Genomic DNA, 56420 nt, shown 5'->3' with positions numbered 1-56420 from the left:
GGACGGTGGAGTCGTCGCGGAGCCGAACGGCGGTTCTGGCCCGCTTGTCGATCGCGAAGGGCAGGACGAAGCCCTCGTTGTAGTCGGTGTGCTCGCCGATCAGGTTTACCCGACCGGGGGCGGCCCAGACACCGTGCGGGGCCGCCCCGAAGGTGGCTTCGAAGCGGTGCGCCAGGGCGCCGGTCCCGGCGTCGGTGCGTGCTGTCGTTTTCATGCGGGGGCGCCTTCCATGGTCAGGGTGGTGCGGGTGGCGACGCCGGCCGGCTGGGCGGCCACTTCGCGCAGCCGGGCCGCGACGGATTCGGGGGTGGTGTCGTTGATGAAGGCCCCCATGGCGGCTTCGGAGCCGGCGAGGTACTTAAGCTTGTCCGCGGCGCGGCGGGGCGAGGTCAGCTGCAGGTGCAAGTGACCGGCCCGGCGCATCGCAGGCTCCAGCGGAGCCTGGTGCCAGGCCGCGATGTAGGGGGTCGGCGTCGGATACAGGGCGTCAAAGCGCTTGAGAAGTTCGGGGTACAGCTCCGCCAGTTCGTCGCGCTCGGCTCCGTCCAGGGCGGCGAGGTCCGGGACCTGGCGGTGCGGAACGAGGTGGACTTCCAGCGGCCAGCGCGCCGCGAACGGAACGTAGGCGCTGAAGTGTTCGCCCTCGAGGACCATGCGGCTGCCGTCGCTGCGTTCGGCCCGCAACAGGGAGGAGGTAAGCGTTGCCGTGCCGTCCGTCGTGGCGGAGAATTCGCCGGCCGCCGCGGCCAGCACCGCTGCACGCGGCGTCACGTAGGGGTAGGCGTAGATCTGCCCGTGCGGGTGGTGCAGGGTGACGCCGATGTCTGCGCCCCGGTTTTCGAACGGGAAGACCTGGCGGATGCCTGGCAGCGCGCTTAACGCTTCCGTCCGGTGGGCCCAGGCGTCAATCACGGTTCGGGTGCGGCGCCAGCCCAGTTCGGCGAAGGATCCGGTGTGCTGCGGGGTGAACGCCACCACTTCGCACCGGCCAACCGCGGGGGCTGTGGTTCCCGGGGCCGGCGCCGCAGGAATCGTGCGGGTGTCCGGGCCGAGCGAGGGGAAGCGGTTTTCGAAGACGACCACGTCGTAGTCCGGCGCCGGGATCTCGGTCAGGTTGGCCGGCGTCGTCGGACAGATCGGACACTGGTCCGCCGGCGGCAGGTGCGTTCGCGACTGCCGGTGGGCGGCGACGGCCACCCACTCACGGCTGAGCGCATCAAAGCGCAACTGGCCGGGCTCGGGGCGGACCGGAAGTTCACGGTGGTCCACAAGGGATGCGGCGGGCCGCTCCGCTGAGCCGGCGTCGTCAAAGTAGAGGATCTCCCGGCCGTCGGCCAGAGAGTTCGTGGTGATGCGTGTCATGTTCACATTTGTACACTAAAGTTCGATTAGACACAATAACGAACAAAAGGAAACATTTCTTGCGTGACGCTTGGTGCGGATGCGAAAGAATAGTATTTAGATCGTCAGGAGCCCGGGCAGCCCGGTTTTGCGCTCAAGCTAGCGGAGCGACCGTTCCTGCGCCGTGATTCTGGACTCCTTGGCTGTTCTGGAGGAATAGCCGGGGCTGCAGAGGTCTTATTCAGACTGGGGCGTCGACGACCGGCTGCCTCGTGAAAGGACCTCCTTGCCCATTCCCTTTATCCCGTTCACCATGCGCGCTACCGTCCGGGAAGAGCACAAGCGCTCCTTCCGCACCGACATAGAACGCCTTACCGGCGGCCATCGTAGGTGGGCGCCGCTGGACGTCGTCAAGTCCACCGACACCCAGGCGGTGCTGCGCGGAGCTATCGCGCAAAGCGTTCACACCGCCACCGACGCGAGCCTTGCCCGCTACCTCCAGGACCGCCTTGTAGCCGATGACGACATCTATCTGGATCTCACCGTCAGCATCGGGCGCTAACAGACGCCCACGTAAGCCCCGGACCATGCTGGTCCGGGGCTTTTCCATGTGATCGAAGCCCGTCGGAGCACGTCCCTTCGCGGCCCTTGAAGGCAACGTGCCCAATTGGCGCAGCAAAAAGTCAGGCGGCAGAGGCTGGGCAGGCCTTGCACGCTTGTCCGGTGAAGGACTCGCTTCCAGGCACTTTATCGCGTGTAGAGATCACCAGCTCGTAGTGCTCGGCCAGCGGAAATGGCTCGTAAAAGCGGTGCAATAGCTTTCGATCAGCGCTCGGATGCCTTCGCGGCTTTGATGGCGGCCTTGGCAGCCTGCTTGTTGGTGCGCACTTTTTTCAGTGACTCGGTGTCCACGATGTCGGCAACAGAGAGAAATGCGCTCTCCTGGCCATAGGGGCCAGCAGCCTCACGCCAGCCTTGTGCCTGGAGTCCGCACTGCTTGCCGAGTAGTGCGAGGAAGATCTTTGCCTTTTGCTCTCCGAAGCCGGGCAATCCCTTCAACCTGCGCAACACTTCCTGACCGTCAGGGTCGTCCTGATTCCAGATGGCAGTTGCGTCCCCATTCCAATCACGCTGCACGGTCGCGGCGAGATCCTGGACGCGGCTGGCCATGGAGCTAGGGAAGCGGTGGATGGACGGAGGCTCCTTGAAGATCTCAACGAATCCTGCCGGGTCATATTCGGCGATTGCGGCAGGGGCCATCGACCCGATGCGCGTCCGGATCTTTTCGGGTCCGGCAAACGCAGACTCCATGGTCACCTGCTGGTCAAGCAGCATGCCGGTGAGGAGTGCGAACGCGTCATTGCTGAGCAGCTGGTCGGCGGCGGGGTCGCCAGTGATGTGCAGTTCCATGCGCCCATCCTCCCACCTGTTCTGATCCGCGTCTTGGCACCTATGACAGCCGGGCATGCCRACATCATCCGCGGGGAAGCGAATGGGCGTGCGATCCCGACACGGGAATAGGAGAGCCGTGGTGTGCGTTGCATCCTCGTCAGACAAGAGAACCCGAAAAGAGAAAACCAAAGTGGCAACCGATTACGACGAAGTACGATCCGACGTCAAGGAGTCACAGGAACGCTCCTTGGAGGCGCTGCAGTCCGCCAACGCCCCGGATGCCCGCAGCGTCGTCCGTGAGCTGGATGAATCCGACGCACTGGACGAGGCCATGACCCCCGGCGGGGAGTTCGTCGCCGAGGAACTGATTGTTCAGGTCATTCCGCAGGCAGCGGACGAGTTCACCTGCTCCTCCTGTTTCCTGGTCCGGCACCGTTCCCAACTCGCGCGCGAAAAGAACGGCCACTCGTACTGCATCGAGTGCGAAGGCTAGGACAACCCCGCTCCAGCTCCCACGGCCGGGCACCCCACCGGCGTCACGGATAGGGTGCTCACGGGGAGGTCTGACGGGACCGCACTGGAACAACACGCACATCGCCACATTTCGGACGGCCTCAGGAATATCCTGGGAACAGTCACTGGATGCAGAATTCGTTCCCTTCCGGGTCGAGCATGGCAATGTGCCAGCCGTCGTCGCCTTCGAACACCCTGGCCAGTGTGGCTCCGGCCTCAACGCAGCGCTCGGCGTGGGCAAGGGCCAGGCGACGTCCGTCCTCCTTGGACTCGGAACCCTCGCTGACATTGATGTCCAGATGTACCCGGTTCTTCGCCGTCTTTCCTTCGGGAACCGGCTGGAAGAACAGGCGGGGACCTTTGCCTGCCGGGTCAATGACAGCGCCACGCCACAGCTCCTCCGGGATGCTCTGGTTCGTTGCGAATTCCGCCCAGCTCGAAAAACCTTCGGGCGGCTTCTGGAGGCTGTAGCTAAGGGCCACCGCCCAAAACCGAGTCATAATGTCGATATCGTGGCAGTCAAAGGTCACTTGGAATGGGTAGGACACGGGGCCGCCTTCCGTTTCGGATGCAAAAACTATGCCGTCCGCGATCCGGAGCTTCCCCTCAGTTTCCCGAGATGCCATGCGCCAAGTGCAACCGTCAGCAGCCCAGTTGTCAACAATTCAACTGGCACACAGAGTCCAGCGCCCGAATGGCACGCCGAAGACGATGTTGAACAAATGGGCTGCACCAAATAGTGCGGCGGACAGTGGCCCGCTTGCTTATGGGTGGATTATCGATCGGTCGAACCTAACATCCTGGTTGCCGGGTGAGCAGGGACCGCCCTCCGGAATCCACCGAGGCCTCCCAATTGATGAAACGCCACCCGGCAGCTGGCCGGGTGGCGTTTCCAAGGGGGCTGTTTGCCGGCGGTCACCGACCGGACTGCTGCAGGTGTTTACTTTCCCGAGTTGTTGTTTCCGTGCTCGGTGGAGGCGACGGCGCCGGTCTGTTCGTTGAGCAGGACCTTGTCGTTGCGCTGTTTGTCGAAGTTGAACATGGCATTCACCGAGCCGGCGGTGGCGTCGGCGGAGGCGTCGCCGATCTGGCCGGTGCGCCAGTTGTCCTCGATGAAACGCAGGATCGAGGCCTGGTCGGTCTGGGTGTGGTCCACGTAATTCTTCTTCGCGTAGGGGGAGATGACCACCAGCGGCTGGCGCGGGCCGGGGCCGCAGCGGTCAGCGTAGCCGCCGGCCATCGGGACTCCGCTGGCTGCGGCGTTCTGGCACCAGGCGTCGTCGTCGGGGGTGTTGGAGGCGTTCTTTGCCTTGGCGGCGACGTGGTCGTACCAGCCGTCCGAGTCGTCGTAGGCGAGTACCACGGCCGTGTCGTCCCAGTTCTGGGATTTCTGGATCTGGTTCACGGTGTTGGTGATGAAGTTCTGCTCGTCGACCGGGTCAGAGTAGGCGGCGTGGCCGTCCTGGAACATTCCCGCCTTCAGGAAGGACACGGCGGGCATGTTGTCGGTGTTGACCACCTTGTTGAACGCGGTGAGGTCGTACTGGTGGTTCGCCTGGCCGTTGTGGCCGATTTCCGCGTCGGACGCCGGTGCCAGGTGGTGCGGGTTGGCGGTGGAGGCGTAGTACTGGAACGGCTGGTGGTGCGGGGAGTAGTCAACGACGCTGGCGCCGGCGGCGTTCGTGTGGCTGGAAAGGCACGACGCCGGGGTGTCCGCCGTCGCGGCGGTGGTCGGAGTGAAGCCGCCCTGGAACCAGCCCCAGGACGTGCCCGTGGCGTTGAGCAGGTCGCCGATGTTTTTGCCGCTCATGCCGGCCAGGTTGCCGGTTTTGGCGTGGCTGCTGTTCGAGCAGTCGTCGTGGACCGGGTCCGGGTCGTTGATGACGGTGCCGACGCCGTTCGCATTCGGCTGGCGGACGGCGCTGCTACCGGCTGCCGGCGTAGCCACGGGCTGTCCGGCGGCCGTGTATTCGGTGGCCCCGTGGGTCTGGCCGGATACCAGATTCAGCGCGCCCGGAGTGGAGGGGCCGAAGACGGTGCTGAAGTGGTTGTCGCTCATGGCGTAGTTCTGGGCATAGTTCCAGATGCCGGTGACAGTGTTGCCGTCGTAGTAGTCCATAGTCAGGCCGGGACGTCCGTATTGATTCGGACCGCAGGCGTCGCGGCTGGTGAACTGGACGAACTTGTCCATCGCCCCGCCGTTGTAAGCCTTCTGCTCCGCGCCGTAGTTGTGGTCCTGGTCGCAGGTGACGGCCTGTGCCGGCGAGAGCCGGGCAGGCTGCGCCGAGTTGGGGTTGTTCGGTGCCAGCAGTCCAGCGGTGGACAGGGTGTTGATGTCCTTGGGGGTGTTTTTCGCGGCGGTGAAGGAGGCAGCCGCGGTGCCGGTGCCCTGCTGGGTTTCACCCGGGGCGTTGGCAGCATGGGGGTAGGTGGCGAAGTAGTGGTCGAAGGAGACGTTCTCCTGGAAGATCACCACCACGTGCTTGATCGGCGTCGCGGTACCGTTGTGGTTTCCGCCGGCGGAGGCCGGACCGGCGCCGATGCCGATCAGGCCGGCAGTCAGGGCCGACGCCGCCAGGGCTGCGGCGCCCGTGGCGGCGGCGAGGCGCTTTCGGGTGAATCGTTGTGGATGAGGCATGGGGTATCCAATCGTTCCTGTTCAGGGATGCCGGCGGCTGATGGCCGGCATTCGTATGCTGCTTGGGTGACCGGATTCCCGTTACTTGGCCGGGGTGACGGTGGCCTCGTAGGTGAGGACTTCGGTGCCATTGCCTTCGTCGCCGTTGTCGGGGGCCACCTTCATGGTGAGGTGCCCGCCGTCGGCGGTCATTTTGAACGGGTTGCGCGTGGCCACGTGCCCGGCGGTGGACCACTGCTGGAACGGGACGTCGCGGATCACGCTGCGGGATTTGAGGTCGATCATCGCCATGCCGCCGAGTTCGTAGGTGGCGCCGGTGCCGCCGGCCGCCGGGGTCTGCGGGAGGTTGGTGATCCCGCTGCAGAGCATCCTGGAGCTGGGCACGTATTGGCAGTCCTGGTAGTCGACGAAGTAGTTCGGGTTCTGCCAGGTCGAGAGCTCCTTGCCCTGCAGGTCCCATTCGGCGAAGCGGCGGGAGCCCCAGGTGTTGCCGACCAGGTGGCCGGTCTGCTGGTCCATCACGATGCCGCCGAAGTGGTCCTTCACCTGGAACTGCTTGTGCACGTCGAGGGTGTTCGCGTCGACTCTGTAGATGATGGCGCTGCTGTCGGGCCGGTACTGGGCCACGGGGATCCAGACGTTGGTGCCGTCGAAGTCGATGCCGCCCGGGTGGTACATGTCGCCCTCGCCCAGGATGATGTCCTTTTGCAGGTTGCCGGCCTTGTCCATGACGAACAGGTGGCCGACGCCCCTGCCGGGGGTGCGGTCGAACCCGTTCTGCGGGCTCGGGAACTTCACGGTCGGTTCGATGATCTGAACTGCCGAAAGGAAGATGTGGTCCTGGCTGTAGGCGATTCCCTCGGTGTGGTACGTGGGGAAGTTCAGCTTCAGCTTGGAGGTCTGCTGCCACTTAGTGTTCCGGTCAACACCGTTGAAGGCGTCGGCCAGAGCCGTGTTCCTGTCACCGTGGTTGCCGGAATCGGTGTTGTTGCCTGCGGCCTGGGCGGCGGCGGTGGCGCTGATTGCGGACGCGGCCAGGACGATTGCTGTGGCGGCCGTGAGGATGCCTCGGGTGCGAGTCGTGCTCATGGGGGGAGCCTCTCAAAGTTGGATCTCAACAAGAGAGCGCCACGTTACTTGCCGGTAATGAACCCCCGGTGCGGGCAGGTGAACGGCAGATGACCACAAGCGAACCGGCGGAGGCAGAGACAGGACATTGCGTATGTCTGGTGAAGATGCGGCGGGGACCGGTGTGGGGCCATTTGAGATGTTCGCGCTGTGCTTAGAATGCAGGAATGTTGGTGTGGGACGTGATCTCAAATCCGAAGGATTGGAGTCCAAAATGCCGTTGAAAGAATATGGAGTTCTTAAGGGGACCCCCATTAATCGTAGGTTGGGGTCCGGCCGCAATCCTCATTATCAGATCCACGTGGTTGACGACACGACCGACTACCGCATCGCAGTCAACGTTGCCTCGGCACTCAGCCCCTCGGAGGTTGAGTACCTTGTGGATTCTCACTTCGAGCATCCCTTCCTGGCGCAACTTGATGCACTGGAAACGGGCTGGCACCAACTCGAGTCGACGCCGGGCGGCCCGGCCTTCGATTTCATTCGATCCAATCTGTTCGACCCGCGCGACATGGTGCCGCTGCCATTCAACGTTCCCGGACCGGACAACGATCTGAACGAGAAAATCGACCATTATGTGCAGCGGGCGATGGCTGACGAAGACGCGTTGATCTACGCCTTCGGGGAGCGATGGGGGCCGGAGGAACGCAAGAAGGACAAGATCTTCGGATTCATGCCGGGCAATGGGGTGCACGATATCCACATGAATCAGGCGAACGTTGGCCGCTTCGTCGCGGACGACGGCGTCTACCAGGACGGCGCACTGGTCCTGTACTTTCCGCACCAAAACCAATGGGTGGGGATATTTCTCAAGTTCCAGTCCCAGACCTGGCACACTGACGATACGACGGGCCATCAGATCAGCTCGGAGGTCAGCGGTCCGCCTTCGGATTCGGGCATTTCGCTGCGGCCGTTTGATCCTGGCTTCCTTCCGACGCCGGAAGCACCCGACGGTGCGGTACGCATCGTGGGAGCCCTGGCGAATCCCGTGGTGTCTCCAGAAGTTGAGACGGTGACCCTGCTTAACACCACGGGCAAAACCGTGGACCTGCATGGTTGGCGGATACTCGACAAGGACAAGAACACGATGGATCTGTCCGGTTCGATTGAGGCGGGCGACACGGTTCGGATCACGCTGATACCGACGGTTGTGCTGCCGAACAACGGAGGCCAGATTACACTGCTCAACCCGGACGGGTTGCGGGTCGACGGCGTCGCCTATACCGAGCGGGATGCATCACTTCCCGGGTTCTCGATTGCATTCTGAAGGCGGGATTAACGTCCCGGCCACTCTTTGCCCGCCCATGGGTCGTAGTCTGCGACGAGCTCCTCCCGTGATGGCCGCTCATTTTCGGGGACGTGCTGCAGGTTCACTCGCACCCGGTACCAGAGTGAACTCGATCCGCGCATTCCGTCGACGAGTATGTCGGCGGGATGCAGGGCCGGGACGAGGTCCGCATGCCGGGTCTTCCATTCATCGAGCGCCGCGAGCGCCTCGGGCTTGGTCTTGGTCCGTGCCACCTCGATAAGCGGCATCACCGACTGCCTGCGGCCCAAGCCGTCGCCAGCGCGCGGCGGCTTTTCGGCGGGGCCGAGTTCGGCAGCCAAGGTGATGAGTCGGTCGAGTGTCCCTACCGCGTCGTCGATGCCGGTGTGGGGGTCGCCCATCACGGCGAAGCGCTCGAGCACCGTGGGCACCGTGAATTGTTCCGGCCGGGTGGAGGTAACCTCGTCCCAAGTGAGCGGGGTCGAGACCCGGGCGTCGGGCAGGGGCCGGATCGAGTAAGCCGATGCGACGGTGCGGTCCTTGGCGTTCTGATTGAAGTCGACGAACACACTCTCGCCACGCTCCTCCTTCCACCACCGTGCGGTGGCGAGGCCCGGAGCGCGGTTCTCGACCTCGCGGGCGAGGGTCTCGGCGGCGAGCCGCACGTCACGGTAGGACCACTGGGGCGCGATGCGTACCAGGATGTGGAGTCCCCGCGAACCGCTCGTCTTCGGCCACCCCACCAGTCCCACGTCGTCGAGCACCTCCCGCGCGACATAGGCGACGTCAACGATCTGCGACCAGTCGACCCCCGGCATCGGGTCGAGGTCGACCCGGAGCTCGTCGGGGTGCTCGAGGTCCTCGGCGCGCACGGGGTGCGGGTTGAGGTCCAGGCATCCAAGATTCACGACCCACGCCAAGCCCGCAGCATCCCGGATGACGGCTTCTTCGGCAGATGTCCCCGACGCGTAGTGCAGCGTCGTCGTGTCGATGAAGTCAGGGTGGTTTTCAGGCACGCGCTTCTGAAAGAACGGCTCAGCGCCGATCCCCTTCGGGAAGCGCTTGAGCACCATGGGTCGTCCGCCGGCGCCCCGCAGCGCACCATCCGCGACGGCGAGGTAGTAGCGAACCAAGTCGAGCTTGGTCAGCCCGGGCTCGGGGAACACCACCTTGTCCGGATTCGAGATGCGAACCTCGTTACCGGCAATGTCGAGGATCTCGGCGGGGGTCTTCGACGGGTTCATTCCGCCACGCTAGCAATGATCGGATGTCCCAGCCAGACCAGCTGTGCACCAGGCGAAATTGACCTGGAAAGTGCCCCGGGCCGGCCTCATCCGGGAATCACGTTCCCTCCCCGGCATCGAGTCATCGGAGTAGCCTTCATGCATGAGCCCTGCCCATCGGCTCGCACGCATGTCGGGGCGCGATCCGTCCGAGCAACACCGGACCTCGACCCCGCTTGAGTTGCTCTTCGACCTCACCTTCGTAGTGGGCTTCAGCGCGGTCTCGACGCAGACGGCGCTGCTCCTCGAGAAAGGGCACTGGTCGGCCGCGGTCACTGGGTTCTTCCTTGGGGTCTTTGCGATCAGTTGGGCGTGGGTGAACTACGCGTGGCTGGCCTCCGCGTACGACAACGACGACGTGTTCTTCCGTATCGCTACGTTGAGCGAGATGATCGGGGTGCTCGTGATCGCCCTTGGGATGCCCCCCTTCTTCCGCTCCATCGACGAAGGCCGTCATGTCGACAACGCGATCATGGTGAGCGGGTACGTGATCATGCGTGTCGCCGCGGTGGCACTCTGGCTGCGCGCGGCGCGGCATGATCCAGTGCATCGACGGGCCTGTCTGGCCTACGCGGCCTTTATCTCGATGGCGCAGGTCGGATGGGTACTCCTCATCTTCGCCTCGCTTCCGATCGGGACGACTTTTTTGGTCATCGCGGCTCTCACCGGGGTCGAGCTGGCGGGCCCGCTCCTCGCCGAGCGCAAGGACGGCGGTACGCCGTGGCATCCGCACCACATCGTCGAACGGTACTCACTGCTCGTGATCATCACACTCGGCGAGGTGATTCTCGGCGCTGTCCTCGCGATCTCGGCTGTCGTCGACCGATCGGGTTGGTCGATCGAGGTCGTGCTCGTCGCCTTCGGCGGCACTGCACTCGCCTTCGCGATGTGGTGGCTGTACTTCACCGTTCCAGCCGGGCGTGTGCTGGGACATCATCGCCGTCGCGCTTTCGGCTGGAGTTATGGGCACATCGTCGTGTTCGCCGCGGTCGTCGGCACTGGCGCCGGCCTGCACGTCGCGGCGGTCTACATCTCCGGTGAGAGCCACATCGACGCCACTGCAACGGTGCTCACCGTCGCCCTCCCAGTGTTCGTCTTCGAGCTGATCCTCGTGACGATCTACTCGCTCCTGCTGCGCACCGCCGACGGCTACCACATCTGGATATTCGGCGCGGCCGCGATCGTCTTGGCATCCGCCGTGGTCGCGGTGGGCCTGGGTGCGAGCGTGGGCGCCACGCTGCTCCTGGTCGCCGCCTCACCCGCCCTCATCGTCGTTTCATACGAGACAGTCGGCTACCGACACGAGGAGCAGGCGCTGAAGCAGGCTGGGGTCTGACACCCCCATCGCCGTCCGTGTACTCAACCAAATGTGCAGTCGACGATGACTTTTCCAAGGGCGGTCTCGAGAACGGCGAGTTCCTGATCGTCGAGCCGTTCGACGAACAACTTGGACACACCGCGAAGATGGACCGGGACGGTTTCCGCCAGACGCGCAACACCGGCATCGGTCAACATGACAACCACGCCGCGCCCGTCGCCGGCGACATTCGCCCGGCGAACCAGGCCCTCAGCAACTAATCTCGCGACGCGGCGCGTCAATCCCGAGCGCGAGATGAGCGTGCGGGCAGCCAGGTCAGTCATCCGTAGCTCGCCGCCCGCCCCAGCCAGCTGAGCCAGGACATCGAAGTCGGCGAGGCGCAGGCCGGTGTCCTCCCTCAGATCGGTGTCGAGTTGGCGCATGAGGGTAGCGTGGGCGTGCAGCAATGCGCGCCATGCCTCCTCTCCGCGCTGCCCGGGAAGCGACTCTTCGACAAGCCGGTCGAAGAGGGCAGCCACGGCGATCGGTGGGGAATTTTCGTCCATGTTCCCCAGTTAACTCCACAGGTATTTGCAATCGCAAGTACATCGGAGCGGTGAGGAGGACCGTCTCATGAGTGAAGTACAGCCCAACAGGACACTGAGTCGTGATTTCTCGGCCTCGGCCGAGGAGGACCGGGTGGCGCGAACCGCGGCGGCGCTGGAAGCGAACGGGATCTCGGTCCTTCGCGCCCCGAACAGCGACGAAGCCAAACGCATGGTCCTGGATCTCATCCCGGCGGGGTCGCAAGTACATCAAGGTGCATCGCGGTCCCTCGAGACTGCCGGCATCACCGAGGAGATAGAGAAGTCCGGCCGGTATAAGCCGCTCCGACCACGGCTCCACGGCATGGACCGCGCGACGCAGGCCGACGAGATCCGCCGCCTCAGCGCGTCGCCCGACGTCATGCTTGGTAGTGTCCACGCCGTCACCGAGACCGGGTCGCTGGTTGTCGCCTCCGCGAGCGGGAGCCAAATCGGCCCGTACGCATCCGGCGCCGGGAAGGTCATTCTCGTGGTTGGGACGCAGAAAATCGTTCCCGGCCTTGAGGACGCACTGCGCCGCGTCGATGAATACGCCTTCCCGCTGGAGGACGCGCGGGCCCAGGCAGCGTACGGCGTGCACAGCGGCGTGAACAAAGTTCTCGTGATCAATCGCGAGTGGGTCCCGGGCCGCATCACTGTCGTCCTCTGCGATGAGGCACTGGGGTTCTAGCCATGCCAGAGCGGACGCTGTGTGCCGGGGATCGTCGGTAACCGTCGGATGAGGATCTGCGTTGCGACTGGCCGCCTAGTCCGCGACGCGTCGATATCCGCCGCTGACCCAGTCGGCGACCAGCCGGCCGTATTCCTCTGCTGCTTCTTCCCACGCGAAGTGGCCGGCGTCGAGAGGATGCATCTCGCAGTTGGGGAGGAGGCCGTCCAGGTACTCGCTGTTAGACCACGGCACGAGGTCATCGTGGCGGCCCGCCACGATCTGGGTCGGCGTGGTGATGGACGGCAGCAGATCGTGCAGCACCGGGTTCTGCTCGGGGTAGGTCCGCACAAACCGCGCCGACTCTGCGAAGCGCCCGAGGTCGTAGGCGCTGACGTAGTCCTCGTGGACCTCCGGCTCGCTGGCGCTCGGGGCGACCGGCTCGACCGCGTAGCCGATATTCGTTCTGGCGTCGAGAGCGCGCACGTCATCGAGAGTCGGCGCTTCGATGATCTCCTTGAGCGCGCCGCCCGCGTCGATCGGAAAGCGGACCGCGCCGCCGCCGATGGTCAGGCTCGTGACCCGTTCTGGAGCCCTCGCAGCAAGGAAAAGCGCCGCGGCCGTGCCAACGTCCGGGCCGACGACGTGCGGAGCTCCCAGCCCCCATTCATCGATCAGGCGGGCCAGGAAGGCTCCGGAGCCGTCCGGGGCGATCAACTCCGGGCGACCATCTGAGTGGCCGAATCCCGGCATGTCGATGGCGACCACCCGCCCGACTTCCGCAACGCGGTTCCAGATGCGGCGGAAGGCCCAAAGGCTTTCCGGCCACGGCGCGAGCAACAGCATAGTGACGTCCGAGTCAGCCTTGTTGTCCGCGAACCTCACCCGCACCCCGTCACAGACTCGGAAGTACGTGCTGATCGTCAAACCCACGCCGGCACCCATCTGGGGACTCTCTCTTCGTTGAACCCGCTATCGGCCGGATCGCCCGCCTGATCTGCCCGGACGCGCTGCCTGGAGCGATCGCTCTAGTAGTTCTAGGCCTATCGCTCCAATAGTGTCAAGGCTGCGCGTTGACACATGGGAAAAGTCCGCGTGGCCGGGCACGCCAATGAGCCAGTTCCGGATTGATCGCGGGCGACAGGCCGCCCGCCGGCGGCTCTCCGTCGGCGGTCCGGTCCGAGGATTCCCGCCTCCGGTCTGGGCAGGCATACTGGGGTAGTGAGGATCGACGCCGGATCAGGGCCTCAGGGGAGGCGGCCGCCTGGGGCAGGCGCGAGCCCGTTCCCGCCGATCGCAGACTATGGGTTTTTGTCCGACTGTGAGGCCAACTGTTTGATCGCATCGAGCGGTCAGGTGGAGTGGATGTGCGTGCCGCGTCACGACTCACCGAGCGTGTTCTCCACCATGCTCGACCGCGCCGCGGGTGGCTTCAAGGTGGCGCCGTACGGCGTCCGGGAGCCCACTGCGCGCCGCTATCTCCCCGGCAGCCTGATCCTGGAGACCACCTGGCAGACCAGGACGGGATGGCTGATCGTGAGGGATGCCCTGGTGATGGGTCCGTGGCACCACACCGAAGAGAGGGCCGGCCGGTACCGCCGCCCGCCGACGAACTACGAGGCTGAGCATTGCCTGCTGCGCACCGTCCGGTGCGTCAACGGTGCCGTTGAGCTGTCCGTGCTGTGCGAGCCGGTCTTCGACTACGGCCGGCGCCGGGCACGGTGGGAGTTCTCCGGTCCCGGCTACGGGGAGGTCGCGACCGTCAACGGCGATGAGGGGGATCCGGTGCTGCGCCTGACTACCGACCGACGGCTGGGCATCGAGGACTCCATCGTGGTCATCCGCAGCCGGATGACCGAGGGCGAGGAGGCTTTTATCGCGCTCTCCTGGGGGTCGCTGCCCCCTCCGCGGACGTGGGAGGAAGCCACGCACAAGCAGTGGCAGACCACTGAGTTCTGGCGGCAATGGATCACAGGGGGCGAGTTCCCCGACCACCCGTGGCGGGAGGAGCTGCAGCGAAGCGCGCTGACGTTGAAGGGCCTCACCTACGCGCCGACCGGTGCTCTGGTCGCGGCGCCCACGACGTCGCTGCCCGAGGCGCCCGGGGGAGAGCGGAACTGGGACTACCGGTATACGTGGGTGCGCGATTCCACGTTCGCGCTTTGGGCCCTGTACACCCTCGGCCTGGACCGGGAAGCCGACGACTTCTTTGCCTTTATCCGTGACGTCGCCGCCGAGGACGACATGCAGATCATGTACGGCATCGACGGCGAAAGGGACCTTCCCGAGGTTACTGTCGAGGGGCTCGGCGGCTACGACGGCGCCCGCCCCGTCCGGATCGGCAACGCTGCCGCCCACCAGCGGCAGCTCGACGTCTGGGGCACGATGCTGGACTCCGTCTACCTTCACGCCAAATCCCGTGACCAGCTTCCCGAGCCGCTCTGGCCCGTCCTGCTCCGCCAGGTCGAGCAGGCCGCCGCCCACTGGCGGGACCCCGACCACGGCATCTGGGAGGTCCGGGGCGAACCGAAGCACTTCACCTCCTCAAAGCTCATGTGCTGGGTCGCCCTGGATCGTGGTGCCCGGCTGGCGCGCCTGCACGGTCAGGCTGATTACGCCCGGAAGTGGGACACTATCGCCGAGGAGATCCATGAGGACATCTGCCGCAATGGTGTCGACGGCCGCGGTGTTTTTGTCCAGTCCTACGGCGCGACGAACCTCGATGCCTCGCTTCTCCTTGTCCCGCTCGTCCGGTTCCTGCCCGCCAACGATCCACGCGTTCGCGCCACTGTATTGGCCATCGCCGATGAACTTACTCGGGACGGGCTCGTACTGCGTTACCGCCCCGAGCAGACCGACGACGGGCTCACCGGCGTCGAGGGGACCTTTACGACCTGCTCGTTCTGGCTCGTCTCAGCCCTCGTCGAGATCGGCGACGTGGTACGCGCCAAGGCACTGTGCGAACGTCTGCTGTCCCTCGCCAGTCCCTTGGGCCTCTACGCTGAGGAGCTGGATCCGGTGAGCGGCCGTCACCTCGGCAACTTCCCACAGGCGTTCACCCACCTGGCCCTCATCAACGCGCTCGTGCACCTCATCCGTGCCGAAGAAACCAACCGCGCGGCGCAGTTCGCCCCGGCACACCGCACCACCTGAGGACCTCGAGACCCAGCCCGACAAAATGCGCCGTCATCTTCCGGGCCCGGTTCTGGTCGCTACGGCAGCCCGTAGACCCTTCGGGCGTTCTCCCGCGCGACAAGCTCCACAACGCGGCGGGCATCGGCCTCCGACCACTCGTCATCGTCGATCCACCGGCCGAAGATTGCTCTGATCGCGTTGCGCCACAGCCGCGCGCCGAGATAGTGGAGCTCAGCCGGGCCGATGGCATCGGACGAGTAGAGGATTTTAGTGAATGGGGCGAGTTCGAACGAGCGCGCGATGACGCTCCGGCTTCGGACGCCGACGTGGTTCACCGCCAGGCCGACGTCGAGGTAGACGTTGTCGAAGGCCTGGGCGAGATAGCCGGCCTCACGCTCGAACGGGTAGCAGTGCAGGAGCAGGACGGGGACCTTGCTGGCTTCCACCGACCGGAGAAGGTCGAGCAGAAGCAACGGGTTCGCCCGGTCAAGGTCCAGCTCCCGGTCCCCGAACCCGACGTGGAGCTGGAGTGGAAGCCCGAGCGAGATGGCGCAGTGCAGGCCGAAACAGATGAGGGTGAGGTCATCAAGTCGCACCGGCCCACCGGACCCGATCCGCTGCTGCCACCGCCTGGCGGACTCAGCCACCTGGCGGTCGGTCGGCCGACCAAGGTCGTGATTGAAGCCGGCCCGATAGGCCAGAACCGACTTCGCCGCCACGACAATAGGAGGATGGTTGGCCAGCAGCCCGGTGAACGCGTCCACGTAGTCGCCCGGATCCAGATCCGATTGGATCAGGGTTTCGGCGAGGGTTTCCAGGCGTACGATCTCGTGGACCGGGGCCCCGGAAATTTCCGCCATCCCGGGTGGATCGAGCATGGACCCGGTCGTGAATCCGGTATCGACTAGCCAGTGACTCACTCCGGCGGCCCGAGTCATCCGCCGGCTGATTTCCAGTTCGCCGAGTTCGCTGCGTCGCCGCCAGTAGAGCTCGGCCGTGACGTGCCGGGGCAAGTCGATGATCTCGGCGCACCAGCGGCGAAGGGCGAAACCCAGCTGGGAGTCGTAGGCCGCCGACGGTTCGGCGAGGAGTTCGCTGTTGCCCTCGTTTAGCGAATTCTGAAAGCGTATTTCGTCGCCGTCGACCCCATACGCGCCGTGCACGTGATGGTCGATGAGCCGTACGTCTTCGACAAATCCGGCGAACGACTCGCCCATCAGATCGACCAGGCAAGGCGGAAAAGGACCGCGAGTTCCTTGGGGTCCGTGGCCCCGTACGTCTCCTGCTCATGGCGCCGCACCGCAACGGTGGCGTCGACCACCTCGTTGCCCAGCAGCCTCCGGGCGTACGCGGAGTTGTCCAGGGTCGTGATGATGGCCGCCGGCGAGTCCGAGACGGTGCGGATCCCTGCGGCCTGCCTTTCCGCCGCGGTGAGGCGGCTTGGGTCGCCGGCAACTTCATCGGGCAGGCGGCTGCCACTGCTGATGCCCTCAAGCGCGAGGGCCAGGATGGCGGCGGAGGCCAGGTACACGTTGGCGGACGCGTCGATGACTTTGACTTCGACGCTGGCTCCGTGGGGGTTGCTCACGCCGCCTTCGACGAAACGGACGGACGCTTCACGGTTTTCCAGGCCCCAACACAAGGAGGCACCGGACCATGCTCCGGGCGCAAGCCTGATGCCGGACAGGATGGAACCGGTGAGCAGTCCCTGCACCTCGGACAGCCCTTGGATGATGCCGCCGATCGCGGCCCCGCCCTCCTCGGTGATGCCGTACGGACCGGCATCGCCGCTGAAGAGGGGTGCCCCGCCACGGGAAAGGGAGAAATGCTGGTGGGCGCCATTGCCGACTGAGCCGGGGAAGGGGGCGGGGGAGAAGGAGGCCTGCAGCTTGTGTGCACGGGCGACCCTGCCGACAATGATCTTTGCCAGCACCACGGTGTCCGCTGCCGCGAGCGGATCCCCCGGGGCAAGGGAGACCTCAAACTGGTTGCGGCCGTATTCCGCGTGAAGCTGTTCAACCTGGGCACCGGAATCCCTCATGGCGGCCAGCAGCTCGGTGAGGAACTGCTCCCGGTCAAGCAAACCGGTCAGCCCATACGGAGCCCAGGGGGCGTCGTCGAGCGCCGTGCCGTCGGCGGCGACGAGCACGAACTCCAGCTCGTGGCCCACGAGTGCCCGGTAGCCGGCGTTCCCCGCCCGCTCCTGGACACGGGCCAGCGTGCCACGCGCACAGGCCGGATCCCGGCTCCCATCCTGAAGGAACATATCCGCGGGAGCCCACGCCAGGCCTCCGCCGAGACTGCGCAACCCGTGGGGATCGATCCTCAGGCGCAGGTCGCCAACAGCACTGATGCTGTCGGTGAACGCGATTTCGCCGTCGATGCAAAACACGTGCCAGACCGGTGCGGCACCCATGCCGGCCCGGTGGAAGGAGCTGAGCCGGGTCACCGGGACGCTCTTGGCAAGGGTGATTCCGGCCGCGTTCACCATTGATCCGATGACCAGACGAACGCCGGCCTCTTGGAGCCGGTCCGCTGCCGGATCCAGGTCGGTCGCGTCTAGGGCCGGGAAACCCGAACCATCGCTCATAGGGATATTCTGCACCTTCGCCGCGAGCAAGCGGGCACAACAGGAGCGATCCAGCCTATGTTGGTGCCGTATCGGTGATCTCATTCTTGCATCGGACACCCGGGCCGTGAGTGCCCTGAAGTAGCATGTACGGCAGAGTGTGAAACCAGCGCTACGGACGAGACGGGACGGCCCGTCCGTTTCGATCGACACGGGGACGGCCCCGTGGAATGGGGCCCAACCCGTGTTTTCCTCTACTGCGCGATCGATTGTCACGCCCGTCGCCATTGCGCGCCTCGTGGTTGGCTGGGGCGCCGTCGTCGGATTGGCGTTTGCCGGGCCCCTGCTAGAGCCGCCCGTTCCCACGCCGCTGCTGGTCACTGCACTCGTGGTCATCGTCGGTGTCGTTCTAGTCTGCGCCTTCGGGGTGGTCCACGAGGCCGAACACCTCGCCCACCGACTTGGTGATCCCTACGGCTCCCTGGTCCTCACTCTTTCGATCGTGCTGATCGAGGTGGTGCTCATTTCCGCCGTCATGCTGGGGCCCGGGGAGCACACCACCATCGCACGGGACTCGGTGATGGCCGTATCGATGATTATTCTCAATGCGGTGATCGGGCTCTGTCTGCTCGTCGGGGCGATCAAGCACGGCAATCTGGGGCACAACCGCACTGGCACCTCCGCCTATCTCGCCCTGCTCGTCGTTCTCGTCTCGCTGGCCTTTGCCCTGCCGGCCCTGATTGGGAGTAACGGCTCCTTCACGCCGGGGCAGGAGATCCCCATCATCGTGCTGACCCTCGCCCTTTACACCTTCTTCCTCTACCGGCAGATGGGCAGGCAAGCCGAGGACTTCCGGGAAGTCGAACCACGCTTGTCCGCCGATACGGGCATACATGGCAGTGTCGCCTCCGAGCAGAGCCGCCGCAGCATCACCCAGGTCATCGCCGAGCATCGTGCCGAGGTATTGCTGCGGATTGCGCTGCTGATCGTGACCGTCCTGCCCATCGTGCTGCTCTCGCACGACATGGCCACGCTCCTGGACGACGGGCTCGAACGCGTCGGTGCGCCGGTGGCGCTTTCTGGCATTTTGATCGCCATGATTGTTTTCTTGCCCGAGTCGATCACGTCAGTGCGCGCAGCGCTGCAAGGCGAGATTCAGCGTGTCAGCAATCTATGTCATGGCGCCCTTGTCTCCACGGTTGGCCTGACCATTCCTGCCGTCCTCATTGTCGGCAGCCTCACCGGTCAAGCCGTCGTGCTAGCGGAGTCCCCGGCCGACCTGTTACTCCTCGGCGTCACGTTGATATTGTCGGTGACGACGCTTGCGTCCAAGAAGGTGACAGCGGTGCACGGCGCAGCCCATCTCGTGGTCTTCGCGGTCTACGGCATCGCCGTATTCTCCTGAGCCGCGCCGGGCCGGCGAGGCAGCAAAGCCAGGCCTGGCGATTCCAGTCCTGGTTCGTGTTTTAGCTGATGGCTATCGGTCTATCTGCCCACGAGGTGGCACTCGCGTATGTCGGCGCCTGAGTCGAGATTTCGGATCCCCTGTGGCTGGTCCTCTTATCCTCATGACTGACATTGCTTCCTGAGCCTAAGGACGATTTGCACTAAGCGGTGGGTTCTTCCAGGTTTCGGCGGCTTGCCCAGTCTCCTTGGGCAGCCTTTCGAGGTCCTCGCCCAGGCCTGCAAAAATCTCCGACTTGTTCTTGCGAAGGTGTTGGGCCAGGAGCAGACCGCCGACTATGGCAGCGACCAGGCCAAGAGGCCAATGCCTGGCGCAGGCAGTGTCGCCCACAGTCGCCGGTCCCGGGTTTTCGCCGGAATCGTCGGTGGAGAAGGGCGCGAGGCTCAAACTATCGGCACCGACTCACGGCTAGCAAAGGATCCTCCGGAAGCGACTTTCCGGGGGACCTTCTGTCCCTCCACCAGGTCAGCCCGGCTGTCTGGAGGCTGCCTCAACAAGGAGCAAAGAATTTTCCAGCCCCGTGTCGATTTCCCCTCGCGCCGTCCGACCTGTGGGTGAGAAGGTCGAAGGGCGGCCTTCCACAACCTAGGAGATAGAAATGGCAAAGTACATGTTAATCATGCGCGGAACCGACGAGTCATACGCCAACCTTGGGAAGGCCGACTTTAACGAAATCCTTGAGACCATGGGCAAATTCAATGACGAATTGATCCGCGCTGGAGTCCTGCTGGCAGCCGAGGGCCTGGATGATCCGAAGGAGGGCGTCGTGGTGGACTTTACCGGCGAATCCCCGGTGGTCACTGACGGGCCCTACGGTGAAACCAAGGAGCTGTTCGGCGGTTACTACATCCTCGATGTCGCATCGAAGCTGGAAGCCGTCGAGTGGGCCAAGCGGGCTCCCCTCACGGCGGGTACGAAGACCGAGATCCGCCGTGTGCCCGCCATCGACGAGTTCCCGCAGGACAACGAATGGATCCAGAAGGAACGCGCGTGGCGCGAGCAGACCGGACAGCTCTGAACCGGCCGGCTCTGACCCGGCCGGCTTTGACCCACCGGTGAGCAGCAACGAGGCAAGGGCCGCCGTCGAAGCGGTGTGGCGCATTGAGTCCGCCCGCATTGTCGGCGCCCTCGCCCGCTATACCGGCGATTTCCCACTGGCCGAAGACCTGGCACAGGAGGCGGTTGCCGAGGCGCTCGTGTCGTGGTCGGTGAATGGTGTCCCCGCGGAACCGGTGGGTTGGCTCCTGACCACCGGCCGGCGTCGTGCGATCGACACGTTCCGGCGCCGGGCCGCCCGGGACGAAAAGTATGTGCTGCTGGCCCGGGACCTCTCGGAGGAAGAGCCGGGAGCGGAATCCCTGTTCGACCCAGAAGCGATCGACGACGACGTGCTGTCCCTGATGTTCATCTCCTGCCATCCTGTGTTGTCCAAGGAAGCGCGGATCGCGCTGACGCTGCGGGTAGTGGGCGGTATGGGCACGGACGAGATCGCGAAGGCGTTCCTGATTCCGGTGCCCACCATCCAGGCGCGCATCACCCGGGCCAAGAAGACACTGGCCGCCGCCCACGTTCCGTTCGCTGTACCCGAACCGCACGAGGTGCCGGAAAGGCTTGGCTCTGTCCTCCAAGTGGTCTACCTGATCTTCACCGAGGGTTCCTTCGCGTCCGGCGGTGAGACATGGATGCGCACCGAGCTGGCCCGCGAAGCCCGCCGCATGGCCCGGGTGCTCGTGCGACTGGCCCCGGAACCCGAGGTGTTCGGCTTGCTGGGCCTCATGGAACTGACGGCCGCGCGGTTCCCTGCGAGGCTCGATGCGTCCGGCCTGCCAGTCCTCCTGGAGGACCAGGACCGCCGGCTGTGGGATCAGTCGGCGATCCGGCGTGGTCGCGCGGCGTTGGCCACGGCCGTGGCTGCCGGCCGGGGACTCGGCGCCTATGGACTGCAGGCCTCCATCGCCGAATGCCACGCGATGGCCCGCTCGGTCGCGGACACGGACTGGCAGCGGATCGTCATCCTCTACGAGGCACTGGGGCGATTGTCGCCGTCGCCGATCATCGAACTGAACCGAGCGGTAGCGGTGGCCATGGCATCAGGTCCGGCGGCCGGGCTGGAGCTCGTCGACGCGATCGCGAGCAGCGGCGAATTGGCCGGCTCGCACCTGCTGCCGGCGGTCAGGGGCGAGATGCTCAGCAGGCTTGGCCGACGCCGGGAAGCGCAGTCCGTGCTGCAACAGGCAGTCGCCCTGTGCACGAATACGGCCGAACGCGCAGCGCTGGAACGCAAGATCGACGAGCTGGCCGGCCAATAGGGCAGGGGTATCGCTGACGTCGTTAGAACTCACGACGTCGGGGAAAGGCGAAGCGGTCAAGGTCGTTCGCGGCAACCACCCTGGCTTCACCGGCGCGGGCCCGGGCCTGCTCGGCGAGAGGGGCAACGTCCCCGTAGCGTGAAGAAAAGTGGGTGAGGACGAGAGTCCCCGCGCCCGCCGATGCGGCCAGCTGGCCCGCCTGCCCCGCTGTGAGATGGCGGAACTGCGAGGCGAGCCCGGCGTCGTCGTCGCTGAATGTGCACTCGGTGACGAGCAGGTCGGCGCCCTCCGCCAGTTCCTCTGCGCCCTGGCAGGGCGCGGTATCCATGACGAAGGCGAAGCGTTGACCGGGCCGCAGCTCGCTTACCTCCGCCAGGCTCACGCCGCCCAGGCTTCCGTGGCGCAGGAGGCGGCCGACGTCGGATCCCGCAATCCCGACTGCCGCGAGCCGGTCAGGAAGGAGCGTACGCGCGTCGGGTTCCACAAACCGATAGCCGTAAGCCTCGATGCGGTGATCCAGTGCCCGGACCTCCAGGCCCGGGGCGATCGGCTCGGCAGCCCTGTGGCCGGGGCCCGAGTGTTCGCTGCCGCCGTAGGCAAAGCCCCCATGTGGATGCAGCCGGAGATCTATGCCCKGGGACGCGACGGACACGAGAGCTCGGACGGTGTCCTCGCCACTGGCTGGATAGTGCAGGTGGACGGGATGGTCGACCTTATCCAGGGCCATCCGGGAAAGGACGCCGGGCAGGCCGTAGCAGTGGTCGCCGTGCACGTGCGTGATGCAGATGCGTGTGATCTGGGAGACGGTGACTCCAGCGAGGATCATCTGGCGCTGCGTGCCCTCCCCGGGATCGAAGAGAAAGTCCTCGCCATCCCAGCGCAGCAGGTACCCGTTGTGGTTGCGGGTGCGGGTCGGGACTTGCGAGGCGGTGCCGAGGACGACGAACTCACGCATGAAGTCCAGTGTGCCACTCGCTGGTGATGACGGGATGGGACTCAGGCTCCTGTCAGGAATCCGGGGCGAGCGGAGCTGGCCGGGCGACACTGCTGACGGTGTCGCCCTTATCCTTGAAATATGAGTGACATCGCGCATTCAACCGTCACGTTTGATGGCCGCTTCGCCCGGGAGTTCAAGGAGATGGCCATTCCTTGGCGCGCGGAGGAGGCTCCCGACCCGCACCTTCTGGTGCTCAACGAGCACCTCGCTACCGAGCTAGGTCTCGATCCGGCCTTTCTCCGGAGCCCGGAGGGTCTGCTTCTGCTGATCGGCAACGCCATCCCCGCGGAGGCCAGTCCGGTGGCGCAGGCCTACGCCGGCCACCAGTTTGGCTGGTACGCACCCCGTCTCGGCGACGGGCGCGCACTCCTGCTCGGCGAGATCGGGCACGCGGACGGGCAGCTCCGCGACATCCACCTCAAGGGATCAGGACGCACGCCGTTTGCGCGAAACGGCGACGGCCAGGCAGTGGTCGGTCCTATGCTGCGCGAATACATCGTGAGCGAGTCCATGCACGCGCTGAACATCCCCACCACACGATCCCTCGCCGTCGTCGCGACGGGACGTTCGGTGCAGCGCGAAACGCTCCTGCCCGGCGCCGTTCTGACCCGGGTTGCCAGCAGCCACCTGCGCGTGGGCAGCTTCCAGTACGCCCGGTCCACTGGCGACGTCGGCCTGCTTCGCCGCCTCGCCGACTACGCAATAGCCCGTCACCACCCCGCCGCCGCGGAGGCCGGGAACCCCTATCTCGCGCTCTTCCAAGCGGTCATCTCCGCCCAGGCTTCACTGGTGGCCCAGTGGATGCTCGCAGGGTTCGTTCACGGGGTCATGAACACCGACAACATGACAATCTCGGGCGAAACGATCGACTACGGGCCGTGTGCCTTCATGGAAGGCTTCGACCCGGCCGCCGTCTACAGTTCGATCGACGAGACCGGACGCTACGCCTACCGCAATCAGCCGGTGGTGGCGGAGTGGAACCTTGCCCGGCTTGCGGAGTCTCTCCTGCCTCTTCTCCACGAAGACCAGGAGCAGGCGGTGGATCTCGCGGTGGGAGCACTCAGCGGGTTCCGCCGGCAGTACAGTGAAGCCTGGTCGGCAGGCATGAAGGCCAAGCTGGGGTTCCATGAAGGGCTCGACGATGACGTGACCTCGCCCCTGGTGGACGAACTTGTGGCTTTGATGCAGGAGTCACGGGCGGACTACACGTCGTTCTTCCGGCACCTCGGCAAAGCCGCCCGCGGCCAGGTTGAACCGGCGCGGGGCCAGGTTCTGGACCCGGCAGGGTTCGATGCCTGGGTAGGGCGCTGGCGCGCCCTGGCGCCGGATGCCTGCGCCATGGACCGGGTCAACCCCGTCTACATCCCGCGGAACCACCTGGTGGAGGAGGCCCTGGCTGCCGCTACGGGCGGAAACCTGGGCCCGCTGGAACGGTTGTTGGACGCCGTAGCCCAACCCTTCGACGAGCGGCCGGGTCTCGAGCACTACGCCGCTGCCGCCCCGGAAGGCTTCGGCCCCTACCGGACCTTCTGCGGAACCTGAGCCGCTGCGGCAGGTTGGGGCACGACGGAGGGAGATAGTTGGTCCGCACCGCCCCATCAGCTGGTCCGCAGCCATAATCTACGACAAAACGCTTTCATCCAACGCCGGGAGCTCATCATGGATACCGAATTCGCTGATGTCATCGATCATGACGTCACCACCATCACCTGCGTATGCGGCAATACCGTCAGCAACGAGGGATTGATTCAGGCCAACTCACAAGGCATCCCGGTTCACATCGGCGCAAGCACTCCCGTGCCCGCGGGGCTGGCTACGTGGCCGGAGGACCAGGATCTCTACACCCTGTGTTCCTCATGCGGCCGCGTTTACCACGACGTGGTCATCGAAGAGACGGGGACCGCGCCCGTTGCTTTCCGCGTCGATGTCACTGCTGGACCGATTGCAGAAGCAATCCGTGTCCACTGGGACCTCAGCACCTAGCCGCCGGCTGGTGCCTTGCTGGATCGGTGTCCTTATTCATTGGCCAATGGAAGCTCAAAAGTAAACGAGGCACCCTTGGACTCATTCTCTTCCGCCCAAAGCCTGCCGTGCTGGCGTGTGATGATCCGGTGGCTAAGGGCCAGGCCTATGCCACTGCCCGTGGATTTAGAGGTGAACACGCCATCGAAAATTCTCCCGTCCGGGATATGCGCGATGCCCTTACCGCGGTCCGCGACGCGGAATACACCTGATTCCGCGGTGGCGTACGTGGTTATGGTGACATGGCGCTCGCGCCGTGGCCATGTGGACATCTCGTCAATGGCGTTATGACACAAATTCAGGATCACCTGCCCGGTTAATATCTTTTCGCAGCGAATCCAGATGGGTGTATCGCTCTTGACAACCTGAATTTCCGTTTCGTGCTGCTGGCCACGGAGCTGAATGAAATACAGGCAGTCATCGACGATTTCATTCAGGTCGACGATCTGTTCGGATTGTTCAAGTTGGACAACGAAGGCGCGAAGGCTGGAGACGATCTGGTTGGCGCGGTCTATTTGCTTTCTGGCGTTTTCCAGACCGTACTCCAGGTCTTGAACAGCAGTGTCTGGATTGTGCAGCCGTCGGGAAACGCCGTCGACGAAGTTGGTGGCGGCGGCCAGGGGCTGCCCCAACTCGTGGGCGATCGCCATGGCCATGTCTCCCATTGCGTTGTAGCGCCCAAGATAGTTGAGGTGTTCGAGGTCCCGACGGTGTTGTTCCTCGGCCGCGACCTGGTCGGTGATGTCGTGGAGGAGCACAAGCGTCCCTTTGAGATCATGTTCCAGCTCGAGATGCTGGCAACTGGCTCCCACCCACACCTTGGTTTTGTCGGGGCGGGACAGTTCCAGCCGAACGCTCGTAGCAGATCCGTCCGGCTGGGGAGTGCCAAGGGCCTTTTCAAGTGCCTGCTTTGATCCGGCGGAACAGAGCTCCAGAAACCTGGTTCCTACCAGTTCGGCTGTGCTGAGGCCGAGCTGATCCGAAGCGGCCGAACTGGCATAACTGACGACCGATTCCGTGTCCATGACGAGGATCCCCTCCGCCATGTGACTCAGGAAAGCCTGCAGCCGCCCCTCAGTGCGTTGCAGGTCGGACTTGAGTGACTCCTCTTTTTCGATATCCCGGAACTGCACCATAACTGTGGGGTGGTCTGCGAGGTCGACCCTGACCGCAATGGCCTCGGTGAGAAAATCACGCCCGCTCTTAGAGCGGTACATCCATTCCGTTCGGCTAGTGCCGTGGTCGGCGGCATCTTGAAGCCATTGGACCCCCGCTGACCGCTGGAAGCGCGGGTCGGCGCTGCTCATGTCTGGCGCCTTCAGCGGTTTCAACTCGGACAACGTGAAGCCGAGCATGTCGCACGCCGCCTGGTTGGCCCACAGGATGTCCTTCGTGCCGGCGTCGTGAATGAGGATGCAATGAGTGAGGGACTGCATGAGTCGGGCGAAATCCGAGGGACTCGGGAACTGCTGTTCGCGTTCATCGCCGGGCATCGGTAGGGAAGTAGACACACCAGATCCTACTGCGCACAGAATCCGGTCCGACATAGGTGAATTCTTTAGGCCGGGCAAGTTTTATCACTTACCTAGGGAGTGAATCACCAATTGTTGCGTTACTAACCGGCCCATAGCTTTGGAACAGACAACGACGACGACCAACCCGTGGGAGCTCAACATGACGAATGTTCTGGATGCCGCATCACCGATCACTCTGGATGAGGTGCTGCTTACAGTCGAGCGCCGTCGCGAAGAGTTCAGTGCGCAAAAATCCGTACCGATGGATGTTATTGAGGCGTTCAAGAAGGCCGGCGTGTACCGCGCCGCGACCCCGCGGCGCTTCGGCGGAGATGCTTTGTCGCCGTCGGAATTCCTGCGCATCGTAGAACGCATCTCACAGGTTGACGCCTCAGCGGGTTGGGTGGCGAGTTTCGGTTCAGCCGTCTACCTCGCAGCCTTGCCGCTGGAAACCCAAGCCGATCTCTACAGTGGTGGCCCCGATGTCGTGTTTGCCGGCGGCCTCTTCCCCGTGCAGAAGGTTGAGCGCGTTGACGGAGGCTGGAATGTTTCGGGGGAGTGGAAGTTCTCCAGCGGATGCCGCGGGGCTGACCTCATTGGTGTGGGACTCGCCGGCGGCGAGGGGACCCAAGGCAAGCCACTCACGGCGCTGTTGCGGCCGGAACAGGTTGAGATCGTAGAGAACTGGGACGTGGTCGGCTTGCAGGGCACTGGCAGCAACGATCTGCGGGTGCATGGTCAGTTTGTTCCCGATGAGTGGACCTTCATCCGCGGCGGGGAGCCCACGGTCGACGAACCCCTGTACCGCTATCCCTCTATCGCGTACGCCGCCCAGGTGCTCGCCGCAGTGAACCTCGGCACAGGACGCGCCGCCCTGGATTACGCCATTCGTACCGGCAGTGGACGCGCGGGGATCACCGGCGCGCCCAAACTCGCCGACCGCGCCTACTACCGGATTGAAATAGCCAAGGCGGAAGCTGCGCTGCGCTCTGCCAGGGCGTTTTTCTACGAGATTTCCGACGAGGTCTACGCCACGGTCGAGTCAGGCGACAGTCCGACAGACAAGCAGAAGGCGCTCCTGCGCCTGGCGTCGACTCATGTCGCCAAGGTCGGCGCCGCCGCCGTGCAGGCCGCGTACACGCTCTCCGGGACTGCCGCCATTTACGACGCCAACCCCATGCAGCGCTACCTCAGGGACGCCTCCGTCGTGACCCAGCACGCCTTCCTGGGCGACGGCATCTACGACGGGGCCGGCGCCGTCCTCATGGATATTCCGCCGTCCATCCCGGCCTTCATCTGAACCTGCAGCAACAAGGAGAGAACGTGACTACAAACCCATCAGATCCACTGCGCGTACTGTTCTGCATCGGCATCAACCAGAACTTTTTCGATCTGCCCAAGAGCGGCATCGGTGCCGTCTGGACCGCCTTTTCGGGCATGATGTCCGAAATGGGCCGAATGGACGGCGTCAATGTCATCGGCAACATGGATGACGACTCGCACATGGTCGGTCCCTCCGATGGTTGGCCCTGGACCTGCTACATCCTGGCCGATGTCGACAGCCAGGAAACGGTCAAGGCAGCGTGCAATCTGTTCCGGACCACCATGGTGGGAGAGCACCCTTTGTGGCACTACGCCAAGATCGAGGCGAGGATCGGGCGCGCCCTGATCATCCGGGACGACGTCCCAGCGGCTGCGGGCTGACCATGGCACCTATCTCGACGTCGGAGCTGGCACTGCGCCTCACAGCTCTCGAAGCCACCGGGGCAGTCCGCCGCACAATGAGCCGCTACATGGACCTCTGCGATGTCCCTCGGGCCGCCTTTGCACCGGAGGCCCTGGCATCACTTTTTTCCGATAACGCCATTTGGGAGGGAACCGGTCCGGAGTACAGCGGCAAGTTCGGCCGGATCGAAGGCAAGGAAGCCATCCTTGCCATGTTGTGCTCATACCTCCCCCCATCACCGCACTTTCGGCGGAACATCCACCTTCTCGGCGAAGGCCACATCACTGTCGTCGGAGACACGGCTGCCGGGAGTTGGATCATGCAACAGCTGTCCGAGTACCAGGACGGCGACCAGGACCTGATACTAGCCCGGCTAATTGTCGACTTTGACATACGGGAAGGCAACGCCGCCATCAGCCATTTCCGGACAGAACAACTGTTCTCCCGCACGCCGTCCAGCGCCCACATCACTGAACCAGCAACACCCGACCTGCAAAACCTTAAGGAGTACCGATGACCGCCCCAACTTCAGACCGGGCCAGCGATTTCGCATCACTGGCAGCCGAGGACCGCGTCGCGGCCAGGCTCTACACCGACCCCGAGATTTTTGACTGGGAGATGGAGAAGATCTTCTACAGCACCTGGGTGTGGGTTGCCCACGAGAGCGAGATTCCCGACGCCGGGAGCTTCAAGATGTCACACATCGGCCTCCAGCCGGTCATCGTCAACCGCGACCGGAAGGGAAACTTCAATGTCCTTTTGAACCGGTGCCGGCACCGGGGAGCGAGCGTCTGCGAAGTACCCAAAGGCAAAGCCAACGGCTTCACCTGCCCCTACCATTCCTGGTCCTACTCCCTCGAAGGGAACCTGCGCGGCATCCCGTATCCCGACGGCTACGAGGGCGTTGCCGAGAAGCGTGACCTGCCCCTGCAGCGGCTTCGCGTCGAAAGCTACAACGGCCTCATCTTCGCCACCTTCAAGACGGACATCGAGCCGCTGGCGGACTTTCTTGGGGATGCCAAGCTTTGGATCGATCGCTTCATGAAGCAGGGGGCCGGCTTCCCGGTCAAGGTCCAGGGCGAGCACAAGTTCCGCTTTGACGGAAACTGGAAAATCCAGCTGGAAAACACCACCGACGGTTACCACTTCCCGATCGTGCACCGCTCCTGGATGGCCTCGGTGGACGCCGAAACAGCAGACATGCTGTCCTTCATGACGGACGAGGAAGCTGTGACCCACGCACTCGGCAATGGACACAGCGTTGCCATCATGGTCCCCGAGCACGTGGATCTGGAAGATGACGACGGCACGGAAGAACTCCAGGAGAGGTTCCGTCCCATCATCGACGAACTCTCCGAAACGATGCCACCAGAGCAGGTGCGCCGCATCGTCCGATCAATGCACGGCGCGGGATACAACCTGAATCTGTTCCCGAACCTGTCACTGTCAATGTCCTTCTTCCGCGTTCTGCGGCCGATCTCCGTGAACGAAACCGAAATCCAGCACATGGCGCTGGGCCTCGACGGCGGACCGGAGAGTGTCAACCGGGAACGTCTGCGCATCCACGAACACTTCCAAGGACCCTTCGGGTTCGGCACTTCCGATGATTCGGAAGCATGGGACCGGGTCCAGCGCGGAGCTGTAGCCAACCCCGAGATGCCCATCTTGGTCAACCGCGGCCTTGGCCGGGAGGTGGCCGCCGATGAGGGGTGGAAAACATCGCATGTCACGGACGAAACCGGCATGCGCGAGTCATACGCAATGTGGAAAAGGATGATGAACGATGACCGCTGAGACCATCGAAGAGGGTACCGGTATTGATAACCGCCCCGCACAGGAACCTTACGACCTAGGCCTGGGCAAGCTTGCCGATCCCCTGGTGGGGCGCGCCATCGAGCTGATCTGGCACGAAGCCCGGCTCCTCGATGACAAGGCATACGAGGCCTGGCAGACGCTCTACACGGAAGACGCGAAGTACGTCATCCCTGTCGATCCGGACACGGATGACTTCGAATCATCACTAAACATGGTCTACGACGATGCCAGGATGAGGCACATGCGCATCACGCGCCTGGTTCAGGGATACTCCATGTCGGCGGTGGCAGCGGCCCGCACCACCCGGACCATTTCACGGTTTACCGTGGAGGAGCAGACAGCGGAAACTGTGACGCTGCGATCCGCGCAGGTCCTGGTGGGCTTCAAACGTGAAAAATTCCAGGTACTTGGCGCCGATCTCACCCACCGCATCCGGTTCAACGGTGACGACGCCCGGATCGAGCTCAAGCTCATTCGCCTTGTCAACGCCGACGCCGCCGTGAACGCCTCCGGCTTCCTGCTCTAAGGACTTCGACCATGAATAAAGTCGCACTCGTCACCGGCGCAGCCCGCGGGCTAGGTGAAGTCATCGCCCGCAAACTCCATAAGGAAGGATTCCGTGTCGCCATCACAGGCACCACGGCAGACTCCGTCAAGCCCCTTGCCGAAGCCCTTGACCCATCCGGGGAGACTGTCTGGGCAGGCGCACTCGATATCCGCAGCAAGGCAGATTTCGAAGCTGTCCGTGATGCGCTCGGTGAAAAATGGGGCGGCACTGACGTCCTGGTCAATAACGCCGGACGTTCCAAGGTGGCACCGGTTCTGGAAATCACTCCGGAAGAATTTACCGAAAATGTGGACATCAACCTCAGGGGGACTTTCCTGGGCTGCCAGGTATTTGGTCCACATTTCAGGGAACGCGGCTACGGCCGCATCATCAACATCCACTCCCTCGCAGGACACAACGGCGGGACTGCCACCGGCGCCCACTACGCCGCATCGAAAGGTGGCGTGTCCACGCTCACCAAGGTCTTCGCCCGGGAGTTTGCATCCTCCGGTGTGACCGTCAATGCCGTTTCGCCCGGACCACTGGATCTTCCCGTCGTCTACGAAACCGTTGATCCGCAAAAACTCGACATCATAAAGGCAACCATTCCGGTTGGCCGGTTGGGGGATGCCGAGTTTATCGCGGACACGGTGGCGCTACTCGCCTCCCAGGGTGCGTCATCGGTCACCGGGGCCTGCTGGGACATCAACGGCGGACTCTACATGCGCTAGCCCCCGGCCAGCACATCACCAACAGAAAAGGAAAGGAGCGTTGCCCCATGGGTATGTTCAAAGTACGCGTAGCCGAAGTGCTGGAGGAAACCAGCAACATCAAGTCCTTCCGCCTCAAGCGTGCGGATGGGGCACCGTTCGGTCCCTACCCGGCCGGCGCCCACATCGACATCGTCGGCCCGACAGCCGTAATGCGCCAGTACTCGCTTTGCAGCCCGCCCGATGAACCCGACGACTATGTTGTCGCGGTCAAGCTCGAGGCGGCATCACGAGGCGGCTCGGCCGCGCTGCACGATCAGGTGGAAGTAGGCCAGGAGCTGGAAATCAGCACGCCTCGAAACCTGCTGTCGGTCGCGCGAGGGGCGGACCAGCACGTCCTGGTGGCGGCGGGAATCGGGGTGACGCCGATGATCAGCATCGCCTATCACCTTCACAGGATCAACGAAGAGTTTGAGCTGCACTACTTCGCCCGTTCTCGGGAGGAGGCGGCATTCTGCGACCTGCTCATGGACCGAAGCGGCTTCGGTGATCGGGTCTTCTTTCACTTCGGCCTTTCCCGAGACCAGCAACAAGCAGTCCTCGGCAGCGTTCTGGCGCCACTCACCAGCTCGTCTCATGTGTACACCTGTGGACCGCAGGGCTTTATGGAGCGGGTGCAAGAAACTGCCTCCGCCGTCATTGCCGAGGACAACATCCACATCGAGCATTTCCAGGCCGGCGAGGCAACCGACACAGACAAGGACACCGCGTTTGAAGTCGAACTGGACGATGAAGTCTACGAAGTGCCCGTCGGAAAATCCATCGTTCAGGTCCTTGCCGACAATGGCATCGAAGTAGACACGTCATGCAAAGAAGGCATCTGCGGCACGTGCATCATGGGCGTATTGGGCGGCCAGCCCGACCACCGGGACCAGTGCATGTCAAACAGCGAAAAGAAGGCCAACGACCAGATCGCCGCATGTGTCTCCCGAGCCAGATCTCCCCGGCTGACGTTGGAGCTCTTCTGACTGACGGCCCCTAGGACCGTCCCGCCACAGCGTTCCGTCCCGCCAGCGTTCTACGGCGTGTTGTTCCTGGGAGCTGACCTGCGGCCATCAGCGCCTGTCCAGCCTGCACCACAGTGAAGTCTTCCCCGCCGCGGCGGGGAAGACTTCACTGCTTTATCGGCTCCGCCCGGTCATCCGGGATCTTCAAAGAACTGACACGTGATGTTGAAGGATGTCGCGGACGAGCGTGGCAATGCTGTCGGCGCCGGTCTTCGCCTTGATCCTGGTCCGGTGAACGTCAATAGTCTTGACGCTGGTTCCCAGCTTCCGCGCGATGTTCTGACTTGGCAGCCCGTCAATAACGAGGGTGAGGATCTGCCGTTCGCGCGGGGTCAGACCCGCAATGCGTTCCTCAATTTCCCGACGGCTTTGGTCTGATGCAAAGCGCTGACGGGCCAGCTCGAGTGTCTCTTGGACAACGTCCAGCATGTGCTTGGGATCGTACGGCTTCTCGAGGAAGTTCACTGCGCCCTGTTGGAGGGCTTTGACGGACATCCGGATGTCGCCGTGTGCCGAAACAAAAATTATGGGCAGCGGGGAGGAGATGCTGTTGAGCGTCTCCTGCAGCTGGAATCCTCCAGTCCTGGGCATCCGCACGTCCAAGACAAGGCAGGCGGGGACGGCAGGATCATAGTTGGCCAGGAATGACGCGACATCGTTGTAGATGCGGGAACGGATGTTGACCGATTCCAGAAGCCATGACAACGAATCGCATAGCTCCTGATCATCGTCGACGATGTACACGAGTGCTTCCGGGGAATCCATGGTGGCGACCTTGCCGAGCAGTGAAATGGGCTTAATTGACGCTATCGACGGTCGGCCGGCCCAGTCAATACTCTCGCCGTAAGGATGTTACTTACCCGGCTAAAGCGATAACTGCCAACCAGTGGGGCAAATTGCCATACTTATTAACTCCAAATCCTCCTAAATTCTCATTACGCACTAATTGAAGGCCCGATGAGGGCCCCGTCGTTTGGAGGAATAAATGCCTGAACTAAGTCAGATCCAGAAGGACTTCCGGTCTGCCATGGCGCACTTGCCGGCGGCGGTGAATGTCATCACCACTGACGGACCATACGGTCGGGTTGGCATCACAGTCAGTGCAGTGTGCTCGGTAACCGATTCCCCTCCCACGGTCCTGGTCTGCGTGAATCAGAGCAGCGCAGCGCATGACATTTTCAACAGTAACGGTGAAATCTGCATCAACGTCCTCAGCGGCGAACATGAGGAATTGGCCCGCCACTTTTCCGGAGCCACTAAGGTGCCCATGGAGGAACGTTTTGGCTGGGATATCTGGGAGGAAAACTCAGGATCCGTGCCGGTGCTCCGGGATGCATTGGTCAAAATCGTCGGACGCATTAGCGATCGCTCCGTGCAAGGATCCCATTCGGTAATTTTCGTCCAGGTCGAACGTATTGAAGTCCAGGGGGAGCGTGACAGCCTCGTGTACTTCAAGAGGCAGTTTCATCGCCTTTCCGTGACCCCTGAGCTGGTGACTGTGTGACATCCCCGGACGGGCTCTTGGAGATGGTTTCGGACCTCAGGGCCGGTCGGACCAAGCCGAGCAGGGTCCTCGCCGATGCCCTCCAGCGGGTGGGGGCAAAGGAACCAGCGGTGCACGCCTGGGTGAGAGTCGACGTCGACGGGTCCGCCGCGCAGGCGAAGGCGCTGGAAACCGCGGGTCGACAAGGACCCCTTTGGGGGATTCCGGTTGCGGTCAAGGATCTGATCGACGTCGAGGGTCTTCCTACCGGCTGCGGTAGCCCGCTGCGCGGCCACGAGCCAGCAACTGCGGACGCGGATTGTGTGCGCTTGCTGAGGGAAGCCGGAGCTATCATCGTGGGCAAAACGGTGACAACCGAATTCGGATATTTCGCCCCGGGACCGACGCGCAACCCGGTGAATCCTGCCCATACGCCTGGGGGTTCCTCAAGTGGTTCCGCGGCCGCAGTGGCCGCCGGCATGGTGCCTCTGGCGTTGGGGACGCAAACCGCGGGTTCGCTTACCCGGCCGGCCTCCTACTGCGGCGTGGCTGGCTTTGTGGCCGCGAAGGACCAATTCTCAACTGCCGGGATAACCGGCCTTAGCCATTCGCTTGACTCGCTGGGACTGATCTCCAGGACCGTTAGGGACGTGCGGTACGCATGGGAATCCCTCAGCCGATTCGAAACAGTCGAACAGGATCAGCCCATAGGTCCGGTTGAACTTCTGCTCTGGGGCGGAAGCGGACTTGGCGAACTTTCCAAGGAAATGTCCGAGGCGCTAATCGCCGCCGAATCGACCCTCAGCACGCAACTCGGGTTCCACTTCTCCGTGTGGTCCGAGCATGGAATGGTCCGGGACCTCGCCGAGCAACACGCCACCGTCATGGCCAGCGAAGCGTCCGCAGCACGCACCGAAGAGTTGGCACACCACCATGAATTGAGTGTGCCCTTCGCCGAACTTCTCGCCGCCGGCCGAGCCTTGCCCCACCACGAATACATCGCCGCACGCGGGCTCATTGCGGCGTCCCGGCGGCAGGTTCTCGCCCTGCTTGAGCGCTTTGACGCGGTTCTGGGACCCGCGGCGCTGGGCGCTGCACCGCCAGGGTTGGAGGCAACCGGCAGCCCAATCCTCAGCCGCCCCTGGCAGGCGCTTGGCCTACCTGTACTGACCATTCCAGGCCTTACCTCCGCCGATGGCATGCCCCTGGGGCTGCAACTTATCGGGGCTCCCGGACGGGAACCCCGACTGTTTGACATCGGGCAACGCATCGAAGAAGCCTTGCGGCCGGCAGATGGCAAGCAAAGTGCGAGGCTGCCTCTTCAACGTTGACCGGCCGTGCCCCCGGGGCCGCGGAGGCCTTCTGCGGAATTACTGTCCTAATTTCCCCGCACCCCAATTTCCCCGCATCCCAATTAGAGGTAAATATGGCGTCCGCCGCTCCAGCCAAAACAGGCTCTATGACTCATGCATTACAAATAGGCAAAATGAACAGGCGAGCATGGATCATTACGGGCCTGCTTGTCCTCTTCCAGATAATCGCTTTCGCTGACAAGGCCGTACTGGGCCTGGTAGCCCATCAGGCTATCCCCGAACTCGGCATCAGCAACGTTCAGTTCGGCTTCATTGGAAGCGCCTTCTTCTTTCTATACGCTGTTGCTTCGGTAGTAATCGGCGTCTGGGCAGGCAGGGCACCTATTAAGTGGATCTTGCTCGCCCTCGGACTGAGCTGGGCCATTCTGCAGTTCCCCATGCTCTTTGGCGGTGGCGCCGCAGTGCTCCTGGTTACCAGAATCATCCTGGGCGGGGCCGAGGGACCCGCGACGGCGATGTCCTTGTCGTCGGCCCCCTCATGGTTTAGGCCGTCCGACAGGTCGCTTCCAAGCAACCTCATCGCGATCGGTTCCACCCTCGGACCCGTTATCGCTGCTCCGGCCCTGGCTCTGATCATCGCAAACTTCGGTTGGCGGTGGGCTTTTGGAGCACTCGGCCTCGTCGGGCTCCTCTGGACCGCCGTCTGGTTGTTTGTTGGGTCAGATGGTCCCTACGGTGCGAAGTTCGGGAAGAAGGGCGCGGGCGTTGAAACAGGCGACTCGTTTGACGACGTAGCCGTCTCTGACGCAGCAGCCGTCGATTCCGACTCGGGCAACGCCTCTGCCGTTGACAGGCAGCAACCCGTGCCATGGCGTTCCATACTGCTCAGCCGGTCTTTCCTCGTCGCCGTCTTTGCGGGCTTCACGAACTTCTGGACGCAAGGGTTCCTGACAACGTGGTCGCCGAAGTATCTTGCCGGAGTCGGCAACCTCTCACCCGAGATGGTTGCCCTCTTTTTCACTTTCCCCTGGCTCTTCGGCGCCGCTGTTCTGCTCGTCCTCGGAATTCTGGGCCGCTGGCTGATGCGTCGCGGTCATAGCGTCCACCGGGCCATCGGCATTCCATTTGGGGCATCGCTGACGGTCGCCGGTCTGTGCTTTCTCCTCCTACCGGCGACGTCCGGCGCTACATCTGTTGTTCTCCTGACTGTGGCAGCCGGCTGCAGCGTCATCTATCCCATGGCCCCGAGTGCCATGGCCTACGCCGTCGGCCCGCGCCAGAGGCCTGTGCTCATGGCGACGCTGGGCGGTATCGCGTCCATAGGCGCCATCATCTCCCCAACAGCCGTTGGCCTGTTCATGGACGCCGCCGGATACCGGACGCCGGAGCCTGGCAAGAAAGACACCATCGACATGATCGCCCATATGACAGACGGAGTGCACCAGTCGTTCGGTGTGGCCGGAACGCTGCTTGTCCTTGCTGGAGTGCTGTCAATGGCTTTCCTGAACCCCGACAGGACGGGCCGCCGGTTGCAGGGAAAGCTCGCGCGACTCGGCTAGAAGCGAACGAAAAGAAGGGCTCTGTTGGTTTCCCAACAGAGCCCTTCTTTCATTGTCGGTCAGCGCCACGCGGCGTCAGCGGTCCAGTACTCGGAGCCATTGGCGCTTACTCCGTGTTTCCACTCCGAAGTTCGGCGCAGCTGGGGTTCCACCCTGGCAGTTACCGCATCTGCAGCGGCAGGGCCGTCCTCGTCCACCTGCCAGTGGACCCAGTTCACTTCAAGACCGGCGTCGTCGTGCACGAACAAATCAACATGGTGCCACCCATATCCGAACGTGTCCGTGTAGCAAGTCAGGAACATCCGGTCGTGGTTCTTGGGATGCGGCATACAGGTACTCCTTTGCATCGTCTTTCCGACACCGTACGACGCAAAGTCCCTGCGCCAATAGGGGATAAACCCTTACTCGACGTGGTGATACTTCGTCTGTCGCCTTTCCGAGTAGGAGGAAAGAATTCTTCACATGGGAGGGACGACTTCCCTTGCCCGGACCCGACGTCGGCAAATGTGCCGCCATGACCCAGAGGAAGATGCCGTGAAGATTGAGCGCATCGAGACGATTCCTTACTCGATCCCGTACACGAAGCCGCTGGCGTTCGCGAGCGGCGAGGTCACGGACGCCGAACATGTGCTGGTCCGTATCCACACTGATGAGGGTCTGACCGGGGTAGCGGATATCCCACCCCGGCCCTACACCTATGGGGAAACGCAAGACTCGGTGCTGGCGATCATCAACAAAGTATTCGCTCCCGCCATCGTGGGCCTGGACCCGCTGGAACGCGGCAAGATTCACCGGATCCTCGCCAGGACCGTCCATAACCAAACCGCCAAGGGCGGCCTGGACATTGCAGTCTGGGACATCATCGGCAAGGCCGCAAGCATGCCCGTTTCGGCGCTTCTTGGCGGCTACGCCACGGAGATGAATGTGAGCCACATGCTCGGGTTCAAGCCGGCGCCCGAACTTCTGGACGAAGCACTTCGGGTCCGCAGTGAATACGGGATCACCACCTTCAAACTGAAAGTCGGCCGCAAGCCACTCATCCTGGATATTGAGGCTTGCCACACACTCCGAGATGGTTTGGGGCCTGACATTGACCTCTACCTTGACGCCAACCGTGGTTGGACCGCCAATGAGGCTTTCGAGGTCTTGCGGCGCACCGAAACCGTTGGGCTCTCCCTCCTGGAAGAACCCTGCGACGCAAAAGAAGCGCTGAGCCGGCGCCGGTTGGTCGACAAATCACCCATTCCCATAGTCGGTGATGAAAGCGTCCCCACAGCCGGTGACGTTTCACGAGAGTTGCTCTCGGGCGGATGCAACGCCGTGAGCATCAAGACCGCCCGCAGCGGATTCACTGAGGCACAGCAAATCCTGGGACTGTGCACGGGTCTTGGCGTTGACGTCGTGATGGGGAACCAAATCGACACGCAGATCGGCACCTTGGCCACCGTCGCTTTCGGGGCCGCCCACGAAGCGACTTCGCGTCGCGCTGGCGAGCTGTCGAACTACCTCGACATGTCTGATGACCTTCTTGCGGACCCCATCGTGATCCGCGACGGAAAAATTCCGGTCCCCCAGGTCCCCGGTCTGGGCGCCGAAATCGCCGACGAAAAACTCGAACGCTACCGACAGGACAAGTAGCGCCCGCTATTCCCACAAACGGAGGAAAACATGCTCTACCTGGTCAGAATGGACGTCAATATCCCAGCGGATGTCCCACCGGCGGCAGCGAACGCTGCCAAATCGGCCGAGAAGGCACTATCGCAGGCTCTGCAGTGCGACGGCCGGTGGCGCCACCTCTGGCGGGTCGTCGGCCAGTACGCGAATTACTCAGTCTTCGATGTGGCTGGCAACGACGAGCTGCACGAAATACTCCAGGGCCTGCCCCTGTACCCCTACATGGCCATTCAAGTCACGCCCTTGGCCCAGCACCCTTCCTCCCTCGCAGCATCCGAAAAATAACCACCCATTTCCGCTTCCACGCGGAGACGGAAAGCAAAGAAAGGACTTCAAATGTCTGTAGAAATTGAAGCAACGGCCGCCGATTCCGGGGCCAAGGCCACCGAGCGCTTCCGGTCTGACAAATCCTCGGCCTTGGCCGTGAGCACTGACCGGGTCAGCCGACTCGCCTCCCGTGCCATAAACGCCCTTGTTGAAACTGTTCTTGAAGAACAGGTCACCTACGAGGAGTACAACGCGCTGAAAACGTGGCTCATTCAGGTCGGCGAGACCGGAGAATGGCCGCTGTTCCTGGACGTGTGGCTGGAACACGCGGTGGAAGAAGTCGCCAACAGCGGCCGGGCAGGCAGCAAGGGCACCATCGAAGGCCCGTACTACGTCCCGGGATCGCCGGTCCTCGAGTCGCCTGCGACCCTCCCGATGCGCGAGGACGAACCAGGGACGCCGCTGGTCTTCCAGGGCAAAGTGACCTCAGTTACGGGTGCAGCCCTGGCTGGCGCCTCAATTGAAATCTGGCACGCCGATGATCTGGGCTTCTACTCACAGTTCGCCCCCAATATTCCCGAGTGGAACCTCCGGGCAACAGCGCTAACTGACTCCGAAGGTTCCTTCCAGATCCAGACGGTCCAGCCGGCGCCCTATCAGATCCCTACGGACGGTGCTTGCGGACAGTTGATCGAGGCTGCCGGATGGCACGCGTGGCGGCCGGCCCACCTGCACCTGAAGATCGCGGCAGCTGACCATCAGCTGATCACGACCCAGTTGTATTTCACGGCCGACAAGCACCTTGGCGATGACATCGCTTCGGCCGTGAAGCCCGAGCTGGTCCTCGACCCTCAGGACAAGGCAGACGGTACGGGCCGTGAAGTGACGTACGACTTCGTACTCGCACCGGCCGAGTAGCACCGTTCCAGCAGCACCGTTCCACCGGATGGCACCGTCGACGCGTTCCCCTTGTGGGGGACCGGGTGCCATCCGGTGAAGTGCTGTGTCAGGCTCTGACCGTTTCCCGGCTCTGTACTCTTGTGCGAGGATCCGCCGCGATGTCAGGGTCGAGACCTTGACCCCCGGGCGTCGTTGGGGCATCCGGAATTGTGGTGTTCGACATCCGTGCCGTGGACGCCGGGCATCCGCGGATACTGGCCAAACAAGGGCAGCCAGTCCAGCTTGACCACTACCTGGAGGTCCCCAAGACCAAAACCGGTCGGCCCATTGGGGGACGACTCCACCGTGCCGGCCCGGGGACGGGAGTCCGGTGCGTTCACCAGCGCCCACGAGACGTTCCAGACTGCCTCCCGCAGAGTCAACGGCGACGCGGACGATGAACCACGACGGCGCCGTGCGGAGCTTCTGTGCCAGGGGCCGTGGACGCTAAGAAAAGCGCAGATAACCAGCGCCCGGGCGCTGGACAGCCGCGTCGGAATTACGTCTGGGGGGTTCGAAGGAGTTTCAACACGGCCTCCAGTTGGGAAATGAGCTGGAGCCGCGTGCTGGTGCCCGGGGCGAGGGCAACGCTGATTTGCGCACCCAGAAGCATATTCATAAGGATTCCGGCAAAGTCGTCATCGCTCACTGTGGAGAAGATCTCTCCTGCAGCCCGGGCATCCCTCAAATGGACCAGGATTCGTTCGCGCCATAGTTCCATCGACCGTTCGTGGAGCGCGGACTTAGACGTATCTCCCAGGGCGCGTTGCCAGAATGCGATCACGATCCGGGCTTCGCTCTCCTTCTCTTCGTCCAGGGGGAGCACCTCGTGGCAGAACACACGGAGAGCGGCCAGACCGGTATTGATTCCGGTGGCCGTGTCGATTCGTTTGTTTGTTTCGTGAAAGACATGCTCGAAGGCAAAAGCAAGCAGATGCTCTTTACTGCCGAAATAGGGCTTGAGGGCACCGTTGGCGAATCCGGCCTCGGCCGCGATTTCCCGCATGGTGGCGCCTTCAATGCCGTCGCGGGCTATGAGCCGCCATGTGGCACTGACCACATCTGCGCGCCGCTGGTCATGATCGACAATTTTCGGCAAGGAGACCTCTCTCTACCCGATGCTTTTCCCGGGACTTCCTTTAGGGTAGTCGCACCCTGAGTCCGGAAGCCTTTCGACAGCCTTGCCCTGTCCGTTCAAACCGCGCCGTCCGTTCAAACGAGGAACGGGTAACGCGGATCGGCATCCTCCGTCCCACGACAGGGGACGGAGGATGCCGCACAGGAGCCCAGCTATTTATTTGCTAATTGACCCGAACTTCGTCGCAGTCCGGCGTCTGCTGATCATACTCGTACTCCTCCGGCGAGCCTTCGCCGCCATGGCCGATGTACGCGTAGACCGCCGGAGACTTGATCTTCAGGCGATGGCCCCACCACAATCCGGCGGCACCGGGGACAATCGCAATAGCCGGCAGCACCCACGACAGAACTGATGGGCCGGAGGATCCGATAAGAACATCGAAGTTCGCCAGGATAAGCACGAACACGGCTCCGAGGGCCAGCGCACTTAGCACCGGGGCAACGACGGTGGTCCAGAGGGAAAGCTCATGGGCGTTGCGGCGAAAGTATCCAACGACAGCCAGCGAAACCAGAACCAGGAGTAAAACGAGTCCGGCGGCGGCTGAATTCGAAAGCCACGTAAAGAGGGTCAGGACGGGAAAGAGCGGACCCAAATCGGATGCATTGCCGGCAACGGCGAACGCCGCGATGACGATCAGCGCGGTTATGGACTGGGCAATAGATCCGGCCACAGGCGCATGGGTACGCGGATTGACATAAGCCAGCCGCTGAGGAAGAACATTTTCCCTGGCCAGCGAGAAGACATAGCGGGCAACAGCATTGTGGAATGCAAGAAGCGACGCAAAGAGGCTCGTGAGAAACATCATCTGCGCAAGGTCTGCCATGAGTGTCCCGACGTTTTGACCGAGGAAAGCAAACAACAGCCCTGGGCCCAGTTCCCGGGACGCCGCCACGATTTGGCCGGGGCCGGTTGCGGTCATCATTGCCCACGCTGAGAATGCGTAGAAAACGGCGATAATGGCGACGGCTATATACGTTGCCCGGGCAATGGAGCGTTTCGGGTCTTTCGACTCCTCGCTGTAGATCGCCGCCGATTCAAATCCCATGAAGCTGGCAATACTAAAGGCCAGGGCAGCGCCGACGCCGGCGGTAAACAAATCGCCTGGCATCAGGCCCGTCGCCGAAACCCCTTCCGGCTGCACAGCAAATGCGGCAACGTCGAAGACGATGACTGCAAGAAATTCCAGTCCCACCATCACGGCCACTACCCGCACAGAGAAATCAACCTTGTTGATGCCGAGCCACGCGACGACCAGGAAGGCAACTCCGGCAGTTGCCCACCACGGGACATCCGCCCCGGTCTTTTCATTGATGAAGGTAGCCGAGGCAAAACCGAAGAGACCGTAGACGGCGATTTGGATGGAATTGTACGCCGTGAGGGCCACGAACGACGCCCCTACACCGGTCCTCTTGCCAAGGCCCTGGGCGATGTACGCATAGAACGCCCCGGCATTTCGGATTCGCGAACTCATGGCGGCGTAGCCCACGGTAAACAGGGTCAGGCAGGCTCCGAGCACAAGGAAGGAAAGGGGGACACCGAGCACCCCTGTCACCGCAAAGTTGGCGGGGTAACCGCCGGCGACCACCGTGAGCGGTGCCGACGCGGCAATGGTCATGAAGACCAGGGCCGGAACACCGAGAGTACGCCGGCTCAAGCCCGGCGGTTGGGCGACGGTAGGGATTGGTGAAGATTCGTGGGACACTTTCAGCCTCCGGGGAAATAGTTAAGGTGATGACGCAGGGGTCTCCGTTGACCGGCTCTGCATGGGGTTTTCCTGAAAAATAGCGGGCGGCCTACCGGTGGCCACGCAGTCCGGTTCGTCGGGAACGGGGACGCGCGATCACGTTGCCGTTCTTGGCCGGAGGAAGAGTCGGGTGGGCAGCCCGGCCTGGCGCCCATACGGGCGCCGGCCGGTGTCAGCCGTTGATGATCTGCGGCACGCCGAGGGCTTTGAGGCCTTCGACGCCGAATTCGAGTCCGTAGCCGGACTGCTTGGACCCGCCGAAGGGAATCATGGGGTTGACCATGCCGTGGGCATTGATCCACACGGTGCCGGCTTCGATCCTGGCCGCGACCTTGCGGGCTTCGGCCGGGTCGGCGGACCAGACTGAGGCGCCGAGCCCGACGTCCAGGGCGTTGGCCATGGCGACGGCCTCGTCCACGGTGGTGTAGCGGATGATGGGCAGGGCGGGGCCGAACTGTTCTTCGGCGACGAGGGGGTTGCTGTTGTCGATGTTGGCGACGAGGGTGGTGGGGTAGAAGTTGCCGGGCTGGTCCGGGTCAGGGTTGCCGCCGAGCAGGATCTTGGCACCGGAGTCGCGGGCCGCCTCGACGAGCCTCGCGACGATGTCGTACTGGGCCCGGTTTTGCAGTGGGCCCAGGACGTTGTTCTCGTCTAGGCCATTGCCCATGGGCATGGCGGCGGCGACGTTGGTCAGGGCTTCGCACACGGCGTCGTAGATGTCGGTGTGGACGTAGAGGCGCTTGAGCGCGGCGCAGGTCTGGCCGGTGTTGATGAACGCGCCCCAGAAGAGGCCTTCGGCGATGGCCTGGGGGTCGGCGTCGGGCAGGACGATGCCGGCGTCGTTGCCTCCGAGTTCCAGGGTGAGGCGTTTGACGGTGTCGGCGGAGGATTTGATGATGGCTTTGCCGGTGGCGGTGGAGCCGGTGAACATGATCTTGCCGATCGCGGGGTGGCCGGCCAGGGCCTCGCCGACGTCGCGGCCGCCGGAGACCACCGTGAGGAGGCCTTCGGGGAGTTCCTGGTTGAGGATTTCGACCAGGGCCAGGACGGACAGCGGGGTGTATTCGGAGGGTTTGATCACGACGGCGTTGCCCATCCGCAGGGCCGGGCCAATCTGCCAGACGGTGATCAGCATGGGCCAGTTCCAGGGCCCGATCGCGCCGACGACGCCGATGGGCCGGTAGTGCAGCTCGGCGCGGGTTTCGCCGTCGTCCACCACGGTTTCGGGGTCCAGCGGCGTGCCGGCGGCGGCGCGAAGCCAGGCGGCGCAGGCGCCGACCTCGAAGCGGGCATTCGGGCCGTTGAGCGGTTTGCCCTGCTCGCGGGAAAGCAGCCGGGCGAGTTCTTCGGCGGAGCGTTCGACGGCGTCGGCGGCCTTCATCAGCGCGGCGGACCGGGCATCGTGCCCCAGCGCCGCCCAGGCCGGCTGCGCTGCCTGGGCGGCGGCGACCGCGCGCTCCAGGTCCTCAACGGTGTGGACCGGCGCCTCCCCGACGGGCTGGCCCGTGGCTGGATTAAGAATTGTCCGGCTGGATCCTGCCGCGGCCGACGACGTTTCCACGGTGCTGGTGGCTGTGCTGGTGCTCATCGTGCTCCTTTTAGGGGGGAGAGAGGGGTTGCTGGTGTTGCGGGGAGGGTTTTGCTGGTGGCCGATTGGCACACTGCGCGCGGTCTCAGCGCGCTGCCGTCACTGTCCGGCACTTTCCGCCGTGTGACACAACACACACTAGAAGCTCCGTCATCTTTTTTCAACACTTGGCGAAAAAAAACTTGAGACTCCGCTCCGCACTTGTGGCCCGAGTCACAATCGCGTATTCTCTACAGTCATAGAAAAACATTTTTTCGAAGTCGAACCGGAGGATCCATGCGAACTTCAGTACTGCAAACGGCCGTCCGCCACCCGTTGGCGTCCCCTGACGAAATCCATGAAGCTCAGTCGCTGTTGAGTGCAAACGGCCTGCTCGGACCGGAGAAGCGGATCGCTTACCTCGGCCTTCTGGATCCGTCGCGGGGACAGGAAGCGGAGGACCGTCGGTTCCGCGCATTCATTCATGACGTGTCGGGCGCTGCGCCGACGGACGCGATCGTTTCCGTTTCGACCGGGACGCTGATCTCCGCTCTGGAGCTCGACACAACAGCCACCGGGGAGCTTCCCGTCCTGGAGGAGGAGTTCGAGATCGTCGAGCAGCTCCTGGCCCATGACGAACGGTGGCTCAAGGCCTTAGCCGCCAGGAACCTGGATGTCGCAAAGGTCCGGGTGGCTCCGCTGTCCGCCGGTGTCTACGAGTACGCGGAGGAGAAGGGCCGGCGGATCCTGCGCGGGCTTGCCTTCGTGCAGGATTTTCCTGAGGACAGCGCGTGGGCGCACCCGGTCGATGGCCTGGTTGGATACGTCGACGTCATGAGCAAGACCGTGACCCGGGTAATCGACACCGGCATCTTCCCTGTGCCGGCCGAGCACGGCAACTACACCGATCCGGAGCTGACCGGGCCGCTGCGGACCACCCAGAAGCCCATCAGCATCACCCAGCCGGAGGGGCCCAGCTTCACTGTCTCCGGAGGAAACCATGTGGAGTGGGAGAAGTGGAGCCTGGACGTCGGCTTCGATTCCCGCGAAGGCATCGTACTGCACAACATCGCCTTCCAGGACGGCGACCGCCTGCGGCCCATCATCAACCGGGCGTCCATCGCCGAGATGGTGGTCCCGTATGGTGATCCGTCGCCGATCCGGTCCTGGCAGAACTACTTCGACACCGGTGAATACCTGGTGGGCCAGTACGCCAACTCGCTCGAATTGGGCTGCGACTGCCTCGGCGACATCTCGTACCTCAGCCCGGTGGTCAGCGACGCATTCGGCAATCCGCGCGAGATCCGCAACGGGATCTGCATGCACGAAGAGGACTGGGGCATCCTGTCCAAGCATTCAGACATGTACACGGGCATCAACTACACGCGCCGCAACCGGCGCCTGGTGATTTCCTTCTTCACCACCATCGGCAACTACGACTACGGCTTCTACTGGTACCTCTACCTCGACGGCACCATCGAATTCGAGGCCAAGGCCACCGGCGTCGTCTTCACCTCCGCGTTCCCTGAAGGCGGCTCGGACAATATTTCCCAGCTCGCCCCGGGCCTGGGTGCGCCGTTCCACCAGCACCTGTTCAGCGCCCGGCTGGACATGGCCGTTGACGGGTTCACCAACCGAGTCGAGGAAGAGGACGTGGTCCGGCAGGCCATGGGCGAGGGCAACGAACGCGGCAACGCCTTCTCCCGCAAGCGCACGGTCCTCACCCGGGAATCAGAAGCCGCCCGCGAGGCCGATGCCCGCAACGGCCGGACCTGGGTCATCTCCAACCCGGAGTCCCGCAACCGGCTCGGCGAACCTGTGGGGTACAAGCTCCACTCCCAGAACCAGCCCACACTGCTGGCCGACCCGGACTCGTCCATCGCACGCCGTGCCGCGTTCGCCACGAAGGATCTGTGGGTCACCCGCTACGCAGAAGATGAGCGCTACCCCACCGGCGACTTCGTCAACCAGCACAGCGGGGGAGCCGGCCTGCCGGCCTACGTCGCCCAGGACCGCGACATTGACGGCCAGGACATCGTCATCTGGCACACCTTCGGGCTGACCCACTTCCCCCGGGTGGAGGACTGGCCCATGATGCCGGTGGACACCGTCGGCTTCAAGCTCCGCCCGGAGGGCTTCTTCGACCGCAGCCCCGTCCTGGACGTGCCCGCCAGCTCACAGGCGTCCTCCGGCTGCCATGGCGACGGCGACGCCGGCGGACACTGCCACAGCTAAGCGTCAGGAATCACGAAATGACCACGACGGCGGGACGGGTCCGGTCAGCCGGGCCCGTCCTGCACCCGCGAATCTGCGCGGCCCTGACGGCCGTGTCCTGCCTCGTGCACTTGTGGCTTGCGGCCTCGGGGCACCACGACGCCTGGCTCGGCGCTCTCATGATTGCTCTAGCCGCCGTCTGCGTCCCCTGTACGGTGCACATCTGGCGTCACAGCAGAATGGGAGCTCTCCATCAGGTCACCGTTTCGGCACTGGCTATGGTGTTCCTGCATACCGTCTTGCTGCTCGGATCGGGCGGCGCCGGTCACGCCCACAGCGGGGGACCGGCGTCGAAGGTTGTGGACACGTCCGGCGCTGCCGAACTCTTGCTGGTCATCGGCCTAGAACTCACGACGGCGTTGCTCGCCGCGACGCTCGTTGCCCGGCTGAGGCCGCGTGTCCTGACCGGGGGCGCACGTTAGGTGCCGGCATGCGGGACTTCCGTCCGCAAGGAATCGTTTGAACGCCCGGCTCCGTCAGTTGGCGTCGTGCGTTTCATCCAAGCACCGGAGAAGGAAGCGAAAAGCGCGCTGCAATTCTGCGGCGCTGTCCGGATTGAGTGCCACTTGGATCCCGGCATCCCGCATGCTCCCGGCAAGCAAGACGGCCAGTGGTTCGCTCGAGCCGCTGGGTACCTTTCCTGCGCGAGTAGCGATGTGGAGTTCGGCGCTGAAGGCCGTGAACACGCCGGTGGATCCGACGCCACGATCCTTGCTGAAACCCAAAAGCTGAGGCCCGGAAATGTTATAGAAGTAACCGATTCCCCTGTCCGCCGAAACTGCAAGCAGCGCTTCGGCGAAGGCCTCAACCCGCTGCGTCCAATTCAGCTTCTCGCCGCCGCGGGATTCGATCGCTGATCGGGCGTTGTCCAAAAATTGGTGGGCCACGTGCTGGTATGCCGCGGCCAGCAACTCTTCGCGGCCCCCAGGAAAGTGGGCATACAGGGTGGCCCGCGCCATTCCGCTGTCCGACAAGATCCTGCCTATCGTCACCGCGGAGAGGTCGCTTGTCCCGGTTTCGGCAATCACCGCCAGTGCTGACTGGATCAGGTCGTTGCGTGTACTTACCTGCCGGCGTTCGCGGAGACTGAGTCGTTTCGTGCTCTCCACTGACATGTGCCCTCCTCCGCCTTTGTGCCCCGCCATTGGCGGCTTTCATCTCACCCTACTGTCTTTCTTGAAAAAAGACTTGTGGTCTGAAAAATAGACCATTAGTCTAGTTTTATGACAGCTTCCCTTGCCCCCAGCGTGGCCCTAGTCCGTGAGGCCCTCCCGCTGTTTGGTATCGACACCTCAGCCCGAATTACGTTCATCAAGGAGCGGGAGAATCAGGTCTTCCGGGTCGAATCCGACGGGCAGGATTGCGCCGTGCGGATTCACCGCCCCGGTTACCGGGCGGCCGTCGAGATCGAGTGCGAGTCGCACCATCTACGTGGCCTTCAGGAAGCCGGTCTGCTCGTACCAGAGCCCGTTGAAAGCCTCCTCGGCGGTTACGCCGTCCCGGTGGACCGCGATCAACGGTTGGTCTCCGTCCAGCGCTGGCTCCCCGATGCCTTCCCTATCGCGGACTCGTTCCAGGTCTTTACGGGGGCGGGCACTTTGGACCAGGACGACATGCGTCAGCTCGGTACCGTGATGGGCCGCCATCATCTTCACGCTGAATCCACCACCCCGCCGGAATCCCTCCGGAGACCTGCCTGGGACCTGGACGGGCTTTTCGGCCCCGGTGCCCTTTGGGGTGATGGAACCCGGCTGCGGTCCCTCACACCGGAGGGCCGGCTGTCCTTGGCACAGGCCGCGGAGGCTGCCTCGCTGGTCATCGAAGCGCTGGGGAGGGACCGCAGCGTGTTCGGGGCCATTCACGCGGACATGACCTTTGAGAACGTCCTTGCCACCGGCAACGGACTTGTCATCATCGACTTTGACGATTTCGGCGAAGGGTGGTTCGGCTTTGACATCGCCACGGCCCTCTTCTTCGCCACCCCGCACCCGAACTTCGCCACCCTCGCGGAGGCGTTCCTCCACGGCTACGAAAGCGTCCGTGAGCTGGATCCCGCCGTGGGCGAGGCATTGGACGCATTCTTGATTGCCCGGGGCATGAGCTACCTGGGTTGGGCCGCGCACCGTCCGGGCGATCCGGCCAGCGATTTTGCTGAATCCCGGCTGGCCCCGTGGGTGGTCGAAGCGGCGAAAAGATTTACCGGTAGCGGTTCGACCGGGTGGCTACACCAAGACAATTCATCGACACCCCAAGGAGAGATCTGAAATGACCGCGACCCTGCTCGAACGCCGCTATCAAACGCTTGGACTTTACTCACCGCTTTTTTACGATGAGCCGCTGGAGTTTGTGGCGGCACACGACGTCTGGCTCACGGACGCCCGCGGCGAACAGTATCTTGACGCCTACAACAACGTGCCCCAGGTAGGCCATTGCCACCCGCGGATCATAGCCGCCATGGCCGATCAAGCGAGCAGGCTGAACATCCACACACGCTATCTGAACAACCACGTCGTGGACTACGCCGAGCAGCTCCTGGGCACATTTCCGCCCGAACTGAACAGGGTTTTGTTCACGAACAGCGGCTCAGAGGCTAACGACCTCGCTTTCAGAATGGTCCGGCAGGCTACAGGGGCCTCGGGCGTTCTGGTCTCGGACTTCAGCTACCACGGGCACACTTCGTATTTGGCCGGTCTCACCACGGGACTCCGCACAGGCGAGGCCCTGGCTGCCGAGGTCCGGCCCATCCGCATTCCGGACATGGACCGCACCACGCTGAGCGAGGCAGACCTCCTTGCCGCATCCCTTGCTGAAGTGGATGCCGCAATCGAATCCCTCGACCGTGCCGGTTATGGCCTTGCCGGCTTCCTCTTCGACTCCCTCTTCTCCACGGAGGGCCTGAACACCCTTCCGGCCGGTTACATAACCGGCGTCATCGACCGGGTCCACGCGGCGGGCGGACTGGTGGTCGCTGACGAGGTGCAGTCCGGCTTCGGGCGTACGGGAACGCACTTCTGGGGCCATCAGCGGATCGGTGCTGCCCCTGACTTCGTGACGCTGGGCAAACCCATGGGCAACGGTCATCCCATCGGGGGAGTGGTCACCAGCAGTGAAATGCTGGACCACTTCGGTCCGCACAACAACTACTTCAACACCTTCGCCGGGACCCCCGTTTCGGCGGTGGTTGGAAGCACCGTGCTCTCGATCCTCCAGGACGAGCAGCTTCCCCAAAAGGCCACAATTCTTGGGGCATCAATCAAGGAATCCCTGGAGAAGCTCCGCGCAGAGTTTCCGTTCATTGGACCCATCAAGGGAACCGGCCTTTTCTTCGGCTTTGAGGTCTTCGACGACAAGGTCCCGGAAGCACCCTCGGCAGACCGAACCAAACGACTCGTCGAGGCCATGAAGCGCAACCACGTGTTGATCAGCCGCATCGGCCGAGATGACAGCGTTCTGAAAATCCGGCCGCCGCTTGCATTCCGGAGCGAGCATGCGGACCGTCTCCTGGATGCACTGAAAATCAGCCTTAAAGAAGTCTGACCCCCGGGAACCAGTCGCGCAGGACCAGCAGGGAACGGCGTGGCGGTGTGCGTACTGCACAAACCCGCCACGCCGTTTCCGGCTCCGGGAGCTACCGCCCCGAGGCCGAGGCCGAGGCCGAGACGTGGACGGGGGCTGCGTTGCCGGTGGCGTCGGCGTCGTCGGCCGTGATGAGGATGTTGCCTTCCGAAATGGACTCGGACAGCACATCGTGTTCGACGGCGGTGGCCAGCGGCTTTTCTTTGACGAAGCACATCAGCAGTGCCGCGGCCAGGGCCAGCGGGACCATCCAGATGAAGATGGGCGTCAGGGCGTCGTTGTAGGAGGAGATGATGACCTCCTTGATCGGCGCCGGTAGCTTGCCGACGACGGCCGGGGTCAGCGAGTTTGACCCGCCCGGTGCCCCGCCGCCCTGTGCCGCGGCAGGGAGCCGTTCGGTGAGGAGTTGGGCCAGCCGGCTGGCGAACAGGCTGCCGACCACGGCGGAGCCGAGGGTGGCGCCGATCTGGCGGAAGAAGTTGTTCGACGCTGTTGCTGTGCCGACTTCGCGCAGCGGGAAGGAGTTCTGGACAATCAGGACCATGATCTGCATGCTCAGGCCGAGCCCCAGGCCCATGACGGCCAGGTAGGCGCAGATTTCCCAGAGCGGCGAGTTGGGTTTGAGGGTGGAGAGCAGGACCAGCGCGATTGCGACCAGGACGCCGCCGGCGATCGGCATCCATTTATAGCGGCCGGTCCGGCTGACCAGCTGACCGGAAACGACCGAGGCCACCAGCAGCGCGCCCATCATCGGGATCATGAGCAGCCCGGATTCGGTGGCATCGACGCTGAAGGCCATCTGGAGATAGGTCGGCAGGTAGCCGATGGCGCCGAACATGGCCACACCGATGAACAGGCCCGCGATCGTGGAGAGGTTGAAATTGCGGTCCTTGAAGAGGTGCAGTGGAATGATGGGCTCGGCCGTGCGGCGCTCGACAAGTACGAAGGCGACGGCACTGAGCACGGTGCCGGCGATCAGACCCAGGATGATCGGGTCGGTCCATTCGTATTTGCTGCCACCCCAGGTGGCGAAGAGGACCAGACAGGTCGTTGCGATCGCGACGAGCACCATGCCGCCGAGGTCCAGGCGCGGCCTGCCGCTGTGCCTGGGCAGTTTCAGGAAGAACACGGCACCGGCCAGGGCAAGCAGGCCCAGGGGGATGTTGATCCAGAACACCCAGCGCCAGCCGGGACCTTCGGTGAACCAGCCGCCGAGCAGCGGACCGGCGACGGAGGCGATGGCGAAGACGCCGCCCATCATACCCATGTACTTGCCGCGTTCCCGCGGGGGAACGACGTCGGCGATGACGGCTTGGGAGAGAATCATGAGCCCTCCGCCGCCAAGGCCCTGGACGACGCGGGCAACGATCAGCGTGCCCATGTCATTGGCCAGGCCACCGATGACCGAGCCGATCATGAACAAGATGATGGCGGCGATCAACAGGGCCTTGCGGCCCATCAGGTCGCCGAGCTTGCCGTAGATCGGCATGGTGATGGTGGAGGCGAGAATGAAGGCCGTGATGACCCAGAGCATGTCGTTGACGCCGTGGAGTTCACCGACGATGGTTGGCAGCGCGGTGCTCAGAACTGTCTGATTCAATGCGGCGAGGAGCATCGAGAGCATCAGGCCGACGAACAGCAGCATGACGTGCTGTTTCTCTCCGTGTTGCCCTGCGGCGGGGACTGCTTGCGTGGTCATGAAAGTTTCCTTTGCAGATGATGAAAAAGAGCCAGAGCGGGGCCGAGGTCTTCGGGGAGGCCTTGGGCCACGTCGGCATCGGGGTTTGTGGCGCTAAAACGGGCCGGGACACCTGCGAGCATCACCAGCATCCGCGCGGTCTCCTCGGGGCCAAAGCCTTCGGCCCCGGCGGACCATGAAGGATCGTTGGCCAGCAGCCCGGCCACTGACTCGCGGACCAGGGCCTCGGCTTGGGTCATGTACTCCATCATGCGTTTGTGCAGATTCGGATACCGGGCCGTGAGTTCGCGCAGCCGTGCCGAGTCGGTGTCTCCGATCGCCGTTCGGGCCACCGTCACGAGCAGCCGCGACACCTGCCCCAGGAGGTCGTCATCGGTGGACAGCCGGCCTGATAGTTCCGGGTCCAGGAAGGGCTCGCGAAGACCAAGGACCGCGTCCTCTTTGGTGCGGAAATAATTGAAGAAAGTCCGGGGCGATACCCCGGCGCCGTCCGCGATCGCTTCAACAGTGGCCTGTCCGGCGTCCCCCTGGAGTGCCAGGGAAGCAGCGGCTTCGTGGATGGCGGTCCAAGTTTCAACCTTCCTGCGCTCCCTCAGGCCGGGAGAAGGGGTTTCGCTCATACAACAATAATTGCACGACTGCAAGAAATGCACAACTGCAAGTTTGCGTCAGTGCACTATTTCGCCGCGCGGGGTAATCGGGAAGTGGATGCAACTTCCAGCCCCAGGACGCAGACAAGGGTCCCTAGAAGGCGTCCGGCCGCTAATCTCCCTTGTGGCTCCGCAGATTCTCCTGCACCTTGCCGAACAAATCCTTGACGGCCGACTCGGTATTGGTGAGCATGTCCGGCTGGACGTACACCAGTTGGGCGGACGGCAGGCTGTAATGGGACGGCAGGCCACCCGCACCGTCCACCCCTGCCAGCGCGATGGTCACACCGCCCTCCTTGCGGGCAATGGCGCCAATCCGGCCGAAGACCACGGTAAATTCGTCCGGCTGGAAGCTCACGGTCAGTCCGACATGTGTCCGGTTAAGGTCGCTTGCCGCGACGGCCTTCTCGTTCCCGGTCCCTGCATAGCTCATGTCCATCTCCCGGATAGCTGGTGGCGTTTGTCAGCGAGCAGTCTACGTCTGTGGCCGGGGCACGGTAAGGGCCTGCCGGCTGCCCGATGCCGGGCGGGGACCGTTCCTGGTGGAGAATGCGTTCATGACCAAAGACGATCTTCGGCCTGTCTACTTCCTTTCGGACAGCACTGGCATCACCGCGGAAACGCTCGGCAACACTTTGCTGACGCAGTTCCCCGCGAATCACTTTGACCGCATCACGGTCCCCTTCATTACGACAGTCGAGCAGGCCAGGACCGTGGTCGGCACTATCGACAAACTGGCCGCCACCGGCCTGCAGCCGATCGTCTTTTCCACCGCGGTCAGCAGCGACATCCGCCAGGTCCTGGCGACGTGCCAGGGAATCATCGTGGACCTCATCGGGACACACGTAGGGCAGCTGGAGCAGGCCCTCGGTTCCCCGGCCAGCGGCGAACCCGGCAGGGCCCACGGCCTGGGCAATGCGGAGCGTTATCAATCCCGGATGGCAGCCGTCGAATACGCCATGGAACACGACGACGGCCAGAGCCTGCGGGCGCTGGAAAAGGCCCAAGTCATCCTGGTGGCGCCGTCCCGCTGCGGAAAGACTCCCACCACCATGTACTTGGCGCTGCAGCACGGCATTTTCGCCGCGAACTTCCCGCTGGTGGACGAAGACTTTGAACGCGAAGGGCTCCCCAAACCGCTGAGGCCTTTCGTTGAGAAATGTTTCGGACTCTCCTCCAACCCCCTGCGCCTGAGCCAGATCCGCACCGAACGGCGCCGCGGCTCACCCTACGCGTCGTTGCGGCAGTGCGGCTTCGAACTGCGAAGCGCCGAGCAGTTGTACGTCTCCCACAGAATTCCGTACCTGAATTCAGCGACGGTGTCTGTGGAGGAAATGGCGGCCACCATCCTGCAGCGGATGAACCTCAAGCATTAGGGAAAAATTTCACAAGCCGGGTGTGGCGCACGTCATGTGGAAAGTGTGCTGGAGACCTGTCAATGTGGACAGAACTTGCGCCCATCAACCGGCCATCGCCGCGAGCGGGCGGCGCACTTGCATGCCATCATCTGCAAAGGAGCAGCAAAAATGACGACAGACATCCTGTGGTTCTCAGAACTCGGACTCAAGGACCTGGACCGGGTGGGTGGAAAGAACGCCTCCCTCGGCGAGATGGTGCAGAACCTGACCTCTGCCGGCGTCCAGGTCCCGGACGGCTTCGCCACCACCGCGGATGCCTACCGCAACTTCCTGGCGGATTCCGGTCTGGACCAGAAGATCGCCGACCGGCTGGTCGGTCTGGACACCGACGATGTCACCGCCCTCGCCGCAGCCGGGCAGGAAATCCGGGCCCTCATGCGTGAGACGCCCTTCCTGCCGGACTTCGAAGCGCAGATCCGCGCCTCCTACCAGCAGTTGGTGGACAAGCACGGCGGCTCTGAGGACCTGTCCTGGGCCGTGCGTTCGAGCGCCACGGCGGAAGACCTCCCCGACGCCTCCTTCGCCGGGCAGCAGGAAACGTTCCTGAACGTCCGCGGCATCGAGAACATCCTGCTCGCCATCAAGGATGTGTTCGCGTCCCTCTACAACGACCGGGCGATTGCCTACCGGGTGCACCACAAGTTCGAGCACGCCGAGGTGGCGCTCTCGGCAGGCATCCAGCGCATGGTGCGCTCCGACGTCGGGGCCTCCGGCGTCATGTTCACCATGGACACGGAGTCCGGGTTCCAGGACGCCGTCTTCGTCACGTCCTCCTACGGCCTCGGCGAGGCCGTCGTCCAAGGCGCCGTCAACCCCGACGAGTTCTACGTATACAAGCCCGCGCTGCAGGCCGGCCGGCCGGCCATCCTCAAACGCGGACTGGGCGAGAAGGCCCTCCAGATGACCTACACGGCCAGCCGCGAAATCGGCCGCACCATCGACTTCGTCCCGGTCGAGGCCTCCTTGCGGAACCGCTTCAGCCTCAGCGACGACGACGTCGAGCAGCTCGCCCGGCACGCCGTCGCCATCGAGAACCACTACGGCCGCCCGATGGACATCGAATGGGGCAAGGACGGGATCGACGGCGGCCTGTACATCCTGCAGGCGCGCCCGGAGACCGTGCAGTCCCGCCGGGCCTCCGGCAGCCTGAGCCGTTTCCGGCTCAACGGGACCAGCCGGGTGCTGGTCGAGGGCCGCGCCATCGGTCAGCGCATCGGCGCCGGCAGCGTCCGCATCCTCACGTCGATCGACCAGATGGCCGCCTTCAAGACCGGCGACGTCCTCGTCGCCGACATGACCGACCCGGACTGGGAACCGATCATGAAGCGCGCCTCCGCCATTGTGACCAACCGCGGCGGACGCACCTGTCACGCGGCCATCATTGCCCGGGAACTGGGGATTCCCGCCGTCGTCGGCACCGGCGCGGCCACCGACGTGCTTTCCGACGGCCTAGAGGTGACCGTCTCCTGCGCCGACGGCGAGACCGGTGTCATCTATGAGGGCCTCCTGGACTTCAGCGTCGAGGAAACCGAGATCACCCAGCTTCCCGAGGCTCCCGTCAAGGTCATGATGAATGTCGGCACCCCGGAGCAGGCGTTCACCTTCGCGCAGCTGCCCAACCACGGGGTGGGCCTGGCCCGGCTCGAATTCATCATCAACCGCCAGATCGGCATCCACCCCAAGGCGCTGCTGAACCTGGACGAGCAGCCGGCTGACGTCGCCGCGGAAATCCGTGGGCGGATCGCGGCGTACGACAGCCCGCGCGACTACTACATCAAGCGCCTGGCCGAAGGCGTGTCCACCATCGCGGCGGCCTTCGCGCCGGAACCCGTGATTGTGCGCATGTCCGACTTCAAGTCCAACGAGTACGCCAACCTCATTGGCGGACCCGCCTACGAGCCGCATGAGGAGAACCCGATGATCGGCTTCCGCGGTGCCTCACGGTATCTGGAGCCATCCTTCCGGGACTGCTTCGACCTTGAGTGCGAGGCCCTGTCCTTCGTCCGCAACGAGATGGGGCTTACCAACGTCAAGCTGATGATCCCCTTCGTGCGGACCTTGGACGAGGCCCGCGGCGTCATTGAACTGTTGGGGGAGAATGGCCTCACCCGCGGCGAGAACGGCCTCGAGGTGATCATGATGTGCGAGATCCCGTCCAACGCCCTGCTCGCCGACGAGTTCCTGGACTACTTCGACGGATTCTCCATCGGCTCCAATGACATGACCCAGCTGGCCCTGGGCCTGGACCGGGATTCCGCGATTGTCTCTGGCGGCTTCGACGAACGCGACCCCGCCGTCAAGAAGCTCCTGAGCATGGCCATCAAGGCCTGCAAGGCGCGCGGCAAGTATGTCGGCATCTGCGGCCAGGGTCCCAGCGACCACACGGACTTCGCCGAGTGGCTGGTCGAGGAAGGCATCGATTCCGTCTCCTTGAACCCCGACACCGTGGTGGATACCTGGCTCCGGCTCGCCGGCGCGACCGTCGAGGCCGAGGCCGGCGCCGAGGCGAACTGACAGCACGGCTCCGAGGGTAGGAGAGGCAGGACACCCGATGGGCAGCACGGACTACGAATTCCAGTCCGTGCTGCCGGGGGCTGGCAGTTCATGCGATCGGAGGCCCCTGGGCAGGGGCTGTGCACGGCACTGGGCCTCGACTACGCTTATCGGGCTCAATGTACAGACCCGCGACGAGAAGCTTAGGCGCCCTGCGATCCGGCGCTCAGCTTTCCAATAGCGCTGCTTTCAAGGTTCTCCAACAGGTGCCGCGGATTGTCGTATACCTCTGCGGCGCCGGCCTCCCGCAGCTCGGCTTCGCTGATTCCGCCGCAGGTCAGGGCGATGGCGGGAACTCCGATTGCCGCGGCGGCCAACACGTCCCAGACGGCGTCGCCAACATACACGACGTCCGCCGGGCTGAGTTCAAGCTTGTCCAGGCACGCTAGGAGGATGTCGGGAGCGGGCTTGCTCTCGTCGGCGTCGTTGGAACTGGTCCACGCATCGATGGACGTGCCGGCGTCCAGGAGGCGCCGGGTGACGTCCAGGTCGCGCTGCTGCGCCGAAGATGCCAAGCCCACGGCCAGCCCGGCGCCGGAGCACGCGGCCAGGAGGTCCCGGGCAGAGTCGAAAGGCC

Annotated in this window: 53 protein-coding genes and 1 pseudogene (2 of these 54 running past the window's edge); 31 read left to right on the top strand and 23 right to left on the bottom strand. The window is 63.6% G+C overall.

What is annotated here, in order from left to right; genetic code table 11:
- Both galK and galT read right to left on the bottom strand, forming a co-directional pair.
- Nucleotides 1–214, bottom strand: the beginning of a protein-coding gene (gene galK / locus AC1DZQ_RS12640) for a galactokinase (RefSeq protein WP_476963847.1). 959 nt of this gene lie to the left of the window's left edge; only the first 214 of its 1173 coding nucleotides appear in the window; it begins with the start codon at nt 212–214; its stop codon lies beyond the left edge, outside the window.
- Nucleotides 211–1362, bottom strand: coding sequence for a galactose-1-phosphate uridylyltransferase (gene galT / locus AC1DZQ_RS12635; RefSeq protein WP_476963846.1), 1152 nt, complete (start codon nt 1360–1362; stop codon nt 211–213). The genes galK and galT overlap by 4 nt, the downstream gene beginning before the upstream one ends.
- Nucleotides 1363–1627: 265 nt before the next feature.
- On the opposite strand from galT, the gene AC1DZQ_RS12630 reads away from it, so the two are divergent.
- A complete protein-coding gene (locus AC1DZQ_RS12630) occupies nt 1628–1903 on the top strand; it encodes a hypothetical protein (protein WP_476963845.1) in 276 nt (91 codons plus the stop codon).
- Nucleotides 1904–2166: 263 nt separating this feature from the next.
- Here AC1DZQ_RS12630 and AC1DZQ_RS12625 read toward each other — a convergent pair whose 3' ends face one another.
- Nucleotides 2167–2751 (bottom strand): HhH-GPD-type base excision DNA repair protein, encoded by a 585-nt coding sequence (locus AC1DZQ_RS12625; protein ID WP_476963844.1) that lies wholly within the window; start codon nt 2749–2751, stop codon nt 2167–2169.
- A gap of 172 nt (nt 2752–2923) precedes the next feature.
- Between AC1DZQ_RS12625 and AC1DZQ_RS12620 the strand changes: the two genes are divergently transcribed.
- A complete protein-coding gene (locus AC1DZQ_RS12620; RefSeq protein ID WP_476963843.1) occupies nt 2924–3226 on the top strand; it encodes a DUF4193 domain-containing protein in 303 nt (100 codons plus the stop codon).
- A 142-nt stretch (nt 3227–3368) separates the two neighbouring features.
- On the opposite strand, the gene AC1DZQ_RS12615 is transcribed toward AC1DZQ_RS12620, so the two are convergent.
- The 3 genes from AC1DZQ_RS12615 to AC1DZQ_RS12605 all read right to left on the bottom strand — a co-directional run bounded on the left by AC1DZQ_RS12615 (nt 3369) and on the right by AC1DZQ_RS12605 (nt 6973).
- Complete coding sequence (locus AC1DZQ_RS12615) at nt 3369–3794, bottom strand: VOC family protein (protein WP_476963842.1); 426 nt, start codon at nt 3792–3794, stop codon at nt 3369–3371.
- A gap of 392 nt (nt 3795–4186) precedes the next feature.
- Nucleotides 4187–5884 (bottom strand): phospholipase C, encoded by a 1698-nt coding sequence (locus tag AC1DZQ_RS12610; RefSeq protein WP_476963841.1) that lies wholly within the window; start codon nt 5882–5884, stop codon nt 4187–4189.
- Between the two features lie 81 nt (nt 5885–5965).
- On the bottom strand, nt 5966–6973 hold the full coding sequence (locus AC1DZQ_RS12605) for a DUF6454 family protein (RefSeq protein WP_476963840.1): 1008 nt from the start codon (nt 6971–6973) through the stop codon (nt 5966–5968).
- A 133-nt stretch (nt 6974–7106) separates the two neighbouring features.
- Between AC1DZQ_RS12605 and AC1DZQ_RS12600 the strand changes: the two genes are divergently transcribed.
- The gene (locus AC1DZQ_RS12600; RefSeq protein WP_476963839.1) at nt 7107–8279 is read left to right on the top strand and encodes a DUF2278 family protein; all 1173 of its coding nucleotides are present in this window, start codon (nt 7107–7109) and stop codon (nt 8277–8279) included.
- An 8-nt stretch (nt 8280–8287) separates the two neighbouring features.
- Here the strand turns inward: AC1DZQ_RS12600 and ligD are convergent, their stop codons facing one another.
- Nucleotides 8288–9523, bottom strand: a complete 1236-nt coding sequence (gene ligD / locus AC1DZQ_RS12595; protein ID WP_476963838.1) for a non-homologous end-joining DNA ligase — start codon at nt 9521–9523, stop codon at nt 8288–8290.
- Nucleotides 9524–9665: 142 nt separating this feature from the next.
- On the opposite strand from ligD, the gene AC1DZQ_RS12590 reads away from it, so the two are divergent.
- Nucleotides 9666–10898: a low temperature requirement protein A gene (locus AC1DZQ_RS12590; protein ID WP_476963837.1), complete on the top strand. Its 1233-nt coding sequence runs from the start codon at nt 9666–9668 to the stop codon at nt 10896–10898.
- A 23-nt stretch (nt 10899–10921) separates the two neighbouring features.
- Here the strand turns inward: AC1DZQ_RS12590 and AC1DZQ_RS12585 are convergent, their stop codons facing one another.
- Entirely contained in the window at nt 10922–11425 is a 504-nt protein-coding gene (locus tag AC1DZQ_RS12585; protein ID WP_476963836.1) for a MarR family winged helix-turn-helix transcriptional regulator, read from the bottom strand.
- A 67-nt stretch (nt 11426–11492) separates the two neighbouring features.
- Here AC1DZQ_RS12585 and AC1DZQ_RS12580 point away from each other — a divergent pair, with 67 nt between their 5' ends.
- Nucleotides 11493–12134 carry a lactate utilization protein gene (locus tag AC1DZQ_RS12580; RefSeq protein ID WP_476963835.1) on the top strand — a complete coding sequence of 214 codons (642 nt, stop codon included), beginning with the start codon at nt 11493–11495 and terminating at the stop codon, nt 12132–12134.
- A 75-nt stretch (nt 12135–12209) separates the two neighbouring features.
- On the opposite strand, the gene AC1DZQ_RS12575 is transcribed toward AC1DZQ_RS12580, so the two are convergent.
- Complete coding sequence (locus tag AC1DZQ_RS12575) at nt 12210–13046, bottom strand: alpha/beta fold hydrolase (protein WP_476963834.1); 837 nt, start codon at nt 13044–13046, stop codon at nt 12210–12212.
- Nucleotides 13047–13448: 402 nt separating this feature from the next.
- Between AC1DZQ_RS12575 and AC1DZQ_RS12570 the strand changes: the two genes are divergently transcribed.
- Nucleotides 13449–15266 (top strand): glycoside hydrolase family 15 protein, encoded by a 1818-nt coding sequence (locus AC1DZQ_RS12570; RefSeq protein WP_476963833.1) that lies wholly within the window; start codon nt 13449–13451, stop codon nt 15264–15266.
- Between the two features lie 59 nt (nt 15267–15325).
- On the opposite strand, the gene AC1DZQ_RS12565 is transcribed toward AC1DZQ_RS12570, so the two are convergent.
- Together AC1DZQ_RS12565 and AC1DZQ_RS12560 are read right to left on the bottom strand one after the other, a co-directional pair.
- On the bottom strand, nt 15326–16465 hold the full coding sequence (locus AC1DZQ_RS12565) for an amidohydrolase family protein (RefSeq protein ID WP_476963832.1): 1140 nt from the start codon (nt 16463–16465) through the stop codon (nt 15326–15328).
- Nucleotides 16465–17838 (bottom strand): type I glutamate--ammonia ligase, encoded by a 1374-nt coding sequence (locus AC1DZQ_RS12560; RefSeq protein WP_476963831.1) that lies wholly within the window; start codon nt 17836–17838, stop codon nt 16465–16467. Before AC1DZQ_RS12560 ends, AC1DZQ_RS12565 begins: the two co-directional genes overlap by 1 nt.
- Nucleotides 17839–18061: 223 nt before the next feature.
- Between AC1DZQ_RS12560 and AC1DZQ_RS12555 the strand changes: the two genes are divergently transcribed.
- The 3 genes from AC1DZQ_RS12555 (at nt 18062) to AC1DZQ_RS12545 (ending at nt 21591) form a co-directional block, all read left to right on the top strand.
- A complete protein-coding gene (locus AC1DZQ_RS12555) occupies nt 18062–19222 on the top strand; it encodes a calcium:cation antiporter (RefSeq protein WP_476963830.1) in 1161 nt (386 codons plus the stop codon).
- A 658-nt stretch (nt 19223–19880) separates the two neighbouring features.
- On the top strand, nt 19881–20300 hold the full coding sequence (locus AC1DZQ_RS12550) for a YciI family protein (RefSeq protein ID WP_476963829.1): 420 nt from the start codon (nt 19881–19883) through the stop codon (nt 20298–20300).
- A gap of 37 nt (nt 20301–20337) precedes the next feature.
- Nucleotides 20338–21591, top strand: coding sequence for an RNA polymerase sigma factor (locus tag AC1DZQ_RS12545; RefSeq protein ID WP_476963828.1), 1254 nt, complete (start codon nt 20338–20340; stop codon nt 21589–21591).
- A gap of 22 nt (nt 21592–21613) precedes the next feature.
- Here AC1DZQ_RS12545 and AC1DZQ_RS12540 read toward each other — a convergent pair whose 3' ends face one another.
- Nucleotides 21614–22546, bottom strand: a complete 933-nt coding sequence (locus AC1DZQ_RS12540) for a ribonuclease Z (RefSeq protein ID WP_476963827.1) — start codon at nt 22544–22546, stop codon at nt 21614–21616.
- A 120-nt stretch (nt 22547–22666) separates the two neighbouring features.
- Between AC1DZQ_RS12540 and AC1DZQ_RS12535 the strand changes: the two genes are divergently transcribed.
- Both AC1DZQ_RS12535 and AC1DZQ_RS12530 read left to right on the top strand, forming a co-directional pair.
- On the top strand, nt 22667–24130 hold the full coding sequence (locus tag AC1DZQ_RS12535; protein ID WP_476963826.1) for a protein adenylyltransferase SelO: 1464 nt from the start codon (nt 22667–22669) through the stop codon (nt 24128–24130).
- Between the two features lie 117 nt (nt 24131–24247).
- The gene (locus AC1DZQ_RS12530; RefSeq protein ID WP_476963825.1) at nt 24248–24571 is read left to right on the top strand and encodes a hypothetical protein; all 324 of its coding nucleotides are present in this window, start codon (nt 24248–24250) and stop codon (nt 24569–24571) included.
- A gap of 32 nt (nt 24572–24603) precedes the next feature.
- Here AC1DZQ_RS12530 and AC1DZQ_RS12525 read toward each other — a convergent pair whose 3' ends face one another.
- On the bottom strand, nt 24604–26121 hold the full coding sequence (locus AC1DZQ_RS12525) for a PAS domain S-box protein (protein ID WP_476963824.1): 1518 nt from the start codon (nt 26119–26121) through the stop codon (nt 24604–24606).
- Between the two features lie 163 nt (nt 26122–26284).
- Here AC1DZQ_RS12525 and AC1DZQ_RS12520 point away from each other — a divergent pair, with 163 nt between their 5' ends.
- From AC1DZQ_RS12520 to AC1DZQ_RS12490, 7 genes are read left to right on the top strand one after another with little or no spacing between them, the layout of a single operon-like run.
- On the top strand, nt 26285–27424 hold the full coding sequence (locus AC1DZQ_RS12520) for an acyl-CoA dehydrogenase family protein (RefSeq protein WP_476963823.1): 1140 nt from the start codon (nt 26285–26287) through the stop codon (nt 27422–27424).
- Nucleotides 27425–27447: 23 nt separating this feature from the next.
- Nucleotides 27448–27828, top strand: a complete 381-nt coding sequence (locus AC1DZQ_RS12515; RefSeq protein WP_476963822.1) for a hypothetical protein — start codon at nt 27448–27450, stop codon at nt 27826–27828.
- Nucleotides 27829–27830: 2 nt separating this feature from the next.
- A complete protein-coding gene (locus AC1DZQ_RS12510; RefSeq protein ID WP_476963821.1) occupies nt 27831–28367 on the top strand; it encodes a nuclear transport factor 2 family protein in 537 nt (178 codons plus the stop codon).
- Entirely contained in the window at nt 28364–29644 is a 1281-nt protein-coding gene (locus AC1DZQ_RS12505) for an aromatic ring-hydroxylating oxygenase subunit alpha (RefSeq protein ID WP_459384620.1), read from the top strand. The genes AC1DZQ_RS12510 and AC1DZQ_RS12505 overlap by 4 nt, the downstream gene beginning before the upstream one ends.
- On the top strand, nt 29634–30191 hold the full coding sequence (locus AC1DZQ_RS12500) for an aromatic-ring-hydroxylating dioxygenase subunit beta (protein WP_459384621.1): 558 nt from the start codon (nt 29634–29636) through the stop codon (nt 30189–30191). The genes AC1DZQ_RS12505 and AC1DZQ_RS12500 overlap by 11 nt, the downstream gene beginning before the upstream one ends.
- 11 nt (nt 30192–30202) lie before the next feature.
- Nucleotides 30203–30943: an SDR family NAD(P)-dependent oxidoreductase gene (locus tag AC1DZQ_RS12495; RefSeq protein ID WP_476963820.1), complete on the top strand. Its 741-nt coding sequence runs from the start codon at nt 30203–30205 to the stop codon at nt 30941–30943.
- Nucleotides 30944–30990: 47 nt separating this feature from the next.
- On the top strand, nt 30991–31950 hold the full coding sequence (locus tag AC1DZQ_RS12490) for a PDR/VanB family oxidoreductase (protein ID WP_476963819.1): 960 nt from the start codon (nt 30991–30993) through the stop codon (nt 31948–31950).
- 183 nt (nt 31951–32133) lie between these two features.
- Here the strand turns inward: AC1DZQ_RS12490 and AC1DZQ_RS12485 are convergent, their stop codons facing one another.
- On the bottom strand, nt 32134–32733 hold the full coding sequence (locus AC1DZQ_RS12485) for a response regulator transcription factor (RefSeq protein WP_476963818.1): 600 nt from the start codon (nt 32731–32733) through the stop codon (nt 32134–32136).
- Nucleotides 32734–32974: 241 nt separating this feature from the next.
- Between AC1DZQ_RS12485 and hpaC the strand changes: the two genes are divergently transcribed.
- The 4 genes and pseudogenes from hpaC to AC1DZQ_RS12465 all read left to right on the top strand — a co-directional run bounded on the left by hpaC (nt 32975) and on the right by AC1DZQ_RS12465 (nt 36344).
- Nucleotides 32975–33493, top strand: coding sequence for a 4-hydroxyphenylacetate 3-monooxygenase, reductase component (gene hpaC / locus AC1DZQ_RS12480; protein WP_476963817.1), 519 nt, complete (start codon nt 32975–32977; stop codon nt 33491–33493).
- Nucleotides 33494–33516: 23 nt separating this feature from the next.
- Nucleotides 33517–34152, top strand: a pseudogene (locus tag AC1DZQ_RS12475) (amidase family protein); the annotation flags it as partial.
- An 87-nt stretch (nt 34153–34239) separates the two neighbouring features.
- The gene (locus AC1DZQ_RS12470; protein WP_476963902.1) at nt 34240–34803 is read left to right on the top strand and encodes an amidase family protein; all 564 of its coding nucleotides are present in this window, start codon (nt 34240–34242) and stop codon (nt 34801–34803) included.
- A 128-nt stretch (nt 34804–34931) separates the two neighbouring features.
- A complete protein-coding gene (locus tag AC1DZQ_RS12465; RefSeq protein WP_476963816.1) occupies nt 34932–36344 on the top strand; it encodes an MFS transporter in 1413 nt (470 codons plus the stop codon).
- Between the two features lie 59 nt (nt 36345–36403).
- Here AC1DZQ_RS12465 and AC1DZQ_RS12460 read toward each other — a convergent pair whose 3' ends face one another.
- Complete coding sequence (locus AC1DZQ_RS12460; protein ID WP_476868666.1) at nt 36404–36673, bottom strand: hypothetical protein; 270 nt, start codon at nt 36671–36673, stop codon at nt 36404–36406.
- A 205-nt stretch (nt 36674–36878) separates the two neighbouring features.
- Between AC1DZQ_RS12460 and AC1DZQ_RS12455 the strand changes: the two genes are divergently transcribed.
- From AC1DZQ_RS12455 to catA, 3 genes are read left to right on the top strand one after another with little or no spacing between them, the layout of a single operon-like run.
- Nucleotides 36879–37982, top strand: a complete 1104-nt coding sequence (locus tag AC1DZQ_RS12455) for a mandelate racemase/muconate lactonizing enzyme family protein (protein ID WP_476963815.1) — start codon at nt 36879–36881, stop codon at nt 37980–37982.
- Nucleotides 37983–38012: 30 nt separating this feature from the next.
- Nucleotides 38013–38303: a muconolactone Delta-isomerase gene (catC, locus tag AC1DZQ_RS12450; protein WP_476963814.1), complete on the top strand. Its 291-nt coding sequence runs from the start codon at nt 38013–38015 to the stop codon at nt 38301–38303.
- Nucleotides 38304–38354: 51 nt separating this feature from the next.
- Nucleotides 38355–39203, top strand: coding sequence for a catechol 1,2-dioxygenase (catA, locus tag AC1DZQ_RS12445; RefSeq protein ID WP_476963813.1), 849 nt, complete (start codon nt 38355–38357; stop codon nt 39201–39203).
- Nucleotides 39204–39723: 520 nt separating this feature from the next.
- Here the strand turns inward: catA and AC1DZQ_RS12440 are convergent.
- From AC1DZQ_RS12440 to AC1DZQ_RS12430, 3 genes are all read right to left on the bottom strand, one after another.
- Nucleotides 39724–40323, bottom strand: a complete 600-nt coding sequence (locus AC1DZQ_RS12440; RefSeq protein ID WP_476963812.1) for a TetR/AcrR family transcriptional regulator — start codon at nt 40321–40323, stop codon at nt 39724–39726.
- Nucleotides 40324–40525: 202 nt separating this feature from the next.
- Nucleotides 40526–42064 carry an APC family permease gene (locus tag AC1DZQ_RS12435; RefSeq protein ID WP_476963811.1) on the bottom strand — a complete coding sequence of 513 codons (1539 nt, stop codon included), beginning with the start codon at nt 42062–42064 and terminating at the stop codon, nt 40526–40528.
- A 214-nt stretch (nt 42065–42278) separates the two neighbouring features.
- Nucleotides 42279–43694 (bottom strand): aldehyde dehydrogenase family protein, encoded by a 1416-nt coding sequence (locus tag AC1DZQ_RS12430; RefSeq protein ID WP_476963810.1) that lies wholly within the window; start codon nt 43692–43694, stop codon nt 42279–42281.
- A gap of 276 nt (nt 43695–43970) precedes the next feature.
- Between AC1DZQ_RS12430 and AC1DZQ_RS12425 the strand changes: the two genes are divergently transcribed.
- Both AC1DZQ_RS12425 and AC1DZQ_RS12420 read left to right on the top strand, forming a co-directional pair.
- Nucleotides 43971–45908 carry a primary-amine oxidase gene (locus AC1DZQ_RS12425; protein WP_476963809.1) on the top strand — a complete coding sequence of 646 codons (1938 nt, stop codon included), beginning with the start codon at nt 43971–43973 and terminating at the stop codon, nt 45906–45908.
- A 17-nt stretch (nt 45909–45925) separates the two neighbouring features.
- A complete protein-coding gene (locus AC1DZQ_RS12420) occupies nt 45926–46369 on the top strand; it encodes a hypothetical protein (protein ID WP_476963808.1) in 444 nt (147 codons plus the stop codon).
- A gap of 54 nt (nt 46370–46423) precedes the next feature.
- Here AC1DZQ_RS12420 and AC1DZQ_RS12415 read toward each other — a convergent pair whose 3' ends face one another.
- A complete protein-coding gene (locus AC1DZQ_RS12415) occupies nt 46424–47062 on the bottom strand; it encodes a TetR/AcrR family transcriptional regulator (protein ID WP_476963807.1) in 639 nt (212 codons plus the stop codon).
- A 108-nt stretch (nt 47063–47170) separates the two neighbouring features.
- Between AC1DZQ_RS12415 and AC1DZQ_RS12410 the strand changes: the two genes are divergently transcribed.
- The gene (locus AC1DZQ_RS12410; protein ID WP_476963806.1) at nt 47171–48211 is read left to right on the top strand and encodes a phosphotransferase enzyme family protein; all 1041 of its coding nucleotides are present in this window, start codon (nt 47171–47173) and stop codon (nt 48209–48211) included.
- A gap of 1 nt (nt 48212) precedes the next feature.
- Nucleotides 48213–49484 carry an aspartate aminotransferase family protein gene (locus AC1DZQ_RS12405; protein ID WP_476963805.1) on the top strand — a complete coding sequence of 424 codons (1272 nt, stop codon included), beginning with the start codon at nt 48213–48215 and terminating at the stop codon, nt 49482–49484.
- Between the two features lie 91 nt (nt 49485–49575).
- Here the strand turns inward: AC1DZQ_RS12405 and AC1DZQ_RS12400 are convergent, their stop codons facing one another.
- The 3 genes from AC1DZQ_RS12400 to AC1DZQ_RS12390 all read right to left on the bottom strand — a co-directional run bounded on the left by AC1DZQ_RS12400 (nt 49576) and on the right by AC1DZQ_RS12390 (nt 52305).
- Nucleotides 49576–51222 carry an MDR family MFS transporter gene (locus AC1DZQ_RS12400; protein ID WP_476963804.1) on the bottom strand — a complete coding sequence of 549 codons (1647 nt, stop codon included), beginning with the start codon at nt 51220–51222 and terminating at the stop codon, nt 49576–49578.
- Nucleotides 51219–51842 carry a TetR/AcrR family transcriptional regulator gene (locus AC1DZQ_RS12395; protein ID WP_476963803.1) on the bottom strand — a complete coding sequence of 208 codons (624 nt, stop codon included), beginning with the start codon at nt 51840–51842 and terminating at the stop codon, nt 51219–51221. The genes AC1DZQ_RS12400 and AC1DZQ_RS12395 overlap by 4 nt, the downstream gene beginning before the upstream one ends.
- Before the next feature lie 142 nt (nt 51843–51984).
- Nucleotides 51985–52305: a hypothetical protein gene (locus AC1DZQ_RS12390; protein WP_476963802.1), complete on the bottom strand. Its 321-nt coding sequence runs from the start codon at nt 52303–52305 to the stop codon at nt 51985–51987.
- A 124-nt stretch (nt 52306–52429) separates the two neighbouring features.
- Here AC1DZQ_RS12390 and AC1DZQ_RS12385 point away from each other — a divergent pair, with 124 nt between their 5' ends.
- The gene (locus AC1DZQ_RS12385; protein WP_018772686.1) at nt 52430–53248 is read left to right on the top strand and encodes a pyruvate, water dikinase regulatory protein; all 819 of its coding nucleotides are present in this window, start codon (nt 52430–52432) and stop codon (nt 53246–53248) included.
- A gap of 150 nt (nt 53249–53398) precedes the next feature.
- Nucleotides 53399–55804, top strand: a complete 2406-nt coding sequence (gene ppsA, locus AC1DZQ_RS12380; protein ID WP_476963801.1) for a phosphoenolpyruvate synthase — start codon at nt 53399–53401, stop codon at nt 55802–55804.
- 182 nt (nt 55805–55986) lie between these two features.
- Here ppsA and AC1DZQ_RS12375 read toward each other — a convergent pair whose 3' ends face one another.
- Nucleotides 55987–56420, bottom strand: the 3' portion of a protein-coding gene (locus AC1DZQ_RS12375; protein ID WP_476963800.1) for an HAD family hydrolase. It continues 271 nt past the right edge of the window; only the last 434 of its 705 coding nucleotides appear in the window; its start codon lies beyond the right edge, outside the window; its stop codon occupies nt 55987–55989.

This window comes from Arthrobacter sp. P1_C12_2, from assembly GCF_056406415.1.
This window is presented reverse-complemented; position numbering and strand designations above follow the sequence as displayed.

Bases quoted from the DNA above. Each gene is read 5' to 3' on its own strand.
- AC1DZQ_RS12560 (WP_476963831.1), bottom strand. From the start codon at position 17,838: ATGAGCGATGGTTCGGGTTTCCCGGCCCTAGACGCGACCGACCTGGAT.
- AC1DZQ_RS12510 (WP_476963821.1), top strand. From the start codon at position 27,831: ATGGCACCTATCTCGACGTCGGAGCTGGCACTGCGCCTCACAGCTCTC.
- AC1DZQ_RS12605 (WP_476963840.1), bottom strand. From the start codon at position 6,973: ATGAGCACGACTCGCACCCGAGGCATCCTCACGGCCGCCACAGCAATC.
- AC1DZQ_RS12550 (WP_476963829.1), top strand. From the start codon at position 19,881: ATGGCAAAGTACATGTTAATCATGCGCGGAACCGACGAGTCATACGCC.
- AC1DZQ_RS12395 (WP_476963803.1), bottom strand. From the start codon at position 51,842: ATGAGCGAAACCCCTTCTCCCGGCCTGAGGGAGCGCAGGAAGGTTGAA.
- AC1DZQ_RS12410 (WP_476963806.1), top strand. From the start codon at position 47,171: ATGACAGCTTCCCTTGCCCCCAGCGTGGCCCTAGTCCGTGAGGCCCTC.
- AC1DZQ_RS12490 (WP_476963819.1), top strand. From the start codon at position 30,991: ATGGGTATGTTCAAAGTACGCGTAGCCGAAGTGCTGGAGGAAACCAGC.
- AC1DZQ_RS12530 (WP_476963825.1), top strand. From the start codon at position 24,248: ATGGATACCGAATTCGCTGATGTCATCGATCATGACGTCACCACCATC.
- hpaC (WP_476963817.1), top strand. From the start codon at position 32,975: ATGCCTGAACTAAGTCAGATCCAGAAGGACTTCCGGTCTGCCATGGCG.
- AC1DZQ_RS12535 (WP_476963826.1), top strand. From the start codon at position 22,667: ATGAGTGACATCGCGCATTCAACCGTCACGTTTGATGGCCGCTTCGCC.
- AC1DZQ_RS12600 (WP_476963839.1), top strand. From the start codon at position 7,107: ATGTCTGGTGAAGATGCGGCGGGGACCGGTGTGGGGCCATTTGAGATG.
- AC1DZQ_RS12565 (WP_476963832.1), bottom strand. From the start codon at position 16,465: ATGGGCGAGTCGTTCGCCGGATTTGTCGAAGACGTACGGCTCATCGAC.
- AC1DZQ_RS12470 (WP_476963902.1), top strand. From the start codon at position 34,240: ATGTCCGAGGCGCTAATCGCCGCCGAATCGACCCTCAGCACGCAACTC.
- AC1DZQ_RS12425 (WP_476963809.1), top strand. From the start codon at position 43,971: ATGCGAACTTCAGTACTGCAAACGGCCGTCCGCCACCCGTTGGCGTCC.
- AC1DZQ_RS12465 (WP_476963816.1), top strand. From the start codon at position 34,932: ATGACTCATGCATTACAAATAGGCAAAATGAACAGGCGAGCATGGATC.
- AC1DZQ_RS12460 (WP_476868666.1), bottom strand. From the start codon at position 36,673: ATGCCGCATCCCAAGAACCACGACCGGATGTTCCTGACTTGCTACACG.
- AC1DZQ_RS12400 (WP_476963804.1), bottom strand. From the start codon at position 51,222: ATGACCACGCAAGCAGTCCCCGCCGCAGGGCAACACGGAGAGAAACAG.
- ligD (WP_476963838.1), bottom strand. From the start codon at position 9,523: ATGAACCCGTCGAAGACCCCCGCCGAGATCCTCGACATTGCCGGTAAC.
- galT (WP_476963846.1), bottom strand. From the start codon at position 1,362: ATGACACGCATCACCACGAACTCTCTGGCCGACGGCCGGGAGATCCTC.
- AC1DZQ_RS12415 (WP_476963807.1), bottom strand. From the start codon at position 47,062: ATGTCAGTGGAGAGCACGAAACGACTCAGTCTCCGCGAACGCCGGCAG.
- ppsA (WP_476963801.1), top strand. From the start codon at position 53,399: ATGACGACAGACATCCTGTGGTTCTCAGAACTCGGACTCAAGGACCTG.
- catA (WP_476963813.1), top strand. From the start codon at position 38,355: ATGTCTGTAGAAATTGAAGCAACGGCCGCCGATTCCGGGGCCAAGGCC.
- AC1DZQ_RS12430 (WP_476963810.1), bottom strand. From the start codon at position 43,694: ATGAGCACCAGCACAGCCACCAGCACCGTGGAAACGTCGTCGGCCGCG.
- AC1DZQ_RS12390 (WP_476963802.1), bottom strand. From the start codon at position 52,305: ATGAGCTATGCAGGGACCGGGAACGAGAAGGCCGTCGCGGCAAGCGAC.
- AC1DZQ_RS12505 (WP_459384620.1), top strand. From the start codon at position 28,364: ATGACCGCCCCAACTTCAGACCGGGCCAGCGATTTCGCATCACTGGCA.
- AC1DZQ_RS12585 (WP_476963836.1), bottom strand. From the start codon at position 11,425: ATGGACGAAAATTCCCCACCGATCGCCGTGGCTGCCCTCTTCGACCGG.
- AC1DZQ_RS12520 (WP_476963823.1), top strand. From the start codon at position 26,285: ATGACGAATGTTCTGGATGCCGCATCACCGATCACTCTGGATGAGGTG.
- AC1DZQ_RS12405 (WP_476963805.1), top strand. From the start codon at position 48,213: ATGACCGCGACCCTGCTCGAACGCCGCTATCAAACGCTTGGACTTTAC.
- AC1DZQ_RS12495 (WP_476963820.1), top strand. From the start codon at position 30,203: ATGAATAAAGTCGCACTCGTCACCGGCGCAGCCCGCGGGCTAGGTGAA.
- AC1DZQ_RS12420 (WP_476963808.1), top strand. From the start codon at position 45,926: ATGACCACGACGGCGGGACGGGTCCGGTCAGCCGGGCCCGTCCTGCAC.
- catC (WP_476963814.1), top strand. From the start codon at position 38,013: ATGCTCTACCTGGTCAGAATGGACGTCAATATCCCAGCGGATGTCCCA.
- AC1DZQ_RS12610 (WP_476963841.1), bottom strand. From the start codon at position 5,884: ATGCCTCATCCACAACGATTCACCCGAAAGCGCCTCGCCGCCGCCACG.
- AC1DZQ_RS12385 (WP_018772686.1), top strand. From the start codon at position 52,430: ATGACCAAAGACGATCTTCGGCCTGTCTACTTCCTTTCGGACAGCACT.
- AC1DZQ_RS12590 (WP_476963837.1), top strand. From the start codon at position 9,666: ATGAGCCCTGCCCATCGGCTCGCACGCATGTCGGGGCGCGATCCGTCC.
- AC1DZQ_RS12500 (WP_459384621.1), top strand. From the start codon at position 29,634: ATGACCGCTGAGACCATCGAAGAGGGTACCGGTATTGATAACCGCCCC.
- AC1DZQ_RS12625 (WP_476963844.1), bottom strand. From the start codon at position 2,751: ATGGAACTGCACATCACTGGCGACCCCGCCGCCGACCAGCTGCTCAGC.
- AC1DZQ_RS12580 (WP_476963835.1), top strand. From the start codon at position 11,493: ATGAGTGAAGTACAGCCCAACAGGACACTGAGTCGTGATTTCTCGGCC.